This is a genomic window from Archangium primigenium, assembly GCF_016904885.1.
Classification (GTDB): Bacteria; Myxococcota; Myxococcia; order Myxococcales; family Myxococcaceae; genus Cystobacter; species Cystobacter primigenius.
The window spans coordinates 8,119,520-8,177,190 of record NZ_JADWYI010000001.1 but is presented as its reverse complement, the minus strand read 5'-3'; the positions used below and the strand labels follow the sequence as shown (position 1 = coordinate 8,177,190).

The window sequence follows — 57,671 nt, the reverse complement described above, 5'->3', positions numbered from 1 at the left end:
AACCAGACCCTGCGGAGCCTGTCGCCCCAGGCGCCCGCGGTCCTGCGGCGGACGGCCTTCCTGTCGGACGCGAGAGTCCTCGAGGTGCTCGAATCCAACGTGACGCTCAAGGATCTGCTCGTGGAGGGCACCGCGACCGCGCGGCCCCAGTACGGTGTGCTGGTCTACCGGAGCGGGAACGTGCTCCTCGACAATGTCGCCGTCTCGTACGCGTTGATCGGCGTGGGGGTCAACCAGAGCCCCGGCAACGTCGAGCTCAGGAACACACGTGTCGTCTCCGCGGGTGACGGCCGGGCCTGTCCGGGGTGCGCGCAGCCGTCCGTGTGGATCACCGACTCCAACAACGTCCGGCTCATGGGCGGCACCTTCACCAACGTGGGCGTGGGTCCCGAGGGAGATGGGGAACTCGCCTGTTACAACACGCCGAACCTGCTCGTGCAGAACGTGACGGTCTCGCGGAGCGGGGCCAGCGGGATGTACCTCGTGAACTGCGACCGCGCGATGGTGCTGAGCAACACGATCCAGGACGCGAACGAATGGGGCTTGGACCTCGTCAACACGGGCCAGCCCTCGGGGACGGACTTCTCGCTCTTCGACGGCAACCTCATCACCCGCTCGCGGCATGGCGGCGCCGTGCTGAAGGACTCGCTCTTCGACACCTTTCAGTTCAATACCTACCGGGACAACCGGCGGGGGCCGAACGCCTCCGGGCGGTGCAACGGCGTGAATCGGCGTGGGAACACCACGGGCTTCTTCCAACCCTCCGACTCCGCTTCACCGGCGCCCGTCAGCTGCGATGACTGAGTCGGGGCCTTGGGAAGACGAATCCCGCGCGGAGGCGCTGGCGCTCGCTGTCGGGACGCAGTAGGCACGTTCCCGGACCCCGGGCTTCCGTGAGGACGCCCCCGCGAAAGGACCCGCACAGTGAGCACGCTCCAGGGAAAGACCCTCTTCATCACCGGCGCGAGCCGCGGCATCGGCCTGGCCATCGCCCTGCGCGCCGCGCGCGATGGCGCCAACGTGGTCGTCGCCGCCAAGACGGCCGAGCCCCACCCGAAGCTGCCGGGCACCATCCACTCGGCCGCCGAGGAGATCGAGAAGGCGGGCGGCAAGGCGCTGCCCCTCATGGTGGACATCCGCCATGACGACCAGGTGCAGGCCGCGGTGAAGCAGGCCGTGGAGCGCTTTGGCGGCATCGACATCCTGGTGAACAACGCGAGCGCCATCAGCCTCACGGGCACGTTGCAGACGCCCATGAAGAAGTTCGACCTGATGTTCGGCGTCAACGTGCGCGGCACCTACGCCACCACCCAGGCGTGTCTGCCCGAGCTGCTCAAGGGTAAGAACCCGCACGTGCTCACGCTCTCGCCGCCGCTGAACATGAAGCCCAAGTGGTTCGAGAACCACGTGGCCTACACCATGGCCAAGTACGGCATGAGCATGTGCGTGCTGGGCATGGCCGAGGAGTTCCGCTCGCAGGGCGTGGCCTTCAACGCGCTCTGGCCGCGCACCACCATCGCCACCGCCGCGGTCAACATGCTCGGCGGCCAGGACATGATGGAGGCCAGCCGCACCCCGGACATCATGGCCGACGCGGCGTACGCCATCCTCACCCGCGACAGTCGCTCCTGCACGGGCAACTTCTTCCTCGACGAGGACCTGCTGCGCGAGGGCGGGGAGACGAACTTCGACAAGTACCTGGTCAAGCCCGGCACCCAGCCCCTGCCGGACTTCTTCCTGGACTGAGCCCGCTCCTCGTCCCCGGCGCGGCTAGCGCTGGGGCCGCATGGGCTCGGCGCGAATCACCCGCGCCGTGGCCTCCTCGCCTTCCCCCACGTAGGCCACGCGCGCCTCGGTGCCCTCGCTCAGGGACAGGCTCGGCAGGGCCTTGCCGGACTGGACCGCGCACGTGACGTCATCCGTGCGCAGCTTCACCGGCCCCGTGCCCGGTACCTCCACCACGACGAGCCCCTGGGTCCGGAAGCGGATGATGCCGGAGACCACCGTGACGGGCTCGCGCGAGTCGAGTGCCTCGACACACAGCCGCTTCTCCCCCGCCGAGATGCCCGAGCCGCCCGTGCCCTGCTGCTCGTCCATGGGGAGGCCACGCTTGAGCCCCAGCTCCCGGGCCACCTGGGTGTAGAAGCCGCGCTTGGCGCGCGTGCGGGCGTCCCCCTCGTCCTCGGTGGGGAAGCGGCCCGTGTCCGCGGTGGCCGCGCCGCCGCCGCCGGAGCTCGCCGCGACGTCGGGCACCGGCTCCGAGGGCGCGGGAGACCGCGCCCACTGGCTTCCACACGCCACCACGCTCACGCTCAACACCCAACAACCCACCCGTGCCCAAAGCGTCATGGTTCCTCCCCTGGAGTTCCTCCAGACGAACTAGGCACCCGCCGGTCCCAGGGCTACTCCCACCCACATCCCTGGCCGCGACAAATGGACACATGACGCCTGGCCGGCCGCTCTCGTGTCAGGCGGGCAGGCCCTGGAGGAAGGCCACCAGCGCGGCATTCACCTCCTGGGGCTTCTCCTGCTGGAGCCAGTGCCCCGCGCCGGAAACGACGCGGAGGTCCTGGAGGTGGGGCACCAGCGCGCGCATGGGCTCGGTCGGGGAGTAGGCGCGTGTCGAGTCCTGCTCGCCCACCAGGAAGAGCGCGGGCTGGAGGATGCGCACCGTAGCGAGCTCGGGCAGCTCCTCCCAATCCCGGTCCATGTTGCGGTAGCGGTTGAGTCCCCCCCGGAAGCCACTGCCGCGGGCCTCCTCGACCATGTACGCGAGGTCCGCCTCGGTGAGCCAGTCCGGCAGCGTGGTGGGCGTGTCGAGCCCCTCGAGGAAGCCCGCGCCCTTCTTCTTCGTGCGCGAGACCAGGGCACTGGCGTGGGTGCCGGTGCTGCCCGCGAAGAGGGTCCGGAGCGTGCGGGGGATGTCCGCCTCGAACTCCGCCTCGGCGACGCCGGGCTTCTGGAAGTGGAGGATGTAGACCCAGTCGTCCTGGAACATCTGCTTGAAGAGCTGGGTGGGCGGCAGGGGCGCGCGGCCCAGGAAGGGCACGCTCATGCCCACCACGGCCCGGAACCGCTCCGGGCGCAGCGCCGCGCAGTTCCACGCCATCGCCGCGCCCCAGTCATGGCCCACCACGACGGCCGTCTTCTCGCCGAGCGCGTCCAGCAGGCCGGTGAGGTCGGCGAGCAGGGTCTTCATGCTATAGGCCTCGACAGGCCAGGGTTTGTCGCTCTGGCCATAGCCCCGCACGTCCGGGGCCACGGCGTGGTAGCCCGCCGCGGCGAGCGCCGGGAGCTGGTGGCGCCACGAGTACCAGGACTCCGGCCAGCCATGGAGCAAGAGCACGAGCGGGCCCTGGCCGGCCTCGGCGATGTGGAGGCGGATGCCGTGGGTCTCGACGGTGCGGTGGGTCACGTGGGACATGCCCGTCCTTCTAGACCGCCGTCCAGCCTCCGTCGATGTCGAGCACCTGGCCCGTGGTGTAGGCGCTCGTGGCGAGGAAGTAGGCGGCCTCGGCCATCTCCGGGGCGGAGGCGCTGCGCTTGAGCGGGATGCGGTCCATGAGGCCGGCCATGAAGTCGTCGATCTTCTCGGGCGGCACCTTCCAGTCGATGGCGGTGCCCCGGGTGAGGCCCGGGGAGAGGACGTTCACCCGGATGCCCTTGGGGGCGAGCTCCACCGCGAGCGAGCGGCCCATGGCGTTGACCGCGCCGCACAGGCCCGCGCCTCCCGCGTAGTTCACCAGCGAGGCATGGCCGGCCACGCCCGAGCACAGCACGATGGCGCCGCCCGCGGGCATCTTGGGCACGGCGTGATGACAGGCGGAGAGTTGGCCGAAGAAGCGCGCGTCGAACAGGTCGCGCCAGGAGCGGGACGGCACCTGGTCCACCGGACCGAACACCGCGCCGCCCGCGCACGTCACCAGCAGGTCGACCCGAGGCACCGCGTCGATGAGCCGTTTGACCTGGGCCTCGTCCGCGACATCCGTGACGATGCCCCGCGCGCCGTGGCCGAGCTTCTGCACGGCCTCGTCGAGCCGCTGCTGGCCCCGCCCGGCGAGCACCACCGTGGCGCCCGCGTGCGCGTAGCGCTCGGCGATGGCGAAGCCAATCCCCGAGCCTCCTCCGGTGATGACGGCGATCTTCCCCTTCAAGCTCTGCATGGTCTTCCCCCCCCCGGTGACATCCAGACACGATGGCAGCGGTTGTCAGCTTAACAAAAGCGCGGGCCGCGCTCCAGGCCCGCATGTCTGTTCTGCCGGGCCTTCACATCTCCACCGGACCCAAAGGCAGCTTGAGCAGGGCCGTGGCGCCCCGTCCGGGCCCCTCGCTCTCCAGCGCGATGCTTCCGCCCAACAGCCGCGCTTCCAGGGCGCTGGAGTGCAGGCCCAGGCCATGTCCTCCCTCGCGGGTGGTGAAGCCCTGTCCAAACAGACGTCCTCGGATTCCGGGCTCGATGCCCATGCCGTTGTCGACGATCTGGATGCGCGCGAAGCCCTCGTCCCGGTCCAGCTTCACGTGCAGTCGGCGCTGGGGCTCGGGCAGCGGGAGCATGGCTTGTTTGGCATTGCTGAGCAGGTTGATGAGGATTTGCAGGACCTTGTGTTTGTCCACGCGCACCTGGGGCAGGCAGGTGAGCTCCCGGGTGACGGTGATGCCGTGGCGCTGGAGCGAGGCCCATTGCAGGCTCAAGGCATCCTCGACGAGCCGGGTGAGGTCGCACTCCTCGGTGACGAGGGTGCTGTGGGCGTAGGTCTGCTGGACCTGGACGATGGCGCGGATGTGCTCCAGGTGTTTGTCCATGGCGGCCATGCCCTCCTGGATGGAGGACTGCTCGCGCAGCAGCTCGTCGGCGAGCGCGGAGAGGTAATCCGGCAGCCGGGCGCCGCGGGGATCCCGGGTGAAGAAGGTGGCCAGGTCGTCGTGGTGCTCCTCGAGCATCCGCGTGGCCTGCTTGAGCCGTCCCATGCGCGAGGTGCCCAGCGACTCGCGCACCGTCTGCAGGTTGATGACGGCGCTGGTGAGGACGTTGCCCACGTTGTGCAGCACGTTGGCGGCGATCTCCGCCATGCCGGCCGCGCGCGCGGCGTCCACCAGCCGCACCTGGGTCTGCTTGAGCTCGCGGGTGCGCTCCTCCACGCGCTTCTCCAGGTCGTCGTTGGCGCGGCGCAGGGCGGCCTCGGCGTTCTGGACGTCGGCGTACAGCCGCGCGTTCTCGATGGAGATGGCGGCCTGGGAGGCCAGGTGGTCGAGCAGGCCGATGCGCGCCGGGGTGAAGGCGTTGGTGGCGAGCGTGTTCTCCAGGTACAGCACCCCGCGGAACTGCTCGCGCCGCAGCATGGGCAGGCAGAGCACCGAGCGCGCCTGGCTGTGCTCGAGCCAGGCGTCGGCCGAGAAGGGGTGGGGCCGGGTGGCGTCCCCGATGAGCACGTGCTCGTGGGTGCGCCGCACGTAGGCGATGACGGACTGGGGGAAGCACGACTCGGCCGGGCCCTCGTGCTCGGCGGCGACGGTGCCGGAGAGCGCCGCGATGGTGAGCGCTTCTCCCCGGGGCAGGAGCAGCGCGCCGCGCTGGGCGCCGGCGTTCTCCATGGCGATGCGCAGGAGCGTGGCCGCCAGCCGCTCGAGGACGATCTCCTCGGAGATGGCCTGCTGGGCCTTCACCAGGGTGAGCGCGTCGATCTGGGTGGAGTCCGTGTCCAGGGTGCCCTGGGTGCCGCTCTCCGGCAGGGTCAGCGCGGGCCACTGCATGTCCAGGTGGCGCACCTTGCCGCGGGCGCCCCAGCGCAGGTAGGCCTCGCGGGCCTTGCGCGCGTAGGCCTCGGCGAGCGTGAGCATCCGGTGCTCGCGCCAGAAGCGCGCGGCCAGCTCACACGCGAGCGCGGCCCGCTGGATGAAGCCGTGCTCCCAGGCGCTCTGGTGCGCCTGCTCGTAGGCATGCAGCGCGTCGTCCTTGCGGCCGGTGAGCCGGGCGAGCTCCGCGGCGACGAGCCGCTCGGCGGTGAAGAAGGTCGAGGGGCAGTGCTGGGCCCACTCCTCGAGCTGGCGCCGGTGGCGCTCCATTTCCTGGAGGGCCCGCTCGCGCGCCTCGCCCGTCTTGCCGCCGAGGCAGGCGGCCAGGGCCAGGGCGCGAAACAGGTGCAGGTCCAAGAGCTGGATGTGGCCGAGCGAGGACCAGCTCAGCCCGGCGCACCGGTCCAGGCACGCCAGGGCCTCCGCGTACGCGCCACTCATGAAGCGCGCCTGGGCCTTGATGAGCCAGTACCAGCAGCGCATGGTGCTCATGCGCTGCTCGGTGAGGCCCGCCTCGAAGGCCTCCTCGTCGAAGTCCTCGCCCGACAGCACGCCGAACGTGGGGGCCAGGCCGCGCAGCTGCTGCACGTGGCGCTGGGTGAAGTGGATGATGTCGCGCGAGTCGATGAACTCGGTGCCCCGGGCGAAGTGCAGGCTGGCCACCGACTCCCGGTAGACCTCCTCCAGCTCGTCCCCCAGGAGGAAGCGGTCCATGACGATGTGGTTGCAGCAGTAGCCGGCCACCTGGCTGTCGCTGCTCATCAGCGCCTGCTGGAAGGCCTCGCGCACGAACTTCAGCGCCTCGGAGAGCGGCTGGGTCCAGTAGCTCACGAGCTCCAGGCCGTAGAGCGCCTTGCCCCGGAGCGCGGTGAAGCCCCGGCGCTCGACGAGCGCGCACGCGAGCTGCCCGAAGGCCTCGCCCTCCAGGTAGCGCTTGAAGGCGGAGCCCAGCACCAGTCCGTACCAGGAGTAGCCGTGCACCGAGGCGCTCGTGTTGCCGTGGCGCAGGCTGAGCGCCGTCATCCGGCTGAGCGTGAGGATGAGCAGGTGGGTGTTGGTGACGAACGCGGGCGCGTACATGGCGCCCAGCAGGTGCATGACCGCCTCCATGTCCGGATCGGTCATGAGCGGCAGCTCCACGAGGCTCGCGATGGAGCGCTCGCCCAGCAGCGCCCAGACCTCGGCGTTGGCCGCCTCCACCTCCTCCCACGAGGGGGTGGGGGACATGGGCATGCCCAGCCGCGCCAGGCCCTCCAGCAGGCACGTCACCGCGGTCTGGATGTCCCCCATGCCGATGAGGATGTCGGTCTTGAGGCCGTACACCTCCGCGGTGTCCCAGCGCGTGCGGGCCCGGGCCTGGAAGGCATTCACCAGCCGCAAGGCCCCCCCGGCGTTGCCCGTCATGAACTGGCAGCTCGCGTGCTCCAACTGGAGCCGGAAGGCCAGCGCGGGCTCCGTCTCCCAGGGGTCCCCGGGGATGAGCTGGAAGGCCCGCTCGAAGTAGGTGATGGCCGAGCGCAGGGCGATGGAGGCCTTGGCCCGCCTGCCCGCCGCGGCGTTCAGTCGCGCCACCTCCAGCCGCTCGGCGTCCTCCTTCAGGTGCGCGCCCCCGGCGCTGAACTGGCTCACCACGTCGAAGAGCCGCTCGTGCAGCGCCTCCGGTGAGAAGTGCCGCAGCATCAGCCGGCCGATGCGCAGGTGGATGCGCTTGCGCTCGTCCTCGCCCACGAGCGCGTAGGCGGCCTGGTGCACCCGGTCGTGGATGAACCGGACGCGCTCGGGGTCCACGCGCACCAGCAGGTTCTCCAGGAAGGCGGGCTCCAGGTCGCGCTCCAGTCCGGTGCTCGACGTGCCCTCGGTGAGCGCGCGCAGGGCCTGGAGCGGAAAGGTGTGGCCCATGCAGGCGGCCTGCCACAGCAGGTGCTGGGTGCCCGAGGCGAGCTGGCGCAGCTTGTCCACGAGGAAGTCGACGACGTTGTTCGAGTAGCCCCGGGCCCGCACCCCCGCCTCGTCCCAGCGCCAGGCGCCCAAGGAGGTGCGCACCAGCAGCCCGTCCTGGTGCAGCGTCAGCATGAAGTGCAGCAGGAAGAAGGGATTGCCCCCGGTCTTCTCGCGGGCCAGCGCGGCGAGGGGGCCGAGCAGCTCCGCGCTCGCGCCGGGGAGCGCGTCCGCGACGAACTGCCGCACGTCCTCGAGGCTCAGCGGCTCGAGCCGCAGGGCGTGCAGCCGGGCGCCGGCCTCGCGCATCCGCTCGAGCGCGCGCTCCAGGGGGTGCGAGGGCTTCACCTCGTTGTCGCGGTAGGCCCCGATGAGCAGCAGGGGCGCGGGATCCTCGTGGGTGAGCAGGTGCTGGAGCAGCTCGAGGCTGGCCGGGTCCGCCCACTGCAAATCATCCAGGAAGAGCACGAGCGGGTGCTCCAGGGGACTGAACAGGGCGAGGAAGCGCCGGAACACGCGGTTGAAGCGCTGGGTCGCCTCGGCGGTGGGCAGCTCCGCCACCGGCGGCTGCTTGCCGACGATGAGCTCCAACTGGGGCACCACGTCCACGAGCACCTGGCCCTGGCCCTCCCAGGCCTGCAACAGGCGCTCGCGCCAGTGCGCCAGGGCCTCGTCGCTGCCCGCGAGCAGCTGCTGCGTCAGCCCGCGAATGGCCTGGGCCAGGGTGGCGTAGGGACTGGCCTGCTGGAACTGGTCGAACTTGCCACTGAGGAAGAAGCTGCGGTGGCGCACCACCGGCTTGTGCAACTCGTGCACCACCGCGGACTTCCCACAGCCCGAGTAGCCCCGGACCAGGATGAACTCGGGCCGCTGGGTGCGCGCCACGCGCTCGAAGGCCTGGATCAGCGCCGCCGCGTGGGTGTCCCGGCCATACAGCCGTTGGGGCAGTTGGAAGCGGGTGGGGAAGTCGTGCACGCCCAGCGGGAAGTCCTGGTGCACGCCCCGGCGCAGGTCGTCCCGGCAGCGCTCCAGGTCGGCCTTGAGGCCGTCGGCGCTCTGGTAGCGCTCCTCGGCCACCTTGGCGAGCAGCTTGTCCACGATGGCGGCCAGCACCGGCGGCAGCCCCTCGACCCGCCCCAGGAGCGGCGGGGGCACCACCGCCATGTGGACATGGAACCACTCGAGCGCGTCCTTGCCCTGGAAGGGGCGGTGGCCCGCGAGCAGCTCGTAGAGGGTGATGCCCAGCGAGTAGAAGTCCGTGCGGTAGTCCACCGAGCGGTTCATGCGCCCGGTCTGCTCGGGTGACATGTAGGCCAGGGTTCCCTCGATGAGCGAGGTGGGCGCCGCGTCCACATGCTCCACGCGCTGGAGCGTCGCCGTGCCGAAGTCGATGAGCCGCGCCTCGCCCGAGGGCGTCAGGACGATGTTGGAGGGCTTGATGTCCTTGTGGATGACGCCGCGGCGGTGGATCTCCGCCAGCGTGGCGGTCAGGCCGATGGCGATGTCCAGCACCCGCGCCACCTCGAAGGGCTCGCCCGTGAGCGTGGACAACACGTCGCCTTCCACCGTCTCCAAGAGCAGGCTCGGGCGATCCGCGAGCTGCTCACACGCGTGCGCCCGGAGCACGCCCCGCACGTCCCGCAGGTGCTGGAGGATGTCGAACTCGCGGCGGTAGCGCTCGCTCTCCCGGGGGCCACTGGAGGTCACCGGCGTCTTGAGGATGAGCGACAGGCCGTCCGCGTCCCGCAGGGCGTGGAAGAGCAGGTTGGTTCCCGTGGCCTTGAGGGAACCGCGAAGGGTGTAGCCAGGAAGGCTGAACATGTCCGGAGCGCTCCGACTCTCTGGGGGAGCGCGCAATCCCCGCGCGCGACGTTCCTGTGTGCTTCACGCTTCCCCCGGCGGCGCATCCTACTGTGACCTGGTCCCGGGTACAGGTCGGGGAATCCGTCACGGATTCGCCCAGTGAGCATCCCGGACGGCGCCCGGAAAGTGAGGGTGGAAAAGTGCAGGGCACTGGCTCGAAAGCGGGTGGAATGGGGGCATGCCTTCCACCCATGAGCCCGTCGCCTTGCTGTACCAGGCCACCCCGCCGCCCGAGATCGATGGCCTCCGCAAGCCCATGAAGCCGGGCGGCTACAGCGACGGGGGGGCGGACATCGCCCACGCCTTGCGCTCCCTGGGCGTGCCCGTCGCCACGCCCCGGCATCCTCCCGAGCCCGCGCGGGCGCTGGATTGGGTGTTCCCCGATACCGCCGAGGGCATCGCCCAGGCGCTCGACCTCGGGGCCCGCGTCCTGTGGGCCAACACGGTGCTCTTCTCCGGGCACCCGCTGGAGCGCGTGGCCGGACGAGGCGTGTCCATCGTCGGCCAGCACCCCGCGCGCGTGGACCGCTACGACGACAAGTGGCTCACCAACGAGGAGCTGCGCGCCAGCGGCTGTCCCGTTCCCGCCTGCTCCCTGGTATCCCTCGAGGCCACTTCCGGGGCCCTCGCCGTGGCGTCGCTGAGCGAGGCCGTGCTCGACGCGCGCGGCCTGCGCTTGCCGCTGGTGGTCAAGCCCCTCCGGGGACGCGGCAGTGAAGGGGTCCGGCGGGTCGCGTCGCTCGCCGAGCTCCAGGCCCATGCGACCGCGCTGCTCTCCGCCCGGGACCCCGACGGCGCCCCCCGCTATGGCCACCGCGTGATGGTGGAACAATTCCTCTCCGGCACCGAGCTCACCCTGACGGTGATGCCGCCCGGGGGCTATCTGCTCGACGGCGCCGTGCGGACCTTCGACACGCACTGGTGTCTGCCCGCCATCCGGCGCTTCAACCACCACGACGGCGTCGCGCCCTACAATGGCGTGGTCGCCGTCGTGAACAACAGTGTGTGCCTCTCCGCGTCCGAACTGCGGGAGCCCGCCCTGCGACGGCTGGAGGACGCGTGTGTCCAGGCGGCGGCGCGGGTGGACGCGCGCGCGCCCATCCGGATCGATTGCCGTTCCAACGACGAGGGTCTGTTCTTCCTGTTCGACCTGAACATGAAGCCCAACCTGACGGGACCGGGCCGACCCGGACGCGAGGATCAGGACAGTCTATGCTCCCTGGCCGCCGCGGGCGTGGGGTGGTCCTACCCGGACCTGCTGCTCAACATGCTTCACCAGGCCTGGCGCTTGGACTGAGGGAGGTCGCTCGTGCGCAAGGGGATCTGGATCGGGGTCGCGGTCTGTCTGTTGGTCGCGGCGGGAGCCGTGGTCATCGGTTTGAAGTCCACGACGCCCCCCGCGCCCGCCGCGCCCGTCGTCGCCGCCCCCGTCGTCGCCGTCCCGTCCCCCATCGCCGACGCGGGGACGCCAGACGCGGGCCAGGTGGCGGCGGCGTCCTTCGCCCGGACACCGCTGTCCGATGCGCCCTGGGTGGTCTCTCCCCCCGTGCGCTTGTCCACGGGCGAGACGTTCCCCACCGTCCAGGCGGCGATCGATGCCGCCCAGCCCGGACAGACCCTCCTGCTCGCGGAGGGGGTCTACTCCTCTGGGATGAAGCTGTCGGGCAAGAAGGACCTCCAGATCGTCGCGCGCGAGGGCCCCGCCTGGTTCGTCGTGGAGGACGCGTCCGAGCCGATCCTGAAGGTCTCCAACTGCGAGCGCATCCGCATCGAGGGGCTCTGGTTGGAGTGGGCCCCGGGGTGGGAGGAGCCCGCGCCCTTGGTCGACATCGAGGAGTCGTCGGAGGTGCGGCTGCGCTCCCTCTACGTGGGTCCCGGGCAGCGGGGCATCCAGGCCTCCCTGGCGGAGGGCCTGTCGCTCGAGGACATCCTCTCGGACGAGCACTCCGAGGAGGACCTGCGGGTCGAGTTCCCCCTGGGCCCCGTGGCCATCCGGCACTCGTGGTTTCCCTCGCGCGGGCACCCCGTGGCCATGGTCGAGGAGGGCGTGGACTGGGAGGACCCGAAGGTCTGGGTGGAGCTGCCCCTCCAGCCCGCCGCGCCCACGACGCCGGACGACGAGCCGCTGGACCGCTCCCTCACCATCGAGGAGTCCGTGTTCGCGGGCGGCCTGTGGTTCAACGTCACGGGCAGTCCCCTGACGCTGACCCGGTCCGTGGTGACGAGCGGAGAGCCCCGGGTGATGCGTGCCCTCAGCCGACGCGTGCCTGCCTCCGCCCTGCTTCCCGAGATTCCCGGCGCGGACTGGAGCTGGCGGCCCGGGGAGGTGGAGCGCGACGGCATGCGGGTGGCCCTGGCGCGGCATGCGCGGGGCATCCCCGCCGACTCCGAGGCCCGCATGTGGATCGTCGATCCCCACGGGTCCTATCCCCTGTGTGGACCCGCGGGGGAGGTGCCGGTCCTGGACGCGCCGGACGGCGCGGAGGTGGCGAAGGTGCGCAAGTGCGAGCTGGACTTCGGCGAGACCGCGGCGCTCCCCACCACCCGCATCCAGGGCCAGCGGGATGGCTGGTTGCAGCTCGACGAGGGCTGGGTGCGGGAGAAGGACGTCGCCGCCGCGGAGATGATCGAAGACGCGGAGTGGGCGGTGCCGCTGCCGTCGTACAAGGCCCAGGTCGTGTCCTGGGCGAAGGACGCGCTGACCGTCCGGGGGGAGTCGAGCCCCTGCGAGAACGAGCACTGCGCCGATACCTCCTCGGAACACGAGCCCAGGCGCGAGGAGGCGTCCGAGGAGGAGGCGGCGCCGGAGGCGGACGTCGCGCCCGCGCCGACGCCCGCGCCGGAGACGGAGGCCGAGGCGCCCGGAGTGGAGGACACGGTGCCGCTGCCGCGCTGGCTGCCGGGCTTCCACCAGAACATCACCCGGTTCCACAGCCCCGAGTGCTGTCCCTGCTGAGCGACCCGCGCCCGGCCCCCGGGACGTGAGCCCCGACGCGCTCCGCTCGGTGGTGGGTTGGCGGGAATGCTGCACGGGCCCCTCGCGCGAAGCATGGCGCGAGGGATCTCATGAGACACTGGCTGGTGTTCGTCTGGAGTTGGCTCGCCTTCATCCGGTGCTGTCCGGGCGGCGAGCGGATGGAGGGCCTGTATGCCGTGGAGGGGCTCATCCACTACAGCATTCCGGGGATGGGCTCGGGCGCGTTCCCCGTGCCCGACACGTTCCGCATCGCGCCGGGGAAGGGCGCGGACTTCGAGCTCGCCGACGAGACGGGACGCTGCCGGCTGTACGCGCGGGCCGAGGACGCGGCGCTGGTGCTGGAGCGGGGCGCGTCCTGTGGCTGGAACGAGAACGGCGTGCACTTCCTGCTGACGGTGGCCCAGGGCCGGGTGGAGTGGCGCGAGGGCTCGGGCCACTTCGACATGGCGGGCCACGTGACGGCCACGGCCCGGGGCACCCTGTCCCCGGGCCAGTTCCTCCAGCGCGCCACGCTCACGCGCCTGGGGGATTAGGCCGGCTCAGTCCTCGAGCGGGAGCGCCCAGAGCTGCATGGCGCTGGCCTCCTGCGTGTAGGCGGTGAAGAAGACCCGCGAGCCCACGCGCACGAAGTCCGCCGGGTAGGAGCCGGACTCGCCCGGGTCGATGTCCTGCGCGAGGCCCGTGCCCGCCGGGGTTCCATCGCTCACCCACAGCTCGATGCCCCGGCCGCTCTGGGGCGCGCTGTAGAGGATGCGCTCGTCCAGCGTGAAGAGCGTGCTGGCGAACTCGTCCGACAGGCTCAAGGGCCGCATCACCTGGGTGGTGCCCGCTTCGGTGCCATCGGTGACCCACAGCTGCACGTCACGAGGCGCGGGGCCCGGAGAGGTGATGGTCAGGCTGAAGAAGAGCTTGCCCCCGGCCACCGTGGCGGTGTCGATGTAGGGCAGCGCGTCCGCCTGGTTGGCGTAGGGATTGGGCAGGGTCGCGATGGCCCGCTCCTGGACGCCGCCCGCCGAGTCGACCTCCAGGGAGGACAGGCTCAGCAGCTGCGTCTCGGTGGACGACCGGGAGAAGAACACGTTGCCGTTCGTCCCCGCCGACAGGTGGGCGCTGTCCTGGGTCGTGGGCCAGGTGAACACGGGCTGGGTGCCGGCCTCGGAGCCATCCGTGCGCCACACCTGGTGGGTGGACGTCGTGAGGAAGAAGAGGCTGGAGCCCACCACCTGGAAGTCCGAGGGCCAGGAGTCGGCGGCGCCCGGCGCGATGTCCCGCACGAGCCCCGTCCCCTCCGGGGTGCCATCGGTCTTCCACAGCTCGGTGCCGTGCACCGGGTCGCGGAGGCTGAAGAAGAGCGTGGAGCCCACGGTCCGCCAGAAGTTGGTCAGCGACACGTCGGCGCCCAGGTCCACGACGAGCCGGGTGTTCGCCTCGGTGCCGTCGCTGCGCCACAGCTCGTAGCGGCCGGGGTCCTCGTCGCTGGGTCCCGGGACGTAGCGGAAGAAGAGCAGGGTGTCGCCGAGGGCGGCGAAGTTGGCGAGGCCACTGCCCGTCGTGCCCGGCGTGACGTCCTTGACCAGGCGCGTGCCCGCCGCGGTGCCATCGGTCACCCACAGCTCCCGGCCGCTGGCCGCGTCCGCCCCGTTGAAGAAGAGCCGACCGCCCACGGGGAGCACTTCCCAGACGCCGCCCCGCGTGGTCTGCACCTGGACGGTGCCGGCCTCGGTGCCATCGCTCTTCCACAGGCCGCCGATCGCCCCGTCGGAGTCGATGGAGAAGAAGAGCGTGCTCCCCAGGCCCACCAGCGACGTGGGCCGCGGGGCCAGGCGCGGGAGGTAATCGCCCGGCGGCTGGATGGCCTTCACCTGATAGGCGGTGCCCAGCGAGACCGAGGTGTCGGGCGCGGGTGGGGGCGTGGGCTCGGTGGGCTCCGTGGGAGTGCCAGGCGCCGGGACATTGCCCCCCGGCTGCGTGGTGCCGTCGCGATTGCCGGAGCCGTCCGCCGAGGGGTCGCTCGCCGGGTCGTCAGCCCCCGGGCCGTCCATGGGTCCCCCACAGCCGATCAGCATCGAGCAGAGCAGTAGAGCTTTCCGCCACACGGCCATCCCCCACCTCGCGATCACGGGTTGATACGAAAGGGTGGGGAGAGTGGGGTGATCCGTCCAGTGCGACTGGGCAAGAATCGCGCCCGACGCGTGCGCACCGTGGACGGTTTCTTGACTCGGTGTCCGCTGGTGAGAATCCGCGCGGGAATGAAACGCGGCCTGGTGAACAGAACAGGCCGCGGGCGGGACTAACTGGCGCTGCTGAGCACCACGCCTGGCTCCTGGGGGGCCTTGCGCTGGCGGGCCTGGAGCGAGGTGTAGTGGCGGCTCAGGTAGTCGTAGAGGACGAACTCCTGGGCGCGAGCGGCCGAGCGGGCGAGCCGGTTGGCGGACATGTGCAGCAGGCTGCTCGCCAGCTCGGGGAGGGAGACGGCGAGCCGACCCGTCTCCGCGAGGTTGTGGAGCCCGGCGACCAGCGGCACGAGCCGCTCCGAGCGCCGCTGGAGCACCCCCATGCCCCGGGCGAGCACCGGGTGGCGCACCTTGCGGCCCACCAGCAGCTCCTCGATGCCCTTGCGCTCGCGGCGGTAGCGGTCCGCGAGCTGACGGTCCGTGCCGCGCTCGGCATGGAATTCACGGCCGAAGCCATCGCGCAGCGCCACGAGCAGCCGCTGGCGCGCGTCCAGGTTGAGCCCCAGGTCATCGAGCAGCTGGTCCATGCCGACGAGCAGCAGCCGCCAGCGCGCGTCCGCGCCCTCGTCCCCGGGCACCAGCTCCAGCAGCTGGAGCGCCGCCTCGCTGTCGGCCTGGAAGAGGCGCTCGCACAGCAGCATGGCCTCGGGGCCCCCGTAGCGCTCCACCTCGCGCTCGTAGGTGTCCAGCTGGACCTTCCACAGGAGCCGGTCCTGGTGGTGCGCGCGCACGGCGTTCATCAGCTCGCGCGACAGGTGGTGGAGCCGCTCCGGGTCGCCGTGGAAGCGCAGCCGCAGGTGCCAGTCCGGGTCGCCGTAGCGGATGAAGAACCAGCTGTCCGCCGTGCCCGCGCCGAGCGCCGAGCGCACCAGGGGAGCGACCACCTCGGTGAGCAGCCGGTCCGCGGTGGCCGCGCCGGTGTAGAGCTTGGCGTAGAGCCACTCCGAGCCGGGCAGGAAGCTGCGCGCGGGCTGCTCGGGACGGGGCGCGGGCACGACGTGAGGCCGGTCCGCGGGCGCCTGGGCCGAGGGCGCCGGGCGGGTGCGGCCGTAGGGCACCACCACCTCGTGCACGAAGCGGCCCTCGGGACCCTCGGCGCACAGCTCGTCGGGCCGGGGGTACATCTCCACGAGCGACACCCGGGGCCGGTCCTTGATGAGCTGCACCAGGGTGTCCACGCTCAGCGCGTTGTCCAGGTCCACGGGCAAGAGCTGGTCGCCCTCCTCCAGGGCGATGAAGCGGGGCATGCGGTGCTCGGCCCGGAGCGCCTGCACGGCGGCGAAGCGCTGGGGGCCGGTGACGGTGCCGAGCCCCTCCAGGGTGTCGCGCCAGAAGTTCCACCTGGCCACGGACAGCACCAGGCGGCCGTGGGTGACGCGCGGCAGGAAGCGCGCGTGGGCGAGCGGGCCCCAGTTCCACTGCAGGCCTCCGCTCTGGCTCTGGCCGGACAGCGCGCACAGGAACTTGTAGAGGCCCAGGCCCCGTGCCCCGTAGTTGTGCGCGTTGGTCATGCGGGGAATCACCTCCCGGCCCAGGCGCGCCGAGCGCAGCACGATGCGGCGGCCCTGCACGGACACGCGCAGGTCGGACGCCTCGATGCGCTGCTCGGGCGGGGCGCCGGAGTGGCCCAGGTAGGTGATTTCATGGCCGCGCAGCACGGGGCGCGCGAGGATGTTGCCCACCCGGCCCTGGGGCAGGTGGACGATCTCCGCGTACACGGCGTCCGGGCGCAGGGCCTCCTCGGCGCGCAGGTGCTTCTCCACCTCCTGGTGCAGCTGGGGGTCTCCCAGGCAGAAGCGCCCGAGCATGTTGGCGCCGGAGGGTCCGGCCACCATGTGCATGCGCAGCTGGAAGCGGCCCCGGCCGAGCGCCTCCTCGGACTCGGAGACCACCGTGGCCATGGCCATGAACGAGTCCGGCATGGGCGCGCGCGAGCGGGCCTCCAGGCGCGTCACGTCCTCGTCCGTCAGCTCGATGACCTGGCTGCCCGTGCGCTGGGCGTGCTCCAGCTTGTGCAGCAGCTGCGCGGCGCGCTCGCCGAAGCTCTGGCGCCCCTCGCCCGCGCCGCCCAGGGCCAGGCCCGCGAGCAGGGGGCTCGCCTCGGCGCCGGGCGTCTGGGACTTCATGAAGCCGATGCCGGACTCCTCGTCCAGGGCCTCCAGGAGGGGCAGCTCGCGCCCCTCGTAGCGCTGGACGAAGGCGTCGCGGAAGTGGTCCAGGGCGTCCGGGGGCGGGGCGGGGAGGATGCGGTGCATGAGGCGCACGCCCCGCTCCAGCTCGCGCAGCACCTCGCGCCCGAGCACCGCCTCCGGGGCGGGCTTGACCAGGTCCACCTGGAAGAGCCGGGGCAGCTCCACCGGCGCGGGCAGCTTGGAGAGCATGCGCGCCACCTCCAGGTAGCGCGTGCTCGAGGCGCCCACGCCGTCCCGGTCCAGGTGCTCCAGGCAGGACTGCACCGCGCCCAGCGTCTCGGTGAAGGGCGTGGTGCCCGGCAGGCGGCGCAGCTGGGAGATGAGCTCCGGCAGGGCCTCGGGTCCCGTCACCGCGGGCGACAGGTCGGACACGAGGATTTGATTGTCGATGAGCTCGCCGATGTAGGCCATGGCCTCGTCGAAGGACACGTCCGCGTCCATCTCCACGAGGAAGCGCGCCAGCTCCTCGGGCCGGGCGCCGTCGCGGGCGCGGGCGAGCGTGGCCTCCAGGTAGTCGGTCGGCTCGAGCACGACGAGGTGGTAGGTGCGGTGGCGCGCCACCATCCGGCCCTCGGCGTAGCGCAGCTGGTTGTTGGCGCGGTACAGGCTGGTGCTCGGCCGGTGGGGGATGTGGGGGCGCAGCTCGGGGGCGCGGGAGAACGACTCGGCGAGCAGGCACGCGTAGTCCATGTCCAGGCGCGTGTGGCGCTGGTAGTGGGCGCGGGGGCCGGTGCGCAGCCGGGTGCGCTCGCCGATCGCGCCCACGGAGTAGCCCGCGAACAGGCCGAAGGGCGTGGGGCGGCCCGCCATGCGCGACACGTAGCGCACCAGGCTGCGCTCCAGCTTCTCGCCGTGCTCGCTCTCGGGGTTCTTCTCCCAGGCGGCCAGGTGCTCGTGGAAGCCGGGCGAGGCCACGAAGAGCGCCTCGCGCACCTCGGGCCGCTGGATGAGGGAGGCCAGGCGCGCGCGCAAGAGGGCGCGGTCGCGCTGGAGCGCGGGGGCGAGCGCCTGGCCCGGCGCGAGGCGGGGCGACTCCAGGTCCTGTCCCCACGCGTCCAGCTCGCCGAAGGGCAAGAGGGGCGTGCGCAGCACGAAGAAGCCCGAGGGGGCGAAGGGGAACTCCCGCGAGGCGGTGTCGGTCTGGGGCGAGGTCATGGGGGAGGGTCCGGGTCAGGCGGGGATGGAGGCCATGAGCATTCCGTCCCAGGAGGGGGACAGGGGTTGGGCGGCGGCGAGCAGGGCGAGGCCCGTGCCGGTGACGCCATTGAGCAGGCTCTTGTCGCCGAACCAGCCCAGGTCCTTGTCCTGGCCGGTGGGGCTGGTCCAGAAGAGGAAGCCCGCGATGCCCTCGCCGGGGCGGCGCATCTGCAGCGTGCGGGTGAACCAGGCGGTGGCGGCCTCCTTGAAGACGGCGTCGCCGGACACCTGGTACAGGCGGTTGTAGATGTGGCCGAGCCCCGCGGAGCCGTGGCAGAGGTTGGCGTCGCGCACGCCGGCATGGTCCATGGGGCGCGTGGCGGCCTCGCGCGCGATGTCCAGGGCCGCCTTCTCCAGCTCCGCGTCGCCCAGGGCCTGGGCGGTGACGGCCAGGCACAGCACCACGCCCGGGTCGCCGTAGCACCACGCCGAGCGGCAGGGCTTGAGGTCCACGCCGGGCGCCACCGCCGAGGCGAAGCGCGCCCCGGGGCTGTTGGGCAGCACCGTGGACAGCATCCAGCGCGCCCCGCCCGTGGCGAGCTCCCGCGCCTTCTTCTCGGCCACGCCCGCCCGGGCGATCAGCGCGAGCAGGGCCACCACCGCGGGCACGCCGTGCGCGGCGCCCAGGTTGAAGTAGCCCTCCGGGTACAGGGCGCGCTGGTGCGCGGGCAGGTGGTGGGACGGGGTCCACCAGGACAGGCCGGGGCCGGCGCGCGTGGAGCGCTCCTCCAGCCGCTGGACGATGGACTCCAGGCACCGCGCCGCCATGGGCCGCGGCAGGCGCTCGAGCGCGTAGACGCCCAGCCCCACCAGGCCCCGGATGAGATCGTACTCACCGCCCCAGGGCTTGCGCGAGGTGATGCCGAGCAGGGCCTCGTCGATCTCGTCCATGTCGTCGAGCGAGTGCACGCCGAGCGTGTTGAGCCGCTCGATGGACCAGGCGATGCCGGCGAAGCCCGCGTGGAGCCAGGGCAGGAGCGGCTGCTCCTCGATGGCGAGCGCCGCCTGCTGGATGAGCCGCTCGGCGTGGCTCGCGTGGCCCAGTTGGGGCCGGTCCCGCCCGAGTTCGGCGAAGAACAGCGCGCGTCCGGCGAGGCCCCCGGAGAGCGTGGGACTGTCGAACGTCTGACTTTCCTGGAGCGCGCGCGCGATGTCCTCCACGGCTCCGAGTGCCTGCTCCCGCAGCGTGCCTTCCAGCAGTGTGGTCCAAGTCTTCATGGCATGTCCCCCCTACCCAGCCATCGGCTGTCCGTGCTCTGGATTGCTCTATCCCCGGCCCCGGTGCCTTGGTGCCGATGAGGACTCGACAGGTCCTCTCATGTGTTTCCAGGATTAGCGGTTCCCGTCCCGGTCGGAAATGAGATCGCGGGGCAGGTCAGCGTTGGACTCGCGACATCTGGTGAATCCCGGAAGCGCCCGCGGGGACACCCGGGTTTTTCTCTGGTAAGGGTTGTCGCGTTCTTCTCGACCGGGGGGGTCTTCATGGAGAATCCAGCTCAGATTTTCCGACGAGAGGCTGTGAAGCATCAGGAAGTGGGCACGCAGGATGGGGGCGCGGTGCTGCGTCTGTCTCCCGCGTGGACCTACTGGGCGTTCTGGCTCCTGTTGGCGGTGGTGGGCTTCTACGGCGCGTTTGGCCTGCTGGGCCGTGTGTCCGAATACGCCACGGGGCCCGCGCTGGTGCAGCTGGGTGACGCCGAGGCGCCGGTGGACATCATCGCCACGCTGCCCGGCAGCTTCCGTCCGCTGCTCGCGCGGGGCGCGACGATGCGGCTGGAGTTGCAAGGCTTTCCCTATCAATACCAGGACCTGCCCATCGAGGAGCTGGGGGACGCGCTGGTGGACCCCCGCGAGGTGCGCCAGACGTGGGGCGCGGGGCTCGCGGACCGGCTGGTGCCAGGCACGTCCGTGGTGGTGGTGCGCGCCCGGGTGCCCTCGCGCTCGTTCGAGGCCCAGGGCCAGCGCCTCGCGTTCTTCCAGGGCATGCAGGGCACGGTGTCCGTGCGGGTGCGCTCCGAGCGCCTCGCGACGACGCTGGTCCCCGGCCTCAAGCTCCTCCTTCCCTGACCGCCGGTCCCGCTCGCCATGTCCAGCTCCCTTGACGCGTTGATGAGCCGTTTTCCCGCGCTGCAGCGGCTGGGTCTGCCCGGCCTCGCGCGGCGCATTCCCTTCCTGCAGCAGTTGGATGCCAATGATTGTGGGGCCACGTGTCTGGCCATGGTGCTCGCCTTCCATGGAAAGGTGGTGCGCCTGCACGAGGTGCGGGAGATATTGGGCACCGGCCGGGACGGGTCCAATGCCTTGCAGCTGCTCGGGGCCGCGCGCCACTACGGGCTGCGCAGCCGGGGGGTGTCCCTGGAGCCGGAGGATCTGCACTTCCTGCCCCGGGGCTCCATCCTGCACTGGGAGTTCCGCCACTTCGTGGTCTTCGAGCGCATGGGGCGCGGGTGGGTGGACCTGGTGGATCCGGCGATCGGCCGGCGCCGCGTGCCGCTCGAGCAGGTGCGCCGCTCGTTCACGGGCGTGGCCCTGGTGCTCGAGCCCGGGGACCACTTCGTCAAGGAGGAGGGCCAGCCCCGGCCCATCCTCCGACACCTCAAGCAGTTGATGTTCCAGTCCGGGCTGCTCTCGCGCATCCTCGTCACCTCGGCGCTCGTGCAGCTCTTCGCGCTGGGGCTGCCGGTGCTCACCGGGGCGCTCACGGACCGGGTGGTGCCCCGCGGGGACGCGGATCTGCTCGTCGTCCTGGCGGTGGCCATGGCGTCGCTCGTGGGCTTCCAGTTCCTGGCCTCCATGGTGCGCTCCTACCTGCTCTTGCGGCTGCGCACGGAGATGGACGCGCGCATGACGCTGGGCTTCGTGGAGCACCTGGTGGAGCTGCCCTACGCCTTCTTCCAGCGGCGCTCGCCGGGCGACCTGATGAACCGCCTCAACAGCAACGCCACCATCCGCGAGCTGCTCACCTCGGGGGCGCTGTCGGGACTCTTGGACGGCTCGCTGGTGACGCTCTACCTGATGGTGCTCTTCTTCGCCAACGGGCCCCTGGCGCTGCTGGTGGTGGGGGTGGGCGTGCTCCAGGTGGGCGTGTTCATCTGGTCCCGCCGTCGTCAGGCGGAGCTCATGTCCCGGAGCCTGGAGGCGGAGTCCAAGTCCCAGGCCTACCAGGTGGAGTTCCTCATCGGCATGCAGAACCTCAAGGCCATGGGCGGCGAGCACCGGGCGATGGACCGCTGGTCGGGCATGTTCGTGGACGTGCTCAACATCTCCCTGGCGCGCGGCAAGCTCAGCACCCTGACGGACGCGCTGATGAGCGCGCTGCGGCTCGGCGCCCCGCTGGTCATCATGTGTTTTGGCGCCTGGCAGGTGCTGCGCGGGGCGCTCACCCTGGGTGGCATGCTCGCGCTCAACGCGGTGGCCATGGGCTTTTTGGGCCCGCTGTCCAACCTGGTCTCCACGCTCATGCAGTTCCAGCTCTTGGGCAGCTACTTCGAGCGCATCCATGACGTGCTGGACACCCCGCAGGAGCAGGAGACGGAAAAGGTGCGCCCGGCGCACACGCTCGCGGGCCACATCACGCTGGAGGACGTCTCCTTCCGCTACGGCCCCCACTCGCCCCTGGTGACGCGGGGCGTGTCGGTGGACGTCCAGCCCGGACAGATGGTGGCCATCGTGGGGCGCTCGGGCGCGGGCAAGTCCACGCTCGCCAACCTCCTGCTCGGCATGTACGTGCCCAGCTCCGGGCGCATCCTCTATGACGGGGTGGACCTGACGGAGCTGGACTTGCGCTCGGTGCGCCAGCAGGTGGGCATCGTCATGCAGAGCCCCGCGCTGTTCAGCTCCAGCATCCGCTCCAACATCGCGCTGGCGGACCCCTCCCTGCCCATGGACGCCATCATCGAGGCGGCGCGGCTGGCCAGGCTGCACAAGGAGATCCTCGCCATGCCCATGGGCTACGAGACGCTGCTGCTCGAGCGTGGCGCGTCCCTGTCCGGAGGGCAGCGGCAGCGGCTCGCGCTCGCCCGCGCCCTGGTGCGCAAGCCCGCCATCCTGCTGCTCGACGAGGCGACGAGCGCCCTGGACTCCATCACCGAGGGCGAGGTGCACCGCGCCCTGGCCTCCATCCGCTGCACCCGGGTGGTCATCGCCCATCGCTTGAGCACCGTGGTCCACGCGGACCTCATCCTCACCATGGAGGACGGCGCGCTCGTGGAGGCGGGGACGCACGAGGAGCTGGTCGCCCGGGGCGGGGTGTATGCCGCGCTGGTGGCCGCCCAGCTCGCGAGCGCTCCGGCCGCCGCGGCCCGCCGCGAGGAGCCGCGCGCCGAGAGCGCGTGAGTTCCAGGGGCCGGGCCCTGTCGGGCTCGGCCCTGTCGGGTGATGACTCCCCAAACGAAAACCTCCGGGCGCGTGGGTCGCGCTCGGAGGTCTTCCCTGCTCGACGCCACCGGGATGGCCCGGTGGACGTTTGATTCATTCAGGAGGAGAGAAACTGTACCGCGGTGAAGCCTCTCAGTCGCCGTTCTCGTTGTTGCAGGCGCCCGCGAGCACGGAGCAGATGATGGAGTCGCCGCAGATGATGAGCACCGAGAAGATGCAGATGACACCCGCCGAGTCGCCGTTGCCACCGTTCACCTGATCCAGGGTCTCGTCGGACAGGTTGCGAATGGTCTGCTTGTTGAGGCTCAGCTTCTTCGTGTTCTTCATGGTTGTTCGCCTTGTCAGGTCCGTCTCGATTGACGGTGATGGAATGGTATGAACGGCCTGCTCTGTCTCAACCTGCACTCCGGGGTGGGCGAGGATCCTGCCGCCTCCATTCCCGAGGGGTGGGACTTGCGTGTTGAGAGGGATTGTGCGCGCGTCTGGGATTGGGTTCGCCGTGGACGGCGCGACCCGACGCGAGGGCGATGTCTCCACCGGGTCTTCAGGAGGTATGGGTGAGACGTGGGGGTCTGGGAATCCCATGTCTTCTGGAGCCGAGGGGGCGAAGATGTCGAGGCGACCTGTCCACATCGAGCCCGTGGTGCGCGCGCTCGCCGGGGGACTCATGGTGGCGTCGGGCGTGCCGCTGCTCCTGGAGCCAGGAGCGGGCGGGCCCTGGCGCTGGGTGCCCCTGGTCTGGGGGCTGTTCTGGCTGCTGTCCGCGTTCACGGGGCTGCGTCCCCTGGAGCGGCGCTTGCGGCGCTGGGGCCTGCGCGGCGAGCACGAGTGCCACCGGGAGCATGTCCAGGCGGAGTACCTGTCGACCCTGGGCCTCCTGCGCGAGGTGGTGCTGGAGCTGTCCCTGGAGGGCACGTGGCTGCGGGCCTCGGAGCGCGGCGGCGCGCTGTTCGGTCCGGGCGCCAGGCCGGGCGGGTGCTTCCTCGAGCTGGTCCATCCGGACGACCGGAGGGGCGTGGAGGAGTGCCTGCGGACGCTGGCGGACGGGGAGCTGGAGCTGCTCGACACCCGCTTTCGCGCGCGGCTGCCGGAGGCGCGTCCCCGGTGGTTGGAGGGGCGCTTCGTGCTGCGCCGGGTGGAGGGCCGCCCCCAGGGCATCCACGGGGTGGTGCACGACATCACCGACTGGGAGTTGCAGGAGCAGCGCATCCACCACCTGGCCAGCCATGACGTGCTGACGGGACTGCCCAACCGCTCCCGGTTCGAGTCCTGGGTGGAGCAGGCGCTCGCGCGCGCGCCGCAGCAGCAGTGCCGCGTGGCCCTGGTCTTCATCGACCTGGATCACTTCAAGCAGCTCAACGACGCGCATGGCTACCGGGCGGGGGACGCGCTGCTCCTCGCGGTGAGCCAGCGGCTGCGCGACTGCCTGCGCGAGAGTGACTGGCTGGCGCGCTGGGGCGGGGACGAGTTCGTGGTGCTCCTGCCCGAGGTGCGGCGCGAGGACTCGCCGCGCGAGGTGGGCGAGCGGCTGCGCCAGGCGGTGCGCTCGCTCGTGCTCGAGCAGTGGCCCCAGGCGCGGCTCACGTCGAGCATCGGGGTGACGGTGCAGACGGACGAGTGCGTCTCCGCGGGGGGGCTCTTCACCCAGGCCGAGCAGGCGCTCTTCTTCGCCAAGGCGCAGGGCCGCGACAACGTGCAGGTGCACGGCGACATGCACGACACCGGCCGGGCGTTCCGCGACTTCGAGCTGGCGTCACGCCTGGACCGCGCCATCCGCCAGAAGCTGTTGACGGTGCACTACCAGCCGGTGGTGGACGCGCGCAGCGGCGCCGTGGTGGGCGTGGAGGCGCTGTCGCGCTGGTGCGACGAGAAGTACGGGCAGGTGGGGCCGGACCTCTTCATCCCCCTGGCCGAGCAGCTGGGACTCATCCGCGAGCTGGGCGAGGTGATGATGGAGCAGTCGCTCGCGTGGTTCAGCCCGCGGGCGCGCGGGGGAGACCTGCGGCTGTCCATCAACGTGTCCAACCGCCAGCAGGTGACGGCGGACTTCGCCACCTCCCTCATCGAGCGCGTGCGGCGCCACGGCCTGCGCCCCGAGCAGGTGAAGCTGGAAATCACCGAGAGCATCGCCATGGAGGGCGTGGCCTCGGCGAGCGGGCTGCTGCGCACGCTGTCCGAGGAGGGCTTCCTCCTGTCCATCGACGACTTCGGGACGGGCTTCTCCTCCCTGTCCCAGCTGCACGTGCTGCCCGTGGACGAGTTGAAGATCGACCGGTCCTTCGTGCGGCGGCTGCCCACGCGCGAGGGGCGGGCCATCGTGAAGGCGATCGTGGACATGGCGCACCACCTGGACCTGGTGCTGGTGGCCGAGGGCGTGGAGGACGCGGAGACGGCGGAGATGCTGCGCGAGCTGGGGGTGGAGATGCTCCAGGGCTTCCACTTCAGCCGGCCGCTGGCGCCCGACGACTGCGCGCGCTTCCTGGAGCCCGCGCTTAGAACAGGCCACAGTCCAGGGTGCAGTGATGGATACCCAGACCGAGCCCCGCTCGCTCGGTGAACTGGCACACCCCGTCCCCGCACGCGTAGATGTCCTGGGTGCGGATGCGGGTGGTGACGGGGGCGTAGCTCACGCCCTTGTGGGTGCACTGGGTGTAGAACGTGCCCGAGGGATCCTTGGTGCACAGCGTCTCGCAGGCGCCGACCCGGGCGATGGGCTCGCAGGCGTCCTTGCCCGTCTCCAGCGCGCAGGCGCGCACGCTGCTCTCGTGAGGCCGCAGCGGGGGGGCGTCGTTGCCCACGAAGACCCCGCTCTGGGTGAAGAGGTTGCCGAAGAAGCACCCCTCGCGCTGGGCGAAGGTGGACAGCTCGCCCGGGGCGGTGGCGATGGGCTGGCCCCGCCCGTCACGCGCCTGCACGGAGATGGGCACGGTGCGCCCGAACTTGTTCACGTGCGCGGCCAGGCACCCGGAGACGAGCTGCTGCTCGCGCACGGTGGCCGGCTGCCCCGCGCCCCAGTCCGGCGCGAGTCCCAAGCCCCCCGCCCACACCCGCGTCTGGCCCCGCGCGTCGGTGTAGGTGCGCGTCTCGCCCGCGGCCAGCGCGCAGGCCGTCACGTACTTCATGACGGTGTCGGCCAGCGCCGGATCCTGCTCGTACCAGCCGGAGAACGCCGCGCTGTTCAGCCCGTTGAAGGCGAGCCCGTTGAAGGCCAGGCCATTGAACGCGAGCCCGTTGAACGCGAGGCCATTGAGGCTCTCCCCATTGTCGGAGGCGAGGGCCTGGTGCGCCGTGAGCGACACCTCATCCCCCTCGGGCGCGTCCGGAACCGGGCCACACGCCACCACCCCCCACAGCACCAGTCCCCACGGGTTCATCGCGCGCGGCATGCTCTCTCCTCCAACGAATACCTGGGATAGCGGGTACAGTCGGAAAGTCAGTCGCGTGTTGGATTCTGGTGAGTGCCAGCGGGCGAGGGTCGCGGCGAACTGTCGCCCGCTGGATATGTGCGGTGAGGGTGAAAGAGGACGCCGTCCGCCAGAGGACACTTGGCTAGGATGGGGGGGTCATGTCCGTCTCCAGACACCAGGCCGCGTCCATGTTCGTCGACTTCGAGCGCGAGGCGTGGCGGGCCTTGCGCGCCGCGACCCCGCTGACGCTCGATGCGTCGGAGGTGGAGGGCCTCCGGGGCCTCGGGGAGCACCTGGACCTGGAAGAGGTGGCGGACGTGTACCTGCCGCTGTCGCGGCTGCTCAACCTGCACGTGGCGGCCACCCAGAGCCTGGGCACGGCGCAGCAGGCGTTCCTGGGCGGCTTCGCCCAGAAGGTGCCCTTCGTCATCGGCATCGCGGGCAGCGTGGCGGTGGGCAAGAGCACCACGGCGCGCATCCTCCAGGCCCTGCTGTCGCGCTGGCCGGACCACCCGCACGTGGAGCTGGTCACCACGGACGGCTTCCTCTTTCCCAACCGGATCCTGGCCGAGCGCGGCCTCATGCAGCGCAAGGGCTTTCCGGAGAGCTACGACCGGCGCGCCCTGGTGCGCTTCCTCGCGGAGATCAAATCCGGCCGCGCCGCGGTGAGCGCCCCGGTCTACTCGCACCTTGTCTACGACATCGTGCCCGACGAGGCGCTGACCATCCGCCGGCCCGACATCCTCATCCTCGAGGGGCTCAACGTGCTGCAGACGGGGCCCTTGGAGGGCGGGAAGATGCCGCACACCTTCCTGTCGGACTTCTTCGACTTCTCCATCTACGTGGACGCGCACGAGCAGGACATCCGCGGCTGGTACGTGGAGCGCTTCCTGCACCTGCGGCAGACGGCGTTTCGCGACGAGCGCTCCTTCTTCCGGCGCTTCGCGGACCTCACCGAGGAGCAGGCCGTCCATCGCGCCGTGAGCGTGTGGGCGGAGATCAACGGCCCGAACCTGGCGCAGAACATCGCGCCCACGCGCTCGCGCGCCCGGCTCATCCTCATGAAGGGCTCGGACCACAAGGTGCGCCGCGTGCGCATGCGCAAGATGTGAGGTCCGAGGCCGGGCGCGCGGGCCCCTAGCTGCGGTAGTCCGCGTTCTCGCTGATGTACTCGTGGCTGCGGTCCGCGCCCAGCACGGTGCACTCGGCCGGGCCCGCGCCCAGGTCCACGTCGATCTCCACCGCGCGCTCGTGCGGGGGGAACGTCACCGGCGGGCGGAAGGTGAGCCCGTCGGGCGGAGGCACGCTCGTGTAGAGCTCCGCGTCCTTCATGTGGGCCACCAGCGCCATCTCGGCCTCCTGGTCCAGCCGGAAGGTGCCCTGCTCCAAGAGCACCCGGCCGCCCATGCGCAGGGTGCTGCGCGACAGGTCCAGGCCCGGGTGGTGCTCGCCCACGTACTTGCCAATGGCCGCCACCAGCCGGCCCACGTTGGGATCATTGCCGTTCACCGCGCACTGGAAGAGCGGCGAGTTGACGACGGACTTGCCCACGCCGCGCGCCACGCGCTCGTCCAGCGCCCCGCGCACCCGCACGCGCATGACGTGGTGCACGCCCTCGCCGTTGCGCACGATGTCCTCGGCCAGGTCCGCGCACACCTGCTCCAGCGCCGCCTCGAAGCGGGCGAGGTCCGGGCAGGGCACCCGGCGCGAGGACACGACGGCCACCGTGTCCGAGGTGCTCGTGTCGCTGTCCACGCTGATGCAGCCGAAGGTGCGCGAGGCCACCGCGCGCAGGCTTGAGCGCAGGGCGTCCCGGGGCACGTCCAGGTCCGTGAGCAGGAAGACGAGCATGGTGGCCAGGTTGGGCTCGATCATCCCCGCGCCCTTGGCGATGCCCACGATGCTGCCCTCGCCCACCTGGGCGCGGCGCACCTTGGGGTAGAGGTCCGTGGTCATGATGCCCTCGGCCGCGGGCATCACCGAGCCCCCGGCGAGCGAGGCCACCGCCGCGGGCACCGCGCGCTCCATGGCGTCCACCGGCAGCCGCCAGCCGATGACGCCCGTGGAGCAGGGCAGCACCTGCCCGGGCGTGAGGCCGAGGCCCGCCGCCACCGCCGCGCACACGCGCTCGCTGGCCTCGCGCCCGCCCGGCGCGCACACGTTGCTCACCTTGTTGTTGATGACGAGCGCGCCCAGGGTGGGCGACTCCAGCCGCTCGCGGCCCACGAGCACCGGCGCCCCGGGAAAGGCGTTCTTCGTGAACACCGCCGCGAACGCCGGGGTCGGCTCGTCGAGCACCACCAGCGTGAGGTTCATCTTCGCCGGCTTGGCCACCTCGGCGGGCATGAAGTCGAAGCGCGTGCGCCCCACCCGGAAGCCCCGGGGCAGGGCGGACTGGCCCTCCAGCCAGGAGCGGTGGGCCTCGGCGGACGAAAACGTCAGGTGCGTGCTGGGAATGGTGCGACCTCGGGCGAAGGAACACCCGCTTGCTGCCGCAATCCGGCCCCTGATGCAATGCCGCTGTCACCCCGGGGCCTGGCCCGGGGCACGGCTCAGGGCGCGGTGGGCCCGGCGATCCCGGGGGCGCTGTCCGGCGCCGTCGGCTCGGGCGCGGCGTCCAGCTCCCCGGGCTCCAGCGGCGCGGGGTTGATGGCGCCATCGCGCGTGACGACCCAGGAGTTGTAGCGCCGCTGTTGCACCTCCAGCAGCTTGCCGTCCTCGTAGCAGAGGGTGTGCAGCGTGAAGGAGGGCACCTTGAGGCTCGGCTTGCCGTACTGGAAGCACTCCTGGGTGCCGCGCTGCTCCCGGCTCACCGGCGGCCCGAGGATGCCGGACACGTCCTGGGGGGACATGCCCTTGTGCACCGTGCGCAGGCCCCGGTACGTGTCCATGCGGAAGGGCGTGGCCTCCGAGCGGTACGTCACCGTCACGTAGCCCACCGCCATGACCAGCAGCGCCCCCAGGGGGTAGAGCAGGTGCCGGGGCCGCAGGCGGATGCGCCGCGGGTCGGTGTAGGCGCTGAAGAGGTACTCGTGCTGGGCGGCACTCAGCGGGTTGCCGTGCATCCGGGGCTCGGGCGGGGTCACGCCCTCTGACATGCCCCGAGCCCCCCGGGGGATGCAAGCCATCCCTGGGGAGAAACCGGCCCAGGGGAGGCTCGATTGTCAGCCAGGACAGCGTGCGGGCGGCTGTGGTCTGTTGCGCGGCATGGCGCGTCATCTCGTCTATCGCCGCTATGGCGGCTCCCTTCAGGTCTCCATCCCCTCGTTCGAGGTGCTCACCGAGGCCATCCACATCCCCGAAACCCAGTGGCTCGCCACCGCGTGCCCGGTCGAGGGGCTCAATTGTGACCGGCGCTTCCTCGAATTCCTGGATACGGACCGCAACGGGCGCATCCGGGTCATGGAGGTGCGCGCCGCGGTGGAGACCACGGCGAAGTGGCTCAAGTCCTACCAGGGCGTGAACGACGCGAGCGACGTGCTGGTGTTGGACGCGCTGTCCGACGAGGGACAGAAGCTCCGGGCCGCGGCGGACACGCTGCTCGACACCCTGAAGGTCGAGGACCGCTCGCGCATCTCCCTGGCGCAGGTGCGCGCCAGCGAGCAGTCGTTCCGGGGTTCGGGCCAGAACGGGGATGGCATCGTCGCCCCGGCCTTCCTGGCCGAGCCGCTGCGCTCCCTGGCCCTCGCCATCATGGCGTCCTTTCCCGAGGTGAAGAACCGCGCGGGCCAGCCGGGCATCGATCTGCCCACGCTCCAGCGCTTCCGGGAGGAGCGGGGCGTGCTGCTCGGGCACCTGTCCGGCAAGGACGCCCTGCTCGCCTGGGGGCCGCAGAGCGTGGAGCGGGCCCGGCGCGTCCAGGAGATCCGCCCCCTCTTGGACACCTACTTCCTGCAGTGCCGGCTCATCGCGGCCCAGCCCGAGGCCGTCACGAGCCTCAAGCTGGAGGCGACGCGGGTGCAGGGGGCGCTGGGGGACTTGCAGTCGCTCTCGCGCGTGGTGGCGGAACTGCCCGTGGCGCCGCCGGAGCCCGGCGGGGTGCTGCGCTGGTCGCGGCTGTACCGGGGGCCGGCCTTCGAGCGGCTGGAGAACTTCCGCAAGGACGTGGCGCTGCCCATCACCAACGACCTGGCGACCCTCACGGACGCGGCCTGGCGGGACATGACGGCCCGGGCCGATGCCATCCTGGCGTGGCAGGCGCGGCTGGACGCGAGCCCCCTGCGCGCGCAGGTGGACGCGCTGGCGGCGGTGCCCGAGTCGCAATTGGACGCGATCGAGGCGGCGTGCCGGGCGGACCTGGCGCTCAAGGAGCGGCTGGACACGGTGGTGGAGCTGGAGCGGCTGATGCTCTACCAGCGCTGGCTGCTCGCGTTCGCCAACAACTTCATCAGCATGCCGGACCTGTACCAGACCAAGCGGCGCGCGCTGATGGAGAAGGGCACGCTCATCCTCGGTGGGCGGCGCTACCGGCTGTCGGTGCTGGTGAAGGATCGGGCGGCGCACTCGGCGCTCACCAGCCAGGGCACCACCTGCACCCTCTACGTCCAGGTGGTCTCCAAGGAAGGCGAGCAGTTCGAGGTGGCGGTGCCCGCCACGCGCGGGCGCAGCACCGAGCTGACGGTGGGCAAGCGCGGCATCTTCTACGACGTGGACCATCGCGAGTTCGACGCCGTGGTCACCCAGGTGGTGCGCCAGCCCGTGTCGTTGTGGGAGTCGATGACGATGCCCTTCGAGCGCATCGGCAAGTTCATCTCCCAGAAGGTGGAGAGCCTGGCGGCCTCGGGCGAGCAGTCGCTCGATGCCTCGCTGGAGAAGAGCTTCGTGCAAGGCTCCGAGGTGGCCAACGCGGCGGTGGCGGCTCCGGCCACGGCGCCCACGGCGCCCAAGGCGCCTCCCGCCCCGCCTCCCTCGGTGACGGGGCCCGGTGGCTTCCTCGCGGCGGGCGGCATCGCGCTCGCGGCGGTGGGCTCGTCGCTGGCGTTCATCGTGTCCCAGGTGCGCTCGCTCACGCTCTTCAACGTGCTCTCCGCGGTGCTGCTCGCCATCGCGGTGGTGATGCTGCCCTCGGGCCTGCTCGGCTGGCTCAAGCTGCGCAAGCGCAACCTGGCGCTCCTCTTGGAGGGCTCGGGCTGGGCGCTCAATGACGGGCTCAAGCTCACGCGGGATCTGGCCGCCATCATCACCCGCCGACCCCGCCTGCCCAAGCACGCCACGGTGGACCGGGTGGACGTGCTGCGCTCGGCGCTGGTGTCGGTGCACGAGGACGACGAGGAGGAGCCGCGCCAGTGGGGCGTGTGGACGGTCGTCATCCTCGTGGCGGTGTTCGCGCTGCTCTGGCAGGTGCGCGAGCCCCTGTCGCGCGAGGCCTGCAAGCGCGGGTGGTTGCCCCGGAGCGCGTGCGAGTCCCTGCTGCCGCAGACGCCCCGGCCCTGACGCCTACCGCCAGCCGAGCCAGTCGCGCAGCAGGGGGGTCATCTGCTCGGCGGTGCGCTGGTGGGTCTTCCGGCTGGGGTGCCACAGGCAGCCCAGCCCCTCGTCCTCGCGGTTGGCGGGGACCTCGGCGAAGTGCACCCGGGTGTCCCCGGCCTGGCGCAGGCCCTCCACGAGCCCCGAGACGAGCCCGCGCACGAGCGTGCGGGCCTGCAGGTCCTTGGGGTGGGAATCGGACACGCCCGAGCCGAGCACGCAGACGATGTGGGCCTGGGGGTAGTGGCCGCGGATGCTCGTCACGAGCGAGTGGTAGGCGTCACGGAAGCGCGCCTCGCCCGGGTGCTCCTTCCAGAAGTCGTTGGCGCCCAGCTGGATGACCACGGCGTCGGGCACCCAGGCGGTGAAGTCCCACGGCCCGTCCTCGCGGCGCGGCAGGGTGCGCGTGTAGAGCTCGGGCACGGTGGGCGTGGGATCGTTGGCGTAGTTGACGGCCACGCCCTTGCCCGAATACGCGACGACGGACAGCTCGGCCTCGAGCGCGTGCGCGGTGAGGGCCGCCCAGGTGAGCGAGTGGCGCTGGGTCTCCGCGTTGAAGCTGCACTGGGCGCTCTTGCCCTCGATGCCGAAGCCGGTGAGGCCCGAGTCGCCGATGAACTCCAGGCGGCGCTCCAGGCGCGGGGGCGCGGGCAGCAGGCGCGCCTCGGGGTCCAGCTCCAGTCCGAGCACCTGGGTCTCGCCCACCGCGGGCTCGGTCTCCTTCTCCAGCCGCAGGGTGTGCTCGCCCGAGGGCAGGCCCTCGGCGAGGCGGTAGAGCAGGGGGCCCTCGCCCACGTACAGGTCGCGAAAGGGGGCGCCGTCCACGCTGAAGCGGAAGCGGTTGGGCGCGGCCTCCTCCAGCTTGCCCAGGTCCAGCAGCCGCACGCCGAGCGACGTGCCGGTGAAGCGCGCGGTGAGGGACGTGCCGCCCCAGGCGAGCCGGGGGCCCTGGGGGTCGCGCTGGTCCACCCGACCACTGAAGCGCAGCTCCAAGGCGCGGGGAGACACCTGGACGGGGGCGCCGTGCTGGCAGCCCGCGAGCGTGGCCAGGGCGAGGCCGAGAAGGAGGCGAGGCGGGGGAGAGCGGGTCATGCGGAGACTCAGGGGGTGAGGGGGTTGCCGCCCGGGGGCGGACGGGAGATCCACGCGGCGATGAAGACATCCAGCTCGCCGCGCAGCACGTCCTTCACCCGCGGCGTGCCCGCGCCCGTGCGGGGATCCTCCACGCGGGCGCCCCGGCCGAGGTGGTAGCGCCGGGCCTCGTCCACGCTGACGTGGCCGCCCTGGCCCTTGACCACCCGCGAGGCGATGTCCTTGAGGTCCTCCAGCTCGACGCCGCCCACCAGCGTGAGCACGCGGCCGCTCGTCTCGTCGCGCACGGAGGCCTCGGCGCGCACCTTGTCCACGAACGCGCCCTCGCGCCGCCGCACCTCGCGGCCGCTCACCTGGATGTCGCGCAGGTCCTCCAGCGAGTCGCCCGAGTGCACCCGCACGTAGGCGCGCTGGCGCTTCTCCTCCTCCAGCCGCCGGTGCAGGCCCGACTCGCCGGACAGGTAGCCGTAGGCCCCGGGGCCCACGATGCGCAAGACCACGCGCACGGGCTCCTCCGCCTCGGCCACCGTCTCCACCGCGTAGCCCCGGCGCTCGGCCCAGCCCGCGTACATGGTGGCCAGCTCGCGGATCCACGCCGCCTGGCCCTCGAAGGTGTCGTGGCTGCTGATGTCCACCAGGGCCTCGTCGCCCTGGCCCATGGTGCCCGCGGTGCCCAGCACCTCGGCCATCTGGACCTCGCGAGCCACCTCCTCCACGTGCTTGGCCGCCGACGCGAGCTGCGGCTCGCCCTTGGCCTCGCGCACCAGCCGCCGCGCGAACGTGGCGCGCTCCTCCAGCCGGTCCAGCTCGTTGAGCTGGGCCTCCAGCGGCCGGAAGGCGCGCAGGGTGGACGCGGCGCGCTCGGGGTCGTCCCACAGGTTGGGGGCCTGGGTGGCCGCGAGCAGCTCCGCGCGGCGCTCCTCCAGCCGGGGCCGGTTGGCCGACACCGACAGCGCCCGTGCCCGCCCCACCAGCCGGTCCATCTCCGCGAGCAGCGACTTCTTGTCCAGCCGCCGCTTCACCGCCGCCACCGACTTCTCCGTGGGCAGGGCGAGCCGGGTTGTCTCCTCGCGCACGGGCGCCAGCACCTCGGCCACCGCCACCACGCGGTTGCCCGGAGGCCGCACCTCCACGCGCACGGGCGTGCCCGGCCGCAACTGCCGGCGGGCGATCTCCACCGCCAGCGCCGCGGTGAGCGTCTTCTCGATCTCCCGCTGCAGGTAGCGCGCGCCGAACTCCGGCGAGTAGCCCCGCTCCACCAGCAGGTCCACCACCGCGGGCGTCACCTCCACGTCCAGCCCGCGCACGCGGATGCCCTCGCGCTCGAGCACCCGGCCCACCTCGCGCTGGGCGATTTTGCGGATCTCCACCTTGCTCAGCGGCTGGAAGTGGCAGATGGCGTCGAAGCGGTTGAGGAACTCGGGGCGGAAGACGGTGGCCATGCGCTTGTCCACCTCGTTGATGAAGTCCTCGGCCCGGCGCGCTGTGTTGAAGCCCATGGAGGGCGTGCGGTACACCTCGGCGCCCACGTTGGACGTGGCCACGATGACGGTGTTGTTGCAGGAGATTGTTTCTCCCGCGCCGTTGACGAACGTGCCCTCGTCGAAGAGCTGCAGGAAGCGGTCGTGCACGCTGCGCGCCGCCTTCTCGAACTCGTCGAGCAAGAGCACGGTGAAGACCTTGCCCTCCAGGAGCGCCGTGAGCTCGCCGCGCTTGGTCTCGATGGCGGGGGCCCACGCGGCGCCGAACGGCACGCTCTCGTCGCCGTCGTTCGGGTAGTCCACCATGTTCAGCCGCACCAGCCGGTCCTGCGAGCCGAAGAGGTACTCGGCGAGCAGCTTGGCCAGCTGCGTCTTGCCCACGCCCGTGGGGCCGGCGAAGAGGAACACGCCCAGGGGTCGGCGCGGATCGTTCAGGCCCGCCTTGAGCAGCGCCACCGAGCGCAGCACGGCCTGCACCGCGTCGGTCTGCCCGAGCAGCCGCTCGCCGAAGAAGCGCTCCGTCTCGTCCAGGTCGAGCGCCATGGCGTCGTCCACCACGAAGCGCGGCAGCCGGGTGGTGGTGCAGAAGCGCGTGAGCACGTCCTCGGGGCCCACCTTGTCCCGCGCCGCGCCGGCGGCCTCGGCGGCCGTCTCCTTGAGCAGCTCGATGGCCTTGCGCGGCAGGCGCTGGGCGAGCAGGAACTTGGAGGCCAGGCGCAAGGACAGGTCACACGCCGCCGGATCGATGGGCAGGCGCAGCTCGCGCTCCAGCTCCTCGGCCACCCGGCCGAGAATCCACCGCGCGCGCTCGGGGGGCGGCTCGTGGATGGGCACCAGGTGCAGCCGCTCGGCGAAGGACTCGTCCGCGCGCAGGAGCTCCTGCACGCGCTTGGGCTCGGTCTCGAAGATGAAGCGCACGCTCCCGGTGCGCAGGGCGCGGAAGGCCACGGGCGCCAGGGGCCCGCCGATGACGGCGTGCAGGTCGCGGATATAGATGATGGTGCGCGGGTGCCGGCCGAGCCATTCGAGCAGCTCCTCGAAGGTCTCGGCGGCCTGCCGCTGGGTGCTGCGCGCCAGGATGTTGGCGACGGAGACCTCCACCATGCGCGCGGTGCCGAGCTCCGCGTCCACGCGGCCCTCGGCGATGCGGCGCGCGACCTCCTGCACGAGCGCGGACTTGCCGACCCCGGGCTCGCCGGACAGCAGGGGGTGCTTGCCGCCCCGGGCCAGCAGCGACATGACCTCGGTGACGGCCGTGTCCACGCCATGCGCCGCCTCGAGCCGTCCTTCCCGGGCCAAGGCGGTGAGGTCCCGGTCGATCAGTCGCTCATTGTCCTCGCTTCGTCGGGTGACCATGGTCGGGCGTGCCTCGCGGACGGGGCCTCACTCTAGGCCCCCGCCTCCGTTCATTTCCATTCGCGACTTCGGGTGGGCCTCCCGTCGCGCATTCCCCACTTCCCGGCGCGCCGTTCACCAGCGGGCGGGGTCGGTGGCCCCCGGACTTCCCCCGGAGGAGAGGCGGCTCGTACATAGGTCGGGCGGTCATCTCCACCCCCACGCCCCAGTCAGGAGGCAGCCCATGACGACGCCCCCCGAGCCCAGACCGTTCTTCGCGCGTCTGCTCGATGAACAGCATCCCTCGGACCGCGACGCGGGGGTCTGACCGGCGCCGGTCGGGTATGGGCTCCTCGCGCGACACCGTCCTGTTGCTCACCCACGACGCGGACCCCTTCAGCGTGGACCGGGTCGCGGCGGCCGTGTCGCGCCGGGGGGCCCGCCCCGTGCGCATCGACGTGGAGGGCGTTCCTTCCCGCTGGGCGCTGACCTCGGTGCTGGGGCCCTCGGGCGAGGACGTGGTGCTGCACACGCCCGCCGGAGCGGTGCATGCCTGGCAGGTGCACGCGGTGTGGCTGCGCCGACGGCCCCCGCTCCGGCTGGAGGGGGCCCTGGACGGCTTGGCGGCCGCGGGCTGCCGCTTCATCAACCCCTTGGAGGCGGACGCGGCGGCGGAGAACACGGCCCGCCAATTGCGCCTGGCCCGCCAGCTGGGACTGGAGGTGCCCCGCACCGTGGTGACCAACGATCCGGCCCGGGTGCGCGCCTTCTTCGAGGAGGTCCAGGGCCGGATGGTGGCCAAGAGGCTCACGCCCACGAGCCCGTTCCTGGGCGGGGACTCGCCTTTCGAGCACCTGGCCGACCTGCGCCATGGCCCCTTAGTGTTCCAGGAGCGGCTGGACACGGCGTACGCGCTGCGGGTCGCGGTGGTGGGGGCGCGCTGCTTCACGGGTGCCGTGGAGGCCTCGTGCTCCGCGGCGGGCCCCGAGGCGCGTCCCTGGACGCACGGGGTGCTGCCCTCGGCGGTGGCCGGACGGCTCGTGCGCCTGGTGGCGGCGCTGGGGCTCGTCTGCGCCGCCGCGGACTTCATCGTCACCCCCGAGGGACGCTGCGTCTTCCTCGAGGTCAACCCCGGCGGGGAGTGGGGCATGCTCGAGCGGGACCTGGGGCTGCCCATCTCCGAGGCCCTGGCCGAGGCCCTGTCGGCCCCGCTTCCCCGGTCCGGCTTCCTTCCGGAGAGCCCCTGGCCATCCTCCGGGTGACGCACGCGCGGGGCGTGAAACCGTGGCCGGGCGCGAGCCCCCGGTGCTAGGCTCCCCGCCCCATGGCCAAGTCCCCTTGCCCCGTGTCCCTTGCGCAGTTCCTCGAGAAGGCCGAGCCGCTGAAGGTCAGCATCAACGGCCAGGAGATGCTCGCCGAGGTGAAGTCGTTCTCGACGGGTTCCTTCGGCTGGTACATCAACGGCAAGACGACCGTCACCGTGGATGGCAAGCCCGTGTCGGTGCAGATCGGCATGAACATGACCGTGGTGGGCTCCAAGGAAGCGGCGCGCTGAGTCACGCCGTCGTGGGCGTCACCGCCGCGAGTCCCACCAGGGCATCGCGGCGCGCGCCGTGCTTCACGAAGTCCTGGATCGCCCGGGCGAGCGTGGCCGCGAGCTGGCCGATGAGCGGCAGGTGCTCGCCGCCCTCGCAGGTGGCCTGACCCGCCGTGTCCTCGGCGTCCGCCACGAAGCGCTCCTCCCAGCGCACCAGGCCGAAGGTGCCGTCCGCCGCGAGCGCGCCGTGCACCAGGGGCAGGCCTTTCTCCCGCGCGAACGCGCTGAGCACGTGGCGGCTCGCCTGGTTGTCGAAGCCGTCCACGAGCAGGTCCGCGCCCTGGCAGAGCGCCGCCACGTTGTCGCGCGTGAGCCGCACGCCCACGGCCTCGGCCTTCACGCCGTACAGGTTGAGCAGCTGGAGCTTGAGCGCCTCGGCCTTGTTGCGGCCCACCGAGGGCTTCACGTAGGCCTGGGCCAGGAGGTTGCGCGACTCGACGCGGTCGAAGTCGATGAAGACGAGCGTGGCCTCCAGGTTGCGGCACAGCACCGCCGCCGTGGAGCCCACCGCGCCCACGCCACAGAAGAGGATGCGCATGGGGTGGGCTCCTCAGGCGCCGAAGGGGACCTTGGGGCGCAGGTAGATGCGCTCCTCGCCCCGGGGACCGGGGAAGCGGTCCACCACGTAGTGCTGGAAGGTGTCCGCGCGCGCGAGCCCGAGCAGCTCCGCCGCGATGCGCCGCACGTCCGCGTCCGCCAGCGGGCCATCCGACTCGAGCGGCACATCCGAGGACAGGCCGTTGTAGGTGATGTTCAAGGTCGCCATGCCCCGGAGACGGTCCGGGGACGGGCGCCCTGACACCACCGCCTGGGCTCAGTGGTCGCCGTAGCGCTTCTCGCCCGCCTCCACGCGCAGCTTCAGCCGGTTCTGCGCGGGCGGCAGCGGGCACGTCGCGTAGGGCGAGAAGGCGCAGGGCGGGTTGTAGGCGCGGTTGAAGTCGAGGACCACGCGGCCATCCTTCGGCGGGTCCACGTAGAGGAAGCGGCCCGCCCCGTAGGAGGCATCGCGGTTGGTCTGGTCCCCGAAGATGACGAAGAAGGGCCCGGTGGGCGACTCCAGCACGGGGTCCAACCGGTACTCCTGTCCCTGGACCTGGAACACGAGCGTGCCCGGCGAGTCCATGTCCTCCACCGTGCCGAGCACCGTGGGCACCGCCAGCTTCTTCGGGGTGGGGGAGGGCTCGAAGCGGCCCTCGATGCGCCAGGCGGCGTCGACCGGCCACGTGGGGATGCCATGGAACTGCTTGCGCGCCGGGGCCTCGGGGTTCTTCACCCGCAGGCCCAGCTTGTCGCCCCGGGGGATGAGGTAGAAGCGCAGCGCGCCGAGCCCGAGCGTGTCCGCGGGGCCCTCGCCGGTGCCCACCGCGCCGCCCGTGAAGGGCTGGCCGCCCTTCGTGAGGGAGACGCCGGCGGCGGGCGTGAACGTCACCTGGGTGCCCTGGCGCGTCAGCGTGCCGATGCGCGCGGGCGTGCCGGCGGGGAAGACGAAGTCGTTGTCCTCGCCCGAGCCCAGACGGTTGTCGCCTTCCTGCAACCAGAACAGGCCCACCAGGGACAGCCAGCCCTCCTCGGAGGTGAGGTTGGCCAGACGCTTCTGGTGCCAGGCGCGGGTCTCGGCTTCCAGGGAGGAGGGGGTCGTCGGGGCGGGAGCGGTCATGGCGGGTGGCTTGGGCTTGGCGGGAGGCGCGGCGAGGGCGGGTGTCGCGAGGGACAGCGCCGACAGGGTGAGCAGACGGGCGAGTCGCATGCGCGGACCATGTCACGACCCGAGCGGCTGGCAAGGGCCGTCCCATGGGCGCCGGGCTCACTCCCTCGCTGCCCGGACGGGGGCCTCGGCCCGTGGGTTGCCCGTGAGGCGGGTTGTCCGGGGACGCCTCCGCCCCAAGCTTCTCGGGACGAGGAGGATTGTCCATGAAGATGCGGGTTCAGGAACTTCATCCGATGTTGATCCACGCCCCCTTGACGCTGCTGCCCTCGGCGGTGGCCATCGACGTGGCGGCGGCGTTCTCCGGGGGACGGACCCTGGACAAGACGGCCCGCATCCTGTGGTGGAGCACCGCCGCGGGCGGCGTGGTGGCGGGGATCGCCGGGCTGGCCGCCTCGCAGGAGGTGAAGGCCGACACGCCGAAGACGCGCGACATGATCTTCCTGCACGGCTTCGCCAATGCCGTCATCGTCCTGGGCGCGATCGGCGTCGCCGCCTGGCGCACGGGCCACCGTGCCTCATGGGCCTCGGGGATGATGGGCCTGGGCTCGCTCGCGCTCGTGGGCTACAGCGCGTGGCTCGGTGGAGAGCTGGTGTACTCCGAGGGCGTGGGCGTCAACGGGCTGACCATGGGCCGGGTGGAGATCGAGCAGCGCAGCCCGCCCCTGATGTCGCGGGAGGCGCCCCGGCGCATCGCTCGGGACGCGGTGCGGGGTCTGCGCTGGTTGGTGGGTCGCGCGCGCCAGGTCTTCTCGGGCCGTGAGCGCATCGAGCCCCGGGCCTTCGGCTTCACCTCGATCGAGAAGGCGGTCGAGCCCCGGGTGCCCGCCGATCCGGCGCCGTTCGGGTTCGAACCGCGTCCGATGTAGCACTCCGGACGGATAACGACGCGGACAACGGAAGGATTGTCTCGGAACGGGTCGCGGTGCTTAGGCTCCGCGGCCCTATGCGCTTCGACGACCTGTCCATCGAACCGAACCGTGTCACTTTCTGGGGGGCGCGCTCCGCGCTGGAAGTCCGCAGCCCCCTGCCCGGCGTGCTGCGCCTGCGCCACCTGCCCACCTTCGTGCATTCCTTTCGCGCGCACGGGACCCGGCAGCTGCCCGCCAAGCACTCCTTCGCGGTGGTGGAGGAGGGTCAGCGCCCGTTGACCTTCGGCCACGAGCCCGGGTCGAACGTGGTGGTGGTGGGCACCGCGGAGCTGTCCGTGGAGGTGCGGCTGGACCAGGGCACGTGGTGCCTGCGGGATGCCTCCGGGCGCGAGCTGTCGCGCTGCGAGGGCTTCTCGGGCGAGGCGATGCCGGACTACCCGGTGACGCGCTACCGCTCCCGGTTCGCGCTGCACTCGCCCGCGGACGAGGCGTGGCTGGGCTTTGGCGAGAAGGTGGGCGCGCTCGACAAGCGCGGCATGCGCTTCACCTTCTGGAACACGGACGTGGTGCCGCACCACCCGGACACGGATCCGCTCTACCAGTCCATTCCCGTCAGTATCGGCCTGCGCGAGGGCGTGGCCTGGGGCCTGTTCGTCGACGAGTCGTGGCGCATGGAGGTGGACGTCGCGTCCGAGGAGCCCTCGCTGGTGCGCTGGGAGTCCACGGGCCCCGAGCTGGACGTCTACCTCTTCGTGGGCCCGCGTCCCGAGGACGTCGTGCGCCGCTACACCGCGCTCACCGGACGCCAGGCGCTGCCGCCGCTCTGGAGCCTGGGCGCGCAGCAGTCGCGCTGGGGCTACGAGAACGCGGAGGAGATCCGCGCCGTCATCCACGGCTACCGCTCGCGCGGCCTGCCGCTGGACTGCGTGTACCTCGATATCGACTACATGGAGGGCTACAAGGTCTGGACGTGGGACAAGGCGCGCTATCCGGACCCGGCGGGCCTGGTGAGCGAGGCCGCCCAGCTGGGCGTGAAGCTCGTCCCCATCATCGACCCGGGCGTGAAGCAGGAGGCGGGCTACCGCGTCTACGAGGAGGCGGTCGCGGGCGACCACCTGGTGCGCAACGACCGGGGCAGCGTGCTGGTGGGGGAGGTGTGGCCCAAGCCCGCGGTGTTCCCGGACTTTTCGCGCGAGAGCGTGCGCACGTGGTGGGGCGGCCTGCACCGGCCCTTCGTGGAGGCGGGCATCGCCGGCTTCTGGAACGACATGAACGAGCCCGCGTGCTTCCGGCTCGTCAACGCCCACGAGACCTTCCACATCAACTCCGCGCCGGCGCTGGACAAGGACAAGGTGGAGGGGCCCACGCTGCCGCACGACGCGCGGCACGGGGACAAGCGTCACCTGGAGGTGCACAACGTGTACGCGCTCGGCATGGCGCGCGCGGCCTTCGAGGGCCTGCGCCGACTCGCGCCCGAGAAGCGGCCCTTCCTGCTGACGCGCGCGGGCTTCGCCGGCATCCAGCGCTACTCGGCCGTGTGGACGGGCGACAACTCCAGCTACTGGTCGCACCTGGAGCTGTCCATTCCGATGATGCTGGGCCTGGGCCTGTCCGGCGTGTCCTTCACCGGCGCGGACATTCCGGGCTTCATGGGCCGCGCGAGCGGAGAGCTGTTCGTGCGCTGGATGCAGCTGGGGACCTTCTACCCGCTCATGCGCAACCACTCCGCCAAGGGCACGCCCTACCAGGAGCCGTGGCGCTTCGGGGAGGCCTGTCTGGGACTCGCCCGCGAGTGGCTGGAGCGCCGCTACCGGCTCTTGCCCACGCTCTACTCGCTCATGTGGGAGTCCTCCCAGGAGGGCCTGCCCGCGCTGCGCCCGCTCGTCATGTACGCGCCGGGTGACCGCGAGGCGCTGCGCATGGACGACGCGTTCTTCTTCGGGCGGGACCTGCTCGTGGCGCCGGTGGTGCGCCAGGGCCGCTCGCGTCGGCACGTGTACCTGCCCGAGGGCCGGTGGCTGCCGTTCTTCGACCTCGGCCAGACGGGAGCGCCCGTCGAGGGCCCGCGGCACGTGCTCGCCGAGACGCCCCTGGGCACGGTGCCCATGTGGCTGCGCGAGGGCGGGGTGCTCGCCCTCACCGAGCCGGCGCTCCACACCACCTCGGCCAACTGGACGCACCTGACCTGGCACATCCACGTGGGCCCCCAGGTGGAGGGCCAGTTGTACGAGGACGCGGGCGAGGGCTACGGCGCCTCCCGCATCACGCGGCTGCGCGGCGACAAGACGGCGGACCGCTTCGTCCTGGAGCGGAGCACGGAGGGCGCCCTGCCCGTGTCGCGCGAGAAGGAGACGCTGTGCCTGTACGGCCTGCCCGAGCCGCGGGAGCTGAGCGGCGGGCGGGAGCACCGCTTCGTCGATGGGGTGCTGCTGGTGGACGTCGCGGCGGACTGGACGCGGCTGGAGGTCCGCTTCTAGGCGCGCAGCGCCGCCACCCAGGCGGGCTCTTCCGTGAGGCGGATGTCCCGTCCGTGCTCGCGCCGGAGCACGCCGTCCGGCGCCACCACGCAGAAGCGCACGGGCCGCCCGAGCGCCAGGAGGATCGCCTCCATCGTCGTCTCGTCCTCGGCGCTGAACGCCAGGGGGCCGAGCGGATGGGTGTGGGCGATCTCCTCCACGTCCGCGCGCAGGCGCCAGAGGGCCTCCCAGCGCTCACGGGAGTCCGGCAGGAACACGGGGCTGTCGGAGGCGTCGCTCCACAACACCTCGCCCCGCCGGCCGATGAGCAGGAAGATCTCGTGGGGGGTCATGGCTCAGGCGTGCCGGGTGATGACCAGCACGTCCTCCTCGATGGCCTCGCGGATGACCGAGGGCAGGCTGTCCAGGGTCACGCGCCGGTCCTCTCCCGCCAGGCAGATGCCCGCGTCCACCACGCCCAGCGTGTCCCCCTCCACGAGGCTCTGGAAGCGCTCGCCCATGAAGCCGAACGTCACCTCCCACACACCCGAGCCGCGCGCGCGCAGGTCCAGCAGCCGCGCCCCCGCCGACTCCAGCGCATGGCGCACCCGAGGCTCGGGCCGGGACTCGGTCGGACGGTCCGAAGGAGCGCTCACCCGCCACGGGGACGCGCCGCCCCGGCTCCGCTCCCGCGCGAGCGCCCGGAGCCGGGCCTCGGCCGCGGCGTCGCCGGTCTCCGCCACGGCGAGGACCTGACCGCGCACCTCGGCGGGCACGAAACGGATGCCGAGCGTCCGGGCCACGGTCTCCACCCGTGCGTAGCCGAAGGCGGCCCGCAGGGAGGCGGGCACGGCGCGCACGTCCGCGAGCGTGCCGTGCGCCTCCCAGCGCTCGCGGGCGACGCCCTCCGCCTCGTCCTCGAAGTCCAGGGCCTCGTACACGAGCGTGCCGTCATGCCAGCGCCGGGCCCTCACGGGCGAGAAGCGCGGCGGCGCGTCCTCGGGCAGCAGGCGCACCGGCTCGGCCTGGGCGCGGGTGTGTACGAGCCGGTCCGACCAGAAGTGGCCCCGCACGAGCGGCAGGCCCTCCAGCCCCTCCGGCTGCGCGGGGGCCCGCGCGGTGGCGGTGCGCCCTTGAATCTCGAAGCACCACCACCCCGGCGAGGGCGGCGGCGTGGACACCCGGAGGCGCCGCGTGGGCAGGTCGACGTGGGCGCCGCCGAAGTAGGGCAGCACCCACGTCTCCACCCGGCCGAGGAACTTCCGGTAGTCCACGACGCCTCCCGTCACGCCACCTTCAACAGGGGCGTGCGCATGACCCGCTCGACCCAGCCGGCCACGGTGGCGGTCTGTCCCGGGGCCACGGGGGCCTCCATCAGCGTCCGCAGCACCCGGGTCACCTGGTAGGGGTCCGAGAACTGGTCCACCGTCACCTCGCTGTACGGCACGCCCAGGGCCGACGCGCACCCGCGCACGCTGCGGCCCCGGCCGTACGCCATGCTCACGATGAGCGCCAGGGCACTCACCGTGTAGCCGCAGTCGCGGAAGGTCCGCGCGAGCTGCTCGCCCGCCTCGCCCTCCTCGTCACCCACCACGATGACGATGAGCTTCGCGTCCGCCGGCACCCGCACGCCCGTCTGGTGCAGGGCGCGCACCGCCGCGCCATGCACCGTGCCGCCCCCCGCCTGGATGTGGCTCAGCATGTGCTGCACGCCCAGACGGCTGGCCGCCTTGGGCTTGAGCACCGTGCCCACCGTGTCGAACGAGGCCACGTGCAGCTTGTCCACCGGGAAGCCCGCGAGGATGCGCGTGAGCGCTTCCTTGGACTGCTCGATGGCGCCCTGCATGGAGCCGGACTTGTCGATGAGGAACATCACCCGCACGTCCGCCTCCGCCGTCGCCTCCTTCACCGCCGCCCGCGCCGCGTTGTCGCTCGCCTCCTCCAGCTTCGCCTGGAGCTCCTGGCCCCGGACGTTCTTCACGATGTGCAGCGCCCGCTGGTCGCTCGCCGCCCGCACCGCCTCGTCCCAGCGCGCGCGGATGTCCGGGTCCGCCATGAGCCCCAGCTCCTCGAGCGTGGGCGTCATCACCAGCAAGTCCTTGGAGGACAGCGACGGCAACAGCGCCGCCAGGATGGCCGGGGTGAGCCCCACGTCCGGGGGCAACCGGCCCACGACCTCCTTGAACGACAGGCGCTCGTGCTCGATGCGCTCGCAGATCTCCGCCTCGCTCAGCCCCTCGAAGCGCTCGCGCTTGAGCAGCCGCAGCTCCCCGAGCCCCACCGTGCGGTGGCCCGTGGCCGCCTGCTTCTGCTTCCAGCCGAGCACCTCGAAGAACGCCTGCGTCAGCGGCTTGTAGCCCGCTTTGCGCGCGATGGCGCGCAGCGTGTGCTTGTAGCCCGCCTTCACCAGGCCGTGGAGCAGGGCGGGGTTCTGCTCGCGCATGCGCAGCCAGCGCGTGGCCACCGCCTTCCAGCGGCCCAGCGGCGCCTTGTGCCCCGCGGGGTCCGCGAAACCCGCCGCGCGATTGAGCCGGGCGATCTCCGGCACCTCCAGCAGCTCGGCCACCCGCAGCACCGCCTTGGGCGTGAGCATGCGCGTGGACTTGCGCTCGTAGTGCAGGAGCATCGCCTCGCCAATGGCGCGCAGGTCGTCGTCATGGAAGGCGACGCGGCCGTCCGGCTCGCGCACGGGCTGGCCCGCGTGCGCCTGCACGAGCATCAACGCGCAGGTGGCCACCTTGAGGTCGCGCCAGTCCGTCTGGGTCAGCGCGTAGGACGCGAAGTGCGCGAGCAGCTCCGTGTTGAGCCGGTAGATGTCCAGCAGTTGACCGTAGAGCTTCACCGCCGCGGGCACGAACAGGCCCGGCGCCACGGGGGTGCCGAGGCGCACGAGGCCGGGCCTGGCGCCCTGCGCCGGGTGCCAGGTCCCCTGAACGTCCAGTCCCGGACGGTTGTGCCACAGGTGCGCCGAGCCTCCGAGCACCAGCTCCAGGAGTCGCTCCGCGGGGCCACGCTGCGCCTCGGGCAGGCGCGTGTCTTGAGAGGAGGTGTTCGCGTCGGTGTTCATGGTGCCCGAGGGACGCGCGCTCCGGGCATTCCTGACAGGAAGGCGAGCAGGCGGCGCCTTCACGCCCTGTCCGCTGGAGTGAAGCAATCCGAGGCACGGGCCGTTGTATGAAACACAAAGCGACGAGTCGGAAGCCGGAGGCGGCCTGGGTGCTCCCTGCGGCCCCCGCTTGCATGTCCCGCGTCCGCCCCCCTACAAGTCCAGCGGTTTGGGTGGCGGTCGCGCCGTCCAGGAACGTGTCAGGTCCGCTCCCCCGAGCAGGAACCAGAAGGTAGCCAGGATGACGCAGCCGCACCTCACGCCGCACCACACCACGGACGAGGCACTCTCGGGCGGAGGGGAGATGGGAGCGCTCATCCGTGCCAAGGATTGGAGCGGCACGCCGCTCGGTCCCGCGGCGGCGTGGCCGCAGAGTCTGCGCACCGCGGTGAGCATCTGTCTGGGGTCGCGCTTCCCCTACCTCATCCTCTGGGGGGAGGAGCTGGTGCAGATCTACAACGACGCCTTCCGGCCCATCCTCGGTCCCGCCAAGCACCCCCAGGCCCTGGGCCTGAGCGCGCGCGAGACCTGGCCCGAGGTGTGGTCCACCGTGGGGCCCATGGTGGATGGGGCGCTGCACCGGGGCGAGGCGAGCTGGGTGGAGAACCAGCTCTTCCTCTTCGATCGGGGCGCGCTCGTGGAGGAGGTCTACCTCACCTTCTCCCATAGCCCCGTGCGCGACGAGACGGGCCGGGTGGGGGGCATCTTCCAGGCGGTGAGCGACGTGACGCGGGGCGTGCTGGGCGCGCGTCGGCTGTCCACGCTGCGGGCCCTCACGCCCGAGGCGCGCTCGCTGGAGGAAGCGGCGCACGCCTGTCTGCGCGTGCTGGGCGACAACCTCTCGGATGTGCCCTTCGCCGCGCTCTACCTGCTGGAGGCGGGCGGCGCGCGGGCGTCGCTCACGGCGACCAGTGGGGTGCGCCCCGGCACGCGGCTCGCGCCCCTCTCCGTGTCCCTGTCCGACGCGGACGTGCCCTGGCCGTTCGCCTCGGCGCTCCAGCGGGGCGCGGCGGTCCAGGTGGAGGGGCTCCGGGAGCGCTTCGGCGAGGACGTGCCCGAGGGGCCGTGGCCCGAGCGTCCGCCGGGCGCGCTGGTGCTGCCGCTGGCCCGCTCTGGCCGGGGACTGGCCGGGGGCACCGAGGCCGTGGCCCTGCTGGTGCTGGGGGTGAGCGCGCGGCTGCGGCTGGACTCCGAGTACCTCAACTTCTTCGAGCTGGTGGCGGGGCACGTCGCCACGGCGCTCGCCAGCGCCCGCGCCTACCAGGAGGAGCGCCGACGGGCCGAGGCCCTCGCGGAGCTGGATCGGGCGAAGACGGCGTTCTTCAGCAACATCTCCCACGAGTTCCGCACGCCGCTCACGCTCATCCTGGGGCCCTTGGACGACCTGCTGGCCTCGGCTCATCTGGGCGAGGACGACAAGCGCGAGTTGAGCATCGTGCAGCGCAACGCCGGGCGGCTCCTGCGGCTGGTCAACTCCCTGCTGGACTTCTCGCGGCTGGAGTCCGGACGGGCGCGGGCGTTCTTCGAGTCCACGGACCTCTCCCTGTTCACCGCGGACCTCGCCAGCGCCTTCCGCTCGGCCGCCGAGCGGGCCGGTCTGCGGTGGGTGGTGGACTGTCCTCCCCTGTCGGCGCCGGTCCAGGTGGACCGGGAGATGTGGGAGAAGATCGTCCTCAACCTGCTGTCCAACGCGCTCAAGTTCACCTTCGAGGGCGAGGTCCGCGTCGAGCTGCGCGAGGAGGCCGAGCACCTGCGCCTGCGGGTGGAGGACACGGGCACGGGCATCCCCGCCGCCGAGCTGCCCCATGTCTTCGAGCGCTTCCACCGCGTGCAGGGCGCGCGCAGCCGGACCCATGAGGGCACCGGCATCGGCTTGTCGCTCGTGCGCGAGCTCGTGCGGCTGCACGGCGGCGTCGTGGGCGTGCGCAGCACCGAGGGGCAAGGCACCTGCTTCACGGTGGACATCCCCTGGGCGCATGTGCCGTCCGCGTTGGAGGTGCGGACCGAGTCACCGGAGTCCACCGCCACGGGGGCCCGGCTCTTCGTCGACGAGGCCTCGCGCTGGTCCGAGCGCGCGCCCGCGGAGCAGCCGCCCGCGGCCGCCCCCGTGCCGGGAGCGTCCTTCCGGGGCCGGGTGCTGCTCGCGGACGACAACGCGGACATGCGCGACTACGTGCGGCGGGTGCTCTCCGGCGCCTTCGAGGTGGAGTGTGTCGCGGATGGCCAGAAGGCGCTGGAGCGGGCCCTGGCGCGTCCCTTCGATCTCGTGCTCACGGACGTGATGATGCCGCGGCTGGGAGGCTTCGGGCTGTTGCGCGCGCTGCGCGAGGCCCCCACCACGCGCACGCTGCCCGTCATCATGTTGTCGGCGCGCGCGGGCGAGGAGTCCGCGGTGGAGGGCCTGGAGGCGGGGGCGGACGACTACCTCGTCAAGCCCTTCAGCGCGCGTGAGCTGCTGGCCCGCGTCCGCTCGAACCTGGAGCTGGTTCGCGCGCGGCGGGCGCTGGCCCACCAGGAGGCCTTCGCCGAGGGACTCCAGCAGTCCCTCCGGGCCCGGGACGAGTTCCTCTCGGTGGCCAGCCACGAGCTCAAGACCCCCTTGGCGGCGTTCCGTCTCCAGCTCGAGCTCATCGAGCGCAACCTCTCGCCCGAGGCCCGCACGAACGTGGGAGAGCGCATCCTCCAGGCGGGCAAACACGTGCGCCGTCTGGCCCGCCTGGTGGAGATGTTGCTGGACGTGTCGGAGCTGACCAGCGGCCGACTGGAACTGCGCCAGCAGGAGACGGACCTGTCCCTGCTCGTGGCCGAGACCGTGGCGCGCATGCGCGAGGAGTTCCGGCAGGCCGAGTGTCCGGTGGCGCTGCGGACCTCGGGGGTGGTGGTGGGCACGGTCGATCGGCGCCGCCTGGATCAGATCGTGGAGAACCTGTTGCACAACGCGACCAAGTACGGCGCGGGCAAGCCCGTGGAGGTGACGCTCACGCAGGATGCACGGGGGTGGCTGGACCTGTGTGTCATCGATCACGGCATGGGGATCGCGCCCGAGGACAAGCCGCGCATCTTCGATCGTTTCGAACGGGCCGTGTCCGTGCGCCGCTACGGCGGCCTGGGGCTGGGACTGTGGGTGAGTCGACAGTGGGTGGAGGCGCACGGAGGCCAGCTTTCCGTCATGGACACGCCGGGAGGAGGCGCGAGCTTCCGCGTCACACTGCCGGGATTCCCTCTGCGCCAGGCCGATGTGTCTTAGGTCTGTCCTGGGTATGTCCAGGTTCGCGGCCGCTGCGCGACCCTGCTTTTTTTCCAGTCTTCGTGGATGGTTGATCGGCGGTAAACAGGGCGCGCCGAGCGACTCCCGCGGGACGGGCAGAGCACTGAGATGGTCGAGACAACGCGGTGATTGGAGCGAGTGATGGGCACGGACAAAGTTGGAACGCATCCCGCGGCGGATCTCACCAACTGCGACCGGGAGCCCATCCATATCCCGGGGGCCATCCAGCCCCACGGCGTCCTGCTGGTCCTGCGCGAGCCGTCGCTGACGATCTGTCAGGCGAGTGAGAACACGCAGGACCTGCTCGGTGTCGCCGTGAAGGACTTGCTGGGCCAGTCCCTGGAGAAGCTGCTGCCGCCAGAGCAGGTGGCGAGCACCCGCGAGAGCCTCCTGTCGGATCGCCTGGAGGACAACAACCCCCTCAAGCTCTCCATCCAGCAGGGCAGCGGTGGGTCGCGGCAGTTCGACGGCATCGCGCACCGCCACCAGGGCCGCCTCTTCCTGGAGCTGGAGCCCTCGACCGAGCAGAAGGATCTGCCGTTCTTCGGCTTCTACCACCAGGCGCGGGGCGCCATGTCGCGCCTGCGCGACGCGAAGGACCTGCATGCGCTGTGCATGGAGGCCGCGAGCGAGGTGCGCCGGCTCACGGGCTTCGATCGCGTCATCATCTACCGCTTCGACGCCGACTGGAACGGTCAGGTGCTCGCCGAGGATCGCATGGAGGACGCGGACCCCTACCTGGGGCTGCACTTCCCCGCCTCGGACATTCCCCGGCAGGCGCGCGAGCTGTACCTGCTCAACCTGCTGCGCCTCATCCCGGCGGTGGACTACGTGCCCGCGCGCATGGTGGCGCTGCCCGAGGAGGCCCAGGGCGGGCCCCTGGACATGTCCTTCTGCGTGCTGCGCAGCGTGTCCCCGGTGCACATGGAGTACCTGCGCAACATGGGCGCCGGCAGCTCCATGAGCATCTCCCTGCTCAAGGAGGGCAAGCTCTGGGGGCTCATCTCCTGCACGCACATCTCCGGCTCGCGCTACCTGCCCTACGAGGTGCGCACGGCGTGCGAGTTCGTGGGCCAGTTCATGTCCTCCTTCCTCCCCACCAAGGAGGGCTACGAGAACTACGATCAGCGCATCCGCGCCAAGTCCATCCAGGGCCGGCTGCTCGAGCGCATGACGCGCGGCCTCGACTTCGCCGCGCAGCTCTGCCAGTCGCCGCCGGAGCTGCTTGAGCTCACGGGGGCCGCGGGCGCCGCTGTCTACTTCAACGGCCGCACCACCGTGCTGGGCAAGGCGCCCTCGGACGAGCAGTTGCAGGGCCTGTTCCGCTGGCTGGCGAGCCGGCCGGTGTCCCAGGACATCTTCGCCACCAACTGCCTGCTCAAGGAGTACCCCGAGTCCGAGGAGTTCAAGGACGTGGCCGCGGGCCTCATCGCCGCCTCCATGTCCCGGGGCCGCCACAACTACGTGCTGTGGTTCCGTCCCGAGGTGGTGCAGACGGTGGAGTGGGGCGGCAATCCGAACAAGCCCGTGGACGTCCAGGACGATCAGCCCCGGCTGCATCCGCGCAAGTCCTTCGCGCTCTGGCAGGAGACGGTGCGCGGCAAGTCCCTGCCCTGGGAGGACTACGAGCTGGAGGGCGCCGAGGACCTGCGCCGCAGCATCATCGACATCGTGCTGGAGCGCAGCGAGGAGCTGCTCAAGCTCAACACCGAGCTGGAGCGCAGCAACGTGGAGCTGGACTCGTTCGCCTACGCCGCGAGTCATGACCTCAAGGAGCCGCTGCGCGGCATCCACAACTACGCGAGCCTGGTGCTGCGCGAGGACGCCGCGGCGCTCCAGCCCACCAGCCGCACGCGCATGGACACGGTGGTGCGGCTCACCCAGCGCATGGAGAGCCTCATCAACTCGCTCCTGCACTACGCGCAGGTGGGCCGCATGGAGCTGTCGCTGCGCGAGACGGACCTCAACGAGGTGCTCGCCTCGGTGCTGGAGCTGCTCAAGCCGCGCCTCGAGGAGGCCCAGGCCGAGGTGCGCATCCCCGCGCCGCTGCCTCCGGCGCGCTGCGACCGGGTGCGGATGATGGAGGCCTTCACCAACCTCATCACCAACGCCATCAAGTACAACGACAAGGACAAGCGTTGGGTGGAGATCGGCTCCAGGCAGGAGCCGGAGCTGGGCACCGTCTACTACGTGCGCGACAACGGCATCGGCATCAAGCCCGAGTACCACGACGCCATCTTCCGCATCTTCAAGCGCCTGCACGGGCGCGACAAATACGGTGGGGGCACCGGCACCGGCCTCACCATCGTCAAGCGCCTCATCGAGCGGCACAACGGCCGCTTGTGGCTGGAGTCCACGCCGGGTGAGGGCACCACCTTCTTCTTCACCCTGGGCGGTGAGACGGCCCCTCCGGCCACGGTGCGCCCGCCGGCGCTGGAGGATCTGCGATGAACTCCGGGCTGCCCATCCTCGTCGTGGAGGACAACGACGAGGACTTCGACATGCTCCAGATGACCTTCCACTCCGTCGCCATCCCCAACCCGCTCTACCGCTGCTCGGAGGGGGAGGAGGCCCTGGAGTTCCTGGGTCAGACGGGCCGCTACGCCGACACCCAGGCCGCGCCGCGCCCGGGGCTCATTCTCCTGGACCTGAACCTCGCTGGCCTGGATGGCAGGCAGGTGCTCGAGCACGTGAAGCGCGACCGCCATCTCAAGAGCATTCCAGTGCTCGTGTTCTCCACCTCAGGCAACCCCAAGGATGTCCAGAGCGCCTATGACCACGGGGCCAGTGGCTATCTGCTCAAGCCCGTGGATCTGCCGCGATTCGAGAGAATGATCCGGCTCTTCAAGGAGTTCTGGCTGGACCACATCGTGATGCCCGAAGACGATGGCCGTGAGGTCTCGCGCGGATGAATTCCCGATTGTTGACGCTGCTCCTGGTCGAGGACAGCCCCGAGGATCGGGATGTCTTCCGAACCTACCTGGAGGAAATGGGGGAGTATTCCTACCGATTCCTCGAGGAGGAATCGGCGGATGACGCGCTCGCGCTCTGCAGGCGCGAGCATGTGGACTGCATCCTCCTGGATTACGACCTGCCCGCGCTCAGTGGCCTGGAGTTCCTCCAGCGGCTCGTGGACGAGGAAGGGCTCTTGCGACCGCCCGTGGTCATGGTGACCGGGCGGGGGAACGAGCGCATCGCCGTCGCGGCGCTCAAGGGCGGTGCCTCGGACTACCTGGTCAAGTCCGAGGTGACCCCGGAGAGCCTCTACCGCGCCGTGCGCAACGCCGTGGAGAAGGAGGACATCCGCAAGCGGCTCACCGAGCAGAAGGCCCTCACGGGCATCGTCGAGGCGCGACTGCAGGCGGCCCTGGAGGTGTTGGAGCGGGGCGAGGCGCTCATCATCCTCGACAAGGACTTCCGCCTGCTGCTGGTCAACGCCAACCAGGAGCGCATCTCCCGGACCCGGCGCGAGGACACGCTCACGCGCACCCTCTGGGACATGTGGCCCGAGGCCGCCTCGCCCCAGAGCCGGACGTGGGCGGAGCTGCACCGGGCCATGCGCGAGCGGACGACCGCCCACTTCGAGGAGTTCTTCTCCTCCCTGAATCGCTGGCTCGACGTGAGCGTGTACCCCACGCGCGAGGGGGGCCTGGCCATCTTCTTCCGCGACGTGAGCGAGAAGAAGCAGGCGGAGGACCACGCGCGGGGCGAGGAGCGGCGGCGCTCGGAGTTCGAGCAGCAGCTCATCGGCATCGTCAGCCACGACCTGCGCAATCCCATCACCGCCATCTCCCTGGGCGTGTCCCTGCTGCTGCGCCGCGATGACCTGGACGAGCGGGTGCTCAAGACGCTCGTGCGCGTCCACTCCTCGGCCGAGCGCACCATCCGCATGGTGCGCGACCTGCTCGACTTCACCCAGGCGCGGCTGGGCGGCGGCATCGTCATCCACCGCGAGCCCTCGGACCTGTACGCGCTCTTGCGCCTGGTGGTGGACGAGGTGCAGATGTCCTTTCCCGACCGGGAAGTGCGCATCGAGATGGAGGGCGATGGCCTGGGCGCGTGGGACACGGACCGGGTGGCCCAGGTCATCACCAACCTGGTCACCAACGCGCTCAAGTACAGCCCGGCGGGCTCGCCCGTCACGGTGCGCACCCTGGGCGACGCGGACACGGTGCGTCTGGAGGTCCACAACCAGGGCGAGCCCATCCCCCCGCAGGTGCAGCGCCACCTGTTCCAGCCCATGCGGCGGGGCGACGAGCAGGCGGATCGCACCAGCCGCAGCATTGGCCTGGGGCTCTTCATCGTGGACCACCTCATCCGGGCGCACGGAGGCACTGTCGACGTGCGCTCCAGCGCTCCGGACGGCACGACCTTCGGGGTCAGCCTGCCGCGCCGCTCCACCCTGCTGACCCTCGAGCGTGTCTAGTCAGGAGAACACGTCCACGCCCGGATGCACGGGCAGGAGCGCCACGTCCTTGCCCGCCCGCCAGGCCTTGCGCGCGGGCACCGAGACGAGCTCCCACGTGGGCAGCACCAGCGCCGTGAGCGAGTGCCCGTAGACGCAGCCGGTGTCGATGCCCACCGCGTGCTCGGTGACCAGGGGCCGGTCGAACACGGTGTGGCCGAAGATGACGCGCTCCGGGCCCTTCCAGTCGTGCGTCCAGAAGCGGTAGCCCTCGGGCGCCTTGGAGGGCCAGTAGCTCTTGCGCTCCGGAGGCCGGACACACTGCACGTGCAGCAGGTGGTAGGGCTCCTGCTCCTCCAGGGTCCTGCCCGGCAGCACGCCCGCGTGGACGACGACGGCCTGGTACTCGGGCAGCCGGATGAAGTGGGGCAGGGTGGCGAAGTAGTCCAGGTGCTCGGGCCCGAGCGCCTGCCGCGTCTCGAGGTGGTCCGGCAGCAGGTCCGCATCCCGACGGCGCCGCTGCTGGAGGTGTTTCTCCTCGTGGTTGCCGAGGATGCACTCGTGCCGCATGGCGAGCTCCACGCACTCGCGGCGCCGGGGCCCTCGGTCCACGAGGTCTCCGGTGAAGATGATGCGATCCGTGGAGGTGGCGCCCACGCGGGCGAGCAACTCCAGGGCCTCGTCGTAACAGCCGTGGAGGTCGCCGATGACGATGGTTCGGGACATGGGAATTTCCTTGGGAAGAAGAGGCAGGGGGCACCCGCGGGGGCGCTTCCCTTGCCTCGCGAGTGACGCGAACCCACCGGAATTGCTGACGAGACCCGGAAGGAAGAATCCCCCGTCAGGAATCCGCGCGCCCCGGCGTCGCTGTTCATGACCCGTCTCCGGTTGTCGCATATCCGGGGGTCGTGTCATCAGGAGGCCGTCTTCGGATGCCGTCGTGCTACCTTGACCCGCCGTTTCACCGAACCTCACCCCGCTCGGGTGGGGGGCTCGTGCCTCCTGGCGCCCCAAGGACCTTCCGGTGTTCGACGATCTCACGGATGACGAACTGTTCGCAGAGGTACTCCAGCGCCGCGCCTCGGGCGGGGCGGTGGGCGAGCCCCTGGGCGCGCTCTGCGATCGCTGGGTCCGGCCCGCCCGCTACGTCATTTCCAAGATCCAGGCCAGCTATGGCCGGGGCTCGCCCGCGGACGCGGAGGAGCTCTACCAGGACGCGGTGGGCAAGCTGCTCGTCCGGGGGCTGGATCAGTTCCGCGGCGTGTCCGAGCAGATGCCCGGGCGCAGTGCTTCTCCCAAGACGTTCTTCCTGCGCATCGTCAAGCACGTCGCCATCGACTTCTACCGGCGTCAGCGCGAGGACCTCGCGCCCGCTCCCACGGATCCCGACAACGCTCCGGAGGAGTCTCCGGCGGAGGTGTCCCGGGCGGTGGAGTCCTCGCGTCGGCGCGAGGAGCGCACCGAGGCCCAGGAGCTCTACTGGCGCGCCTACGAGCGGCTGCAGCAGGAGCATCCCAAGGAAGCCGGTGCGTGGGACCTGTACCACCACCAGGACGTAGAGGACCACGAGGAATGCGCCCGGCGCCTCAGCATCAGCGTGGTCAATTCGTACAAGCGCGTGAGCCGCGCACAGGCCTATCTGCGCCTCTACCTGCTCGACCTCCAACAGGAGGGCGAGCGGGAGTGAGCCCCACCGTACCCGAAGGAGGGTACCCCCATGGTCGTTGACCCACTCTCTCGTTACCAGGCCCGCCGTGAGCAGCTCGCGCGGGGTGGATTTCCCAAGGACGGCACGCTGGAGTTGATTGGAGAAGTCCTCCGGCGCGGCGAACGGTTGGGACGAGAGGGTGTCGACCAGGCGCTGCGCGCGCTGGGCTCCGCGGAGATCGACGCCTGGCTGCGCGCGCAGAGCGCCGAGACGTTGAGGCCCGCGCTGCTGCGCGCCGCGGAGGAGTCCGCCGAGGCCGCCCTGGGCGAGGACGTCGAGGAGTCGGAGGTATGGCGCGCCTCCTCGCTGGAGGGGCTCGCCGCGCGCGACCGGGCCGAGTCCGCCCTGCGCGCCATCGCCGCGTGGGAGTCCCTGCACGGCGCGGTCTCCGGAGCGCTGGCCGAGCGGCTGAACACCGTGCGCGAGGCCTTCGGGCGGCTGGATGGCGCCCTGGCGCCCAAGGCCCGTTGGTTCATCCCCCTCAACTCCCAGCGCCGCGCGGAGCGGGACCTGCTGGACGCGGGCGAACGTCCCCGGGCTTGGTGGTTCTCCGCGCGCGCCGAGTGTGACGACTTCCTCGCGGTGCTCCATTCCCGCGGCGAACGTCCCGGCACGCACCTGCGCGCCTGCCCCGACTGCCTGCGCGACATGGACCAGAGTGTCCTGGTCGACGCGCCACCCAAGCGGCACCTGAGCGCGGAGGACCTGTGGCGCTTCGACATGGGCACCCTGTCCGCGGCGGAGCTCAAGTGGGTGGATGGGCACACGGAGAAGTGCCTGGAGTGTGCCCAGGCCATCTGGGCCCTGGAGGAAGGGGACGAGGCCATCGACAGGGCACTGGCCGAGCAGGAGCGCGCCGTGCCCGCGGCCCGCACCTCGCGCGCCGCCGAGCCCTCGCGCCGGGGCCCCACCTCCGCGCGCCACGCCGAGCAGCGCGACGTCCTGGAGGAGCGGCGGGACTTCCGCGTGGTGCTCGTGCGAGAGCGTCAGCGGGCCCGGCTCCTGGTCCAACCCCTGGGGAGTCGCGCCGTGACGGCGGCCGTGTTCCTGACCCCCGGCAAACCCTCCCTCAAGCCCCACTCCGGCCCCGAGGGTCTCCAGTTCGACCTGGGGACCGCGGGCGGCCGCTCGGCGCACCTGATGGTGCGCGTGGGCAACAACGAAATCTTCGAGCGCGACTTCTCCTTCTGACGCTACGCCCCCAGCGCGTGCAATTCGCCCGAGTGCACCACCCGCGTGCCCGGTGCGTCCCGCCAGGCGAGCGTCACCATGGCCCGGGCCACGGTGCGTCCCTCGATGGGGCGCGCCGCCAGGGGCCGCAGCAGCGGGGCGAGCACCCGTGAGACGGCGCCCATCACCTGCTCCGCGGGCTGCGGCTCCTCTCGCGCTCCGAGCAACAGGGACGGCTGGACGATGACGAGGGACTCGAAGCCCACCGCGCCGAGCGCGTCCTCGGCCTCGCCCTTCACCCGGTTGTAGAAGATGCGCGAGCGCGCGTTGGCGCCCAGCGCCGACACGAGCACGAAGCGCTGGGCCCCCGCGTGCCGGGCCGCGTGCGCGAACGCCAGGACATAGTCATGGTCCACCGCGCGGAAGGCGGCCTGGCTGCCCGCCTTCTTGAGGGTGGTGCCGAGGGCGCAGAACGCATCCTGGGCGGCGGGCAGGGCCTGGGTGTCCAGCCGGGTGAAGTCCACCGTGTGTTGGACGAGCTTCGGGTGCTGGTGGGGCAGGGGCCGTCGGCCGAGGGAGTGGACCTCGCGGTAGCGGGCGTCCTCGAGCAGGGTGTCGAGGAGGGCGCCGCCCACGAGACCACTCGCGCCGGCCACGAGCGCGGTACGGGGGGAGGTCTCCATGGGGAAGATGCTCAGCACATTCCCCCACGGGCGGCCAGGAGCGTGTCCGCCTAACGTTGGGTTCCGGGAGTGCGCAGGGGCGCGACGCGATCCGCGGGGTTCATCGGGCCCTGGATGTTCGGAATCATGCCCGTGCGGGGGGTGAGCCGGTCCGGGGGCGCGGCGCCGGGGCCCAGGGTGGGCGTGCGCGATGCGCCCAGGTCCGTGGTCAGCAGGCCCACGACGAGGGGAATCACGGGCGGGGCCTTGTCGAGCGCCAGGCCACAGACGTCGAGCACGCCGCGCGTGGTGCCGGGGGGCGTGCGGTAGCGGCGGCAGGCCTCCTTCTCCGCGGGGGTGTCCTCCTCGGGCACGAGCTCGCGCGTGTGGATGCCCCGCTTGAGCACGAGCTTGTCCGGTCCGAGCGTGAGGTGCACCGCGTCGCTGCCCCAGTCTCCCTGCACGAGCGTGGTGCCGCCCGTGGTCTTCACGGTGAGGCGCACGGCGCGGTGCAGCAGCGAGCCCTCCACGCGCACGCCGCCGTCCTCGGTCGTCTTCGGGGTGAGGACGTTCGCGTCCGTGTCCTTCCAGGAGCCGTCCGGCTGCAGCCGCAGCCCGTTGCCCAGGGCGTCGGCGCTGAAGCTCAGGCCGCCGATGCGGCCCCCGGACGGACGGCGGGACGCCGTGTCGGCGATCAGGTTGGTGACGGGCACGCGGGTGTCCACCGGCTCGAAGCGCACCGCTTCGATCCACGCCGTGCCCGTGCCGCTGAGCAGCAGTCCGGCCATGATGGCCCGGGCCTCCGGGGGCACGTCCAGCACCACCTCGTGGCGCTTGCAGGCCGTGGTGCCCGTGAGCGCGCGCGACTGCATGTTGTCGAAGGCCAGGGGCTCCAGGGACTCGGCGCCCTCCACCCGCATCCACAGGCCCGCCCAGCCCTTCACGTCCTCGGTGCGCACCACGGCGGAGAAGCGCAGCCGCTTGCCCCGGAAGGCCTCCGCGTCGAAGGCCTGCATGAAGGTGCCATAGCCCGACGGGCTCTCCTGCACCGAGCGCAGGTACGCGCTGCGGGGGCCCTCGCAGGGCGCGCCCGTGTCCAGGCCGGACGCGTAGAGCTTGGGGGCGCTCTCGGTGACGAACCACCCCTTGGGCAGGCTCTTCTGCGAGTCCTCGGCCCGGGCGGCGCCTCCCGTGGCGAGCAGCACCCCCGCGAGCGATGTCCCCAGCCATTTCATCCACGAACGCATGACGGTGCCTTTCACAGCGCGGAGGGGCCCGCGGCGAGCCGGTCCAGCGGCAGCCCCGCATGGCCCTCGTAGCGGGGAATCGCTCCCAGCCCCCGGGGATATTGCACCCACAGGCCCCGAGCC

43 protein-coding genes (2 of these 43 running past the window's edge) are annotated in these 57,671 nt (G+C 71.5%); 20 read left to right on the top strand and 23 right to left on the bottom strand.

The features are described from left to right. Positions 1-804, top strand: partial view of a right-handed parallel beta-helix repeat-containing protein gene (locus tag I3V78_RS33610; RefSeq protein WP_204494153.1) — the 3' portion only. It extends 516 nt beyond the left edge of the window; the window shows 804 of its 1,320 coding nt (coding positions 517-1,320); the start codon falls outside the window, past its left edge; the stop codon is at positions 802-804. 120 nt (positions 805-924) lie between these two features. Continuing rightward, the gene (locus I3V78_RS33605; RefSeq protein ID WP_204494151.1) at positions 925-1,746 is read left to right on the top strand and encodes an SDR family oxidoreductase; all 822 of its coding nucleotides are present in this window, start codon (positions 925-927) and stop codon (positions 1,744-1,746) included. A 24-nt stretch (positions 1,747-1,770) separates the two neighbouring features. On the opposite strand, the gene I3V78_RS33600 is transcribed toward I3V78_RS33605, so the two are convergent. From I3V78_RS33600 to I3V78_RS33585, 4 genes are all read right to left on the bottom strand, one after another. Then, the gene (locus I3V78_RS33600) at positions 1,771-2,349 is read right to left on the bottom strand and encodes a hypothetical protein (protein ID WP_204494148.1); all 579 of its coding nucleotides are present in this window, start codon (positions 2,347-2,349) and stop codon (positions 1,771-1,773) included. A 118-nt stretch (positions 2,350-2,467) separates the two neighbouring features. Continuing rightward, positions 2,468-3,424, bottom strand: coding sequence for an alpha/beta fold hydrolase (locus I3V78_RS33595; RefSeq protein ID WP_204494146.1), 957 nt, complete (start codon positions 3,422-3,424; stop codon positions 2,468-2,470). A 10-nt stretch (positions 3,425-3,434) separates the two neighbouring features. Further along, the gene (locus tag I3V78_RS33590; protein WP_204494144.1) at positions 3,435-4,163 is read right to left on the bottom strand and encodes an SDR family NAD(P)-dependent oxidoreductase; all 729 of its coding nucleotides are present in this window, start codon (positions 4,161-4,163) and stop codon (positions 3,435-3,437) included. A 103-nt stretch (positions 4,164-4,266) separates the two neighbouring features. Then, positions 4,267-9,552 carry a trifunctional serine/threonine-protein kinase/ATP-binding protein/sensor histidine kinase gene (locus tag I3V78_RS33585; RefSeq protein WP_204494142.1) on the bottom strand — a complete coding sequence of 1,762 codons (5,286 nt, stop codon included), beginning with the start codon at positions 9,550-9,552 and terminating at the stop codon, positions 4,267-4,269. A gap of 220 nt (positions 9,553-9,772) precedes the next feature. On the opposite strand from I3V78_RS33585, the gene I3V78_RS33580 reads away from it, so the two are divergent. The 3 genes from I3V78_RS33580 to I3V78_RS33570 all read left to right on the top strand — a co-directional run bounded on the left by I3V78_RS33580 (position 9,773) and on the right by I3V78_RS33570 (position 13,104). Continuing rightward, positions 9,773-10,891, top strand: a complete 1,119-nt coding sequence (locus I3V78_RS33580) for a D-alanine--D-alanine ligase family protein (protein ID WP_204494140.1) — start codon at positions 9,773-9,775, stop codon at positions 10,889-10,891. A 12-nt stretch (positions 10,892-10,903) separates the two neighbouring features. Continuing rightward, entirely contained in the window at positions 10,904-12,550 is a 1,647-nt protein-coding gene (locus I3V78_RS33575; RefSeq protein ID WP_204494138.1) for a hypothetical protein, read from the top strand. Positions 12,551-12,660: 110 nt separating this feature from the next. Beyond that, positions 12,661-13,104, top strand: a complete 444-nt coding sequence (locus tag I3V78_RS33570) for a hypothetical protein (protein ID WP_204494136.1) — start codon at positions 12,661-12,663, stop codon at positions 13,102-13,104. 6 nt (positions 13,105-13,110) lie between these two features. On the opposite strand, the gene I3V78_RS33565 is transcribed toward I3V78_RS33570, so the two are convergent. The 3 genes from I3V78_RS33565 to I3V78_RS33555 all read right to left on the bottom strand — a co-directional run bounded on the left by I3V78_RS33565 (position 13,111) and on the right by I3V78_RS33555 (position 19,412). After that, complete coding sequence (locus tag I3V78_RS33565) at positions 13,111-14,613, bottom strand: ELWxxDGT repeat protein (RefSeq protein WP_204494133.1); 1,503 nt, start codon at positions 14,611-14,613, stop codon at positions 13,111-13,113. Positions 14,614-14,861: 248 nt separating this feature from the next. Next, a complete protein-coding gene (locus tag I3V78_RS33560; protein WP_204494132.1) occupies positions 14,862-18,152 on the bottom strand; it encodes a lantibiotic dehydratase in 3,291 nt (1,096 codons plus the stop codon). 15 nt (positions 18,153-18,167) lie between these two features. After that, positions 18,168-19,412 (bottom strand): lanthionine synthetase C family protein, encoded by a 1,245-nt coding sequence (locus I3V78_RS33555; protein WP_204494129.1) that lies wholly within the window; start codon positions 19,410-19,412, stop codon positions 18,168-18,170. Between the two features lie 300 nt (positions 19,413-19,712). Between I3V78_RS33555 and I3V78_RS33550 the strand changes: the two genes are divergently transcribed. Next, the gene (locus I3V78_RS33550) at positions 19,713-20,261 is read left to right on the top strand and encodes a hypothetical protein (protein WP_338023816.1); all 549 of its coding nucleotides are present in this window, start codon (positions 19,713-19,715) and stop codon (positions 20,259-20,261) included. A gap of 42 nt (positions 20,262-20,303) precedes the next feature. Beyond that, positions 20,304-22,529, top strand: a complete 2,226-nt coding sequence (locus I3V78_RS33545) for a peptidase domain-containing ABC transporter (RefSeq protein ID WP_239576839.1) — start codon at positions 20,304-20,306, stop codon at positions 22,527-22,529. A gap of 174 nt (positions 22,530-22,703) precedes the next feature. Here the strand turns inward: I3V78_RS33545 and I3V78_RS33540 are convergent, their stop codons facing one another. Further along, a complete protein-coding gene (locus I3V78_RS33540; protein WP_204494123.1) occupies positions 22,704-22,898 on the bottom strand; it encodes a class I lanthipeptide in 195 nt (64 codons plus the stop codon). A gap of 283 nt (positions 22,899-23,181) precedes the next feature. Between I3V78_RS33540 and I3V78_RS33535 the strand changes: the two genes are divergently transcribed. After that, entirely contained in the window at positions 23,182-25,128 is a 1,947-nt protein-coding gene (locus tag I3V78_RS33535; RefSeq protein ID WP_204494121.1) for a putative bifunctional diguanylate cyclase/phosphodiesterase, read from the top strand. Here the strand turns inward: I3V78_RS33535 and I3V78_RS33530 are convergent. Further along, positions 25,064-25,957, bottom strand: a complete 894-nt coding sequence (locus I3V78_RS33530; RefSeq protein WP_239576837.1) for a hypothetical protein — start codon at positions 25,955-25,957, stop codon at positions 25,064-25,066. The two genes, I3V78_RS33535 and I3V78_RS33530, sit on opposite strands and share 65 nt — an antisense overlap. A 179-nt stretch (positions 25,958-26,136) precedes the next feature. Between I3V78_RS33530 and coaA the strand changes: the two genes are divergently transcribed. Next, a complete protein-coding gene (coaA, locus tag I3V78_RS33525; protein ID WP_204494118.1) occupies positions 26,137-27,090 on the top strand; it encodes a type I pantothenate kinase in 954 nt (317 codons plus the stop codon). Positions 27,091-27,115: 25 nt separating this feature from the next. On the opposite strand, the gene I3V78_RS33520 is transcribed toward coaA, so the two are convergent. After that, positions 27,116-28,348, bottom strand: a complete 1,233-nt coding sequence (locus I3V78_RS33520) for a bifunctional ornithine acetyltransferase/N-acetylglutamate synthase (protein ID WP_338023815.1) — start codon at positions 28,346-28,348, stop codon at positions 27,116-27,118. A 182-nt stretch (positions 28,349-28,530) separates the two neighbouring features. Beyond that, positions 28,531-29,076: a hypothetical protein gene (locus tag I3V78_RS33515; RefSeq protein WP_204494116.1), complete on the bottom strand. Its 546-nt coding sequence runs from the start codon at positions 29,074-29,076 to the stop codon at positions 28,531-28,533. 109 nt (positions 29,077-29,185) lie between these two features. On the opposite strand from I3V78_RS33515, the gene I3V78_RS33510 reads away from it, so the two are divergent. Continuing rightward, positions 29,186-31,411: a kinesin gene (locus I3V78_RS33510; RefSeq protein ID WP_204494114.1), complete on the top strand. Its 2,226-nt coding sequence runs from the start codon at positions 29,186-29,188 to the stop codon at positions 31,409-31,411. Between the two features lie 3 nt (positions 31,412-31,414). Here the strand turns inward: I3V78_RS33510 and I3V78_RS33505 are convergent, their stop codons facing one another. Together I3V78_RS33505 and I3V78_RS33500 are read right to left on the bottom strand one after the other, a co-directional pair. Continuing rightward, a complete protein-coding gene (locus I3V78_RS33505) occupies positions 31,415-32,536 on the bottom strand; it encodes an SGNH/GDSL hydrolase family protein (RefSeq protein ID WP_204494112.1) in 1,122 nt (373 codons plus the stop codon). A gap of 8 nt (positions 32,537-32,544) precedes the next feature. Further along, complete coding sequence (locus I3V78_RS33500) at positions 32,545-35,373, bottom strand: AAA family ATPase (protein ID WP_204494110.1); 2,829 nt, start codon at positions 35,371-35,373, stop codon at positions 32,545-32,547. Between the two features lie 323 nt (positions 35,374-35,696). Here I3V78_RS33500 and I3V78_RS33495 point away from each other — a divergent pair, with 323 nt between their 5' ends. Then, entirely contained in the window at positions 35,697-36,614 is a 918-nt protein-coding gene (locus I3V78_RS33495; protein WP_204494107.1) for an MvdC/MvdD family ATP grasp protein, read from the top strand. A 62-nt stretch (positions 36,615-36,676) separates the two neighbouring features. After that, a complete protein-coding gene (locus tag I3V78_RS33490) occupies positions 36,677-36,907 on the top strand; it encodes a hypothetical protein (protein WP_204494105.1) in 231 nt (76 codons plus the stop codon). A 1-nt stretch (position 36,908) separates the two neighbouring features. Here I3V78_RS33490 and I3V78_RS33485 read toward each other — a convergent pair whose 3' ends face one another. From I3V78_RS33485 to I3V78_RS33475, 3 genes are read right to left on the bottom strand one after another with little or no spacing between them, the layout of a single operon-like run. Continuing rightward, a complete protein-coding gene (locus I3V78_RS33485; protein ID WP_204494102.1) occupies positions 36,909-37,487 on the bottom strand; it encodes a HesA/MoeB/ThiF family protein in 579 nt (192 codons plus the stop codon). Positions 37,488-37,499: 12 nt separating this feature from the next. Further along, positions 37,500-37,715, bottom strand: coding sequence for a hypothetical protein (locus I3V78_RS33480; RefSeq protein WP_204494100.1), 216 nt, complete (start codon positions 37,713-37,715; stop codon positions 37,500-37,502). Between the two features lie 48 nt (positions 37,716-37,763). Next, positions 37,764-38,696 (bottom strand): DUF1684 domain-containing protein, encoded by a 933-nt coding sequence (locus I3V78_RS33475; protein ID WP_204494098.1) that lies wholly within the window; start codon positions 38,694-38,696, stop codon positions 37,764-37,766. 164 nt (positions 38,697-38,860) lie between these two features. Here I3V78_RS33475 and I3V78_RS33470 point away from each other — a divergent pair, with 164 nt between their 5' ends. Continuing rightward, complete coding sequence (locus I3V78_RS33470) at positions 38,861-39,523, top strand: DUF2231 domain-containing protein (RefSeq protein WP_204494096.1); 663 nt, start codon at positions 38,861-38,863, stop codon at positions 39,521-39,523. Positions 39,524-39,600: 77 nt separating this feature from the next. Next, the gene (locus I3V78_RS33465) at positions 39,601-42,003 is read left to right on the top strand and encodes a glycoside hydrolase family 31 protein (RefSeq protein WP_204494093.1); all 2,403 of its coding nucleotides are present in this window, start codon (positions 39,601-39,603) and stop codon (positions 42,001-42,003) included. Here the strand turns inward: I3V78_RS33465 and I3V78_RS33460 are convergent. From I3V78_RS33460 to I3V78_RS33450, 3 genes are read right to left on the bottom strand one after another with little or no spacing between them, the layout of a single operon-like run. Continuing rightward, a complete protein-coding gene (locus I3V78_RS33460; RefSeq protein ID WP_204494091.1) occupies positions 42,000-42,335 on the bottom strand; it encodes a hypothetical protein in 336 nt (111 codons plus the stop codon). The two genes, I3V78_RS33465 and I3V78_RS33460, sit on opposite strands and share 4 nt — an antisense overlap. Before the next feature lie 3 nt (positions 42,336-42,338). Beyond that, positions 42,339-43,271, bottom strand: coding sequence for a hypothetical protein (locus tag I3V78_RS33455; RefSeq protein ID WP_338023814.1), 933 nt, complete (start codon positions 43,269-43,271; stop codon positions 42,339-42,341). Beyond that, positions 43,268-45,049: a vWA domain-containing protein gene (locus I3V78_RS33450; protein ID WP_204494088.1), complete on the bottom strand. Its 1,782-nt coding sequence runs from the start codon at positions 45,047-45,049 to the stop codon at positions 43,268-43,270. The genes I3V78_RS33455 and I3V78_RS33450 overlap by 4 nt, the downstream gene beginning before the upstream one ends. 280 nt (positions 45,050-45,329) lie before the next feature. On the opposite strand from I3V78_RS33450, the gene I3V78_RS33445 reads away from it, so the two are divergent. The 4 genes from I3V78_RS33445 (at position 45,330) to I3V78_RS33430 (ending at position 52,782) form a co-directional block, all read left to right on the top strand. Beyond that, entirely contained in the window at positions 45,330-48,335 is a 3,006-nt protein-coding gene (locus I3V78_RS33445) for an ATP-binding protein (RefSeq protein ID WP_204494086.1), read from the top strand. 162 nt (positions 48,336-48,497) lie between these two features. Beyond that, complete coding sequence (locus I3V78_RS33440) at positions 48,498-50,807, top strand: ATP-binding protein (protein WP_204494084.1); 2,310 nt, start codon at positions 48,498-48,500, stop codon at positions 50,805-50,807. Beyond that, the gene (locus I3V78_RS33435) at positions 50,804-51,268 is read left to right on the top strand and encodes a response regulator (protein ID WP_204494081.1); all 465 of its coding nucleotides are present in this window, start codon (positions 50,804-50,806) and stop codon (positions 51,266-51,268) included. Before I3V78_RS33440 ends, I3V78_RS33435 begins: the two co-directional genes overlap by 4 nt. Continuing rightward, positions 51,265-52,782 carry an ATP-binding protein gene (locus tag I3V78_RS33430; RefSeq protein ID WP_204494079.1) on the top strand — a complete coding sequence of 506 codons (1,518 nt, stop codon included), beginning with the start codon at positions 51,265-51,267 and terminating at the stop codon, positions 52,780-52,782. The genes I3V78_RS33435 and I3V78_RS33430 overlap by 4 nt, the downstream gene beginning before the upstream one ends. Here the strand turns inward: I3V78_RS33430 and I3V78_RS33425 are convergent, their stop codons facing one another. Further along, entirely contained in the window at positions 52,783-53,487 is a 705-nt protein-coding gene (locus tag I3V78_RS33425) for a metallophosphoesterase (protein WP_204494077.1), read from the bottom strand. It lies immediately after the preceding gene. A 298-nt stretch (positions 53,488-53,785) separates the two neighbouring features. Here I3V78_RS33425 and I3V78_RS33420 point away from each other — a divergent pair, with 298 nt between their 5' ends. Both I3V78_RS33420 and I3V78_RS33415 read left to right on the top strand, forming a co-directional pair. Beyond that, entirely contained in the window at positions 53,786-54,448 is a 663-nt protein-coding gene (locus I3V78_RS33420) for a sigma factor (RefSeq protein ID WP_204494075.1), read from the top strand. A gap of 30 nt (positions 54,449-54,478) precedes the next feature. Continuing rightward, complete coding sequence (locus I3V78_RS33415; protein WP_204494074.1) at positions 54,479-55,660, top strand: hypothetical protein; 1,182 nt, start codon at positions 54,479-54,481, stop codon at positions 55,658-55,660. 2 nt (positions 55,661-55,662) lie between these two features. Here I3V78_RS33415 and I3V78_RS33410 read toward each other — a convergent pair whose 3' ends face one another. The 3 genes in view from I3V78_RS33410 to I3V78_RS33400 are tightly spaced (at most 50 nt apart) and all read right to left on the bottom strand, a layout consistent with a single transcriptional unit that may run on beyond the window. Beyond that, the gene (locus tag I3V78_RS33410; protein WP_204494073.1) at positions 55,663-56,322 is read right to left on the bottom strand and encodes an oxidoreductase; all 660 of its coding nucleotides are present in this window, start codon (positions 56,320-56,322) and stop codon (positions 55,663-55,665) included. 50 nt (positions 56,323-56,372) lie between these two features. Then, entirely contained in the window at positions 56,373-57,548 is a 1,176-nt protein-coding gene (locus tag I3V78_RS33405; RefSeq protein ID WP_204494071.1) for an AraC family transcriptional regulator, read from the bottom strand. 11 nt (positions 57,549-57,559) lie between these two features. Beyond that, positions 57,560-57,671, bottom strand: partial view of an anti-sigma factor gene (locus I3V78_RS33400; protein WP_204494069.1) — the final stretch only. 431 nt of this gene lie beyond the right edge of the window; 112 of the gene's 543 nt are visible here — the last part of the coding sequence; the start codon falls outside the window, past its right edge; it ends in the stop codon at positions 57,560-57,562.

Excerpts from the sequence above, each read along its gene's own strand:
- I3V78_RS33600 (WP_204494148.1), bottom strand. The coding sequence starts at position 2,349 with ATGACGCTTTGGGCACGGGTGGGTTGTTGGGTGTTGAGCGTGAGCGTG.
- I3V78_RS33595 (WP_204494146.1), bottom strand. The coding sequence starts at position 3,424 with ATGTCCCACGTGACCCACCGCACCGTCGAGACCCACGGCATCCGCCTC.
- I3V78_RS33590 (WP_204494144.1), bottom strand. The coding sequence starts at position 4,163 with ATGCAGAGCTTGAAGGGGAAGATCGCCGTCATCACCGGAGGAGGCTCG.
- I3V78_RS33585 (WP_204494142.1), bottom strand. The coding sequence starts at position 9,552 with ATGTTCAGCCTTCCTGGCTACACCCTTCGCGGTTCCCTCAAGGCCACG.
- I3V78_RS33580 (WP_204494140.1), top strand. The coding sequence starts at position 9,773 with ATGCCTTCCACCCATGAGCCCGTCGCCTTGCTGTACCAGGCCACCCCG.
- I3V78_RS33570 (WP_204494136.1), top strand. The coding sequence starts at position 12,661 with ATGAGACACTGGCTGGTGTTCGTCTGGAGTTGGCTCGCCTTCATCCGG.
- I3V78_RS33565 (WP_204494133.1), bottom strand. The coding sequence starts at position 14,613 with ATGGACGGCCCGGGGGCTGACGACCCGGCGAGCGACCCCTCGGCGGAC.
- I3V78_RS33560 (WP_204494132.1), bottom strand. The coding sequence starts at position 18,152 with ATGACCTCGCCCCAGACCGACACCGCCTCGCGGGAGTTCCCCTTCGCC.
- I3V78_RS33555 (WP_204494129.1), bottom strand. The coding sequence starts at position 19,412 with ATGAAGACTTGGACCACACTGCTGGAAGGCACGCTGCGGGAGCAGGCA.
- I3V78_RS33545 (WP_239576839.1), top strand. The coding sequence starts at position 20,304 with ATGAGCCGTTTTCCCGCGCTGCAGCGGCTGGGTCTGCCCGGCCTCGCG.
- I3V78_RS33540 (WP_204494123.1), bottom strand. The coding sequence starts at position 22,898 with ATGAAGAACACGAAGAAGCTGAGCCTCAACAAGCAGACCATTCGCAAC.
- I3V78_RS33535 (WP_204494121.1), top strand. The coding sequence starts at position 23,182 with ATGTCGAGGCGACCTGTCCACATCGAGCCCGTGGTGCGCGCGCTCGCC.
- I3V78_RS33530 (WP_239576837.1), bottom strand. The coding sequence starts at position 25,957 with ATGCCGCGCGCGATGAACCCGTGGGGACTGGTGCTGTGGGGGGTGGTG.
- coaA (WP_204494118.1), top strand. The coding sequence starts at position 26,137 with ATGTCCGTCTCCAGACACCAGGCCGCGTCCATGTTCGTCGACTTCGAG.
- I3V78_RS33515 (WP_204494116.1), bottom strand. The coding sequence starts at position 29,076 with ATGTCAGAGGGCGTGACCCCGCCCGAGCCCCGGATGCACGGCAACCCG.
- I3V78_RS33510 (WP_204494114.1), top strand. The coding sequence starts at position 29,186 with ATGGCGCGTCATCTCGTCTATCGCCGCTATGGCGGCTCCCTTCAGGTC.
- I3V78_RS33505 (WP_204494112.1), bottom strand. The coding sequence starts at position 32,536 with ATGACCCGCTCTCCCCCGCCTCGCCTCCTTCTCGGCCTCGCCCTGGCC.
- I3V78_RS33500 (WP_204494110.1), bottom strand. The coding sequence starts at position 35,373 with ATGGTCACCCGACGAAGCGAGGACAATGAGCGACTGATCGACCGGGAC.
- I3V78_RS33495 (WP_204494107.1), top strand. The coding sequence starts at position 35,697 with ATGGGCTCCTCGCGCGACACCGTCCTGTTGCTCACCCACGACGCGGAC.
- I3V78_RS33490 (WP_204494105.1), top strand. The coding sequence starts at position 36,677 with ATGGCCAAGTCCCCTTGCCCCGTGTCCCTTGCGCAGTTCCTCGAGAAG.
- I3V78_RS33485 (WP_204494102.1), bottom strand. The coding sequence starts at position 37,487 with ATGCGCATCCTCTTCTGTGGCGTGGGCGCGGTGGGCTCCACGGCGGCG.
- I3V78_RS33480 (WP_204494100.1), bottom strand. The coding sequence starts at position 37,715 with ATGGCGACCTTGAACATCACCTACAACGGCCTGTCCTCGGATGTGCCG.
- I3V78_RS33475 (WP_204494098.1), bottom strand. The coding sequence starts at position 38,696 with ATGCGACTCGCCCGTCTGCTCACCCTGTCGGCGCTGTCCCTCGCGACA.
- I3V78_RS33470 (WP_204494096.1), top strand. The coding sequence starts at position 38,861 with ATGAAGATGCGGGTTCAGGAACTTCATCCGATGTTGATCCACGCCCCC.
- I3V78_RS33465 (WP_204494093.1), top strand. The coding sequence starts at position 39,601 with ATGCGCTTCGACGACCTGTCCATCGAACCGAACCGTGTCACTTTCTGG.
- I3V78_RS33460 (WP_204494091.1), bottom strand. The coding sequence starts at position 42,335 with ATGACCCCCCACGAGATCTTCCTGCTCATCGGCCGGCGGGGCGAGGTG.
- I3V78_RS33450 (WP_204494088.1), bottom strand. The coding sequence starts at position 45,049 with ATGAACACCGACGCGAACACCTCCTCTCAAGACACGCGCCTGCCCGAG.
- I3V78_RS33445 (WP_204494086.1), top strand. The coding sequence starts at position 45,330 with ATGACGCAGCCGCACCTCACGCCGCACCACACCACGGACGAGGCACTC.
- I3V78_RS33440 (WP_204494084.1), top strand. The coding sequence starts at position 48,498 with ATGGGCACGGACAAAGTTGGAACGCATCCCGCGGCGGATCTCACCAAC.
- I3V78_RS33435 (WP_204494081.1), top strand. The coding sequence starts at position 50,804 with ATGAACTCCGGGCTGCCCATCCTCGTCGTGGAGGACAACGACGAGGAC.
- I3V78_RS33430 (WP_204494079.1), top strand. The coding sequence starts at position 51,265 with ATGAATTCCCGATTGTTGACGCTGCTCCTGGTCGAGGACAGCCCCGAG.
- I3V78_RS33425 (WP_204494077.1), bottom strand. The coding sequence starts at position 53,487 with ATGTCCCGAACCATCGTCATCGGCGACCTCCACGGCTGTTACGACGAG.
- I3V78_RS33415 (WP_204494074.1), top strand. The coding sequence starts at position 54,479 with ATGGTCGTTGACCCACTCTCTCGTTACCAGGCCCGCCGTGAGCAGCTC.
- I3V78_RS33410 (WP_204494073.1), bottom strand. The coding sequence starts at position 56,322 with ATGGAGACCTCCCCCCGTACCGCGCTCGTGGCCGGCGCGAGTGGTCTC.
- I3V78_RS33405 (WP_204494071.1), bottom strand. The coding sequence starts at position 57,548 with ATGCGTTCGTGGATGAAATGGCTGGGGACATCGCTCGCGGGGGTGCTG.